The organism is Streptomyces sp. NPDC086766 (assembly GCF_044746005.1).
In the GTDB taxonomy this organism is placed as follows: domain Bacteria; phylum Actinomycetota; class Actinomycetes; order Streptomycetales; family Streptomycetaceae; genus Streptomyces.
Map to the genome: position 1 here is coordinate 1 of NZ_JBIVBI010000001.1, position 57,671 is coordinate 57,671.

The window sequence follows — 57,671 nt, forward strand, 5'->3', positions numbered from 1 at the left end:
GCACCCGCACCAGCCACTTCGCAGCACTTCGCCCCGCCGAGCTCACGCTCGGCGGAGCGAAGTGACCGAGCCCCCGAATTCGCCAACAGCATCCGCTACGGCTCCGGGGGCCTTCGTCCACGTCTGTCACCGGGGCTCCGTAGACTGGCCCCGTGAGCGACCTCCCCCGGCACGACGACGACGCGCAGCCCGACCCCCTCGACTCCTTCGACGAGATCGTCTCGGCCGAGACGACCCGCGACCCCGACCTGGCGGTGATCGAGGCCGGCAGCCGCACCCTGCGCACCCAGGGCGGCCCGCCGTCGGCCGAGGTGCCGGCCCGGCCGGAGGACCCCGAGGTCGACAAGGCCCTGCGCGAGGTCGAGGGCGAGCTGGCCGGCCGCTGGGGCGAGACCAAGCTGGAGCCCTCCGTCAGCCGCATCGCCGCGCTGATGGATGTCCTGGGCGAGCCGCAGCGGTCGTACCCCTCGATCCACATCACCGGCACCAACGGCAAGACCTCCACCGCCCGCATGATCGAGGCCCTGCTCGGCGCCTTCGAACTGCGCACCGGCCGGTACACCTCGCCGCACGTGCAGTCGGTCACCGAGCGGATCAGCCTGGACGGCGCCCCGATCTCCGCCGAGCGCTTCATCGAGACGTACCAGGACGTCAAGCCGTACGTGGAGATGGTCGACGCCGCGCAGGAGTACCGCCTGTCCTTCTTCGAGGTGCTCACCGGCATGGCCTACGCCGCCTTCGCGGACGCGCCCGTCGACGTGGCCGTCGTCGAGGTCGGCATGGGCGGCACCTGGGACGCCACCAACGTGATCGACGCCGACGTGGCCGTGGTGACCCCGATCGACCTGGACCACACCGACATCCTCGGCTCCACCCCCGGCGAGATCGCCGGCGAGAAGGCCGGAGTCATCAAGCAGGGCGCCACCGTGATCATGGCGCAGCAGCCCGTGGACGCGGCCCAGGTGCTGCTGAAGAAGGCCGTCGAGGTGGACGCCACCGTGGCCCGTGAGGGGCTGGAGTTCGGCGTCGTGGCGCGGCAGGTCGCCGTCGGCGGCCAGCTGCTGACCCTGCGCGGCCTCGGCGGCGAGTACCCGGAGATCTACCTGCCGCTGCACGGCGCCCACCAGGCGCACAACGCCGCCGTGGCGCTCGCGGCCGTCGAGGCCTTCTTCGGTGTCGGCGCCCAGCGCGCCGAGCCGCTGGACGGCGAGACCGTCCGCAAGGCCTTCGCGTCCGTCGCCTCGCCGGGCCGCCTGGAGATCGTGCGCCGCTCGCCCACCGTCGTCCTGGACGCCGCCCACAACCCGGCGGGCGCCCGGGTGACGGCCGAGGCGATCGGCGAGGCGTTCGACTTCAGCCGGCTGATCGGCGTGGTCGGAGCGAGCGGCGACAAGAACGTGCGGGGCCTGCTGGAGGCCTTCGAGCCGGTCTTCGCCGAGATCGTCGTCACCCAGAACTCCAGCCACCGCGCGATGGACGCCGACGAGCTGGCCGCGATCGCCGTCGAGGTGTTCGGCGAGGAGCGCGTCCAGGTCGAGCCCAGGCTGCCGGACGCGCTGGAGGCCGCCATCACGCTCGCCGAGGAGGAGGGCGAGTTCGCGGGTGGCGGTGTGCTGGTCACCGGCTCCGTCATCACCGTGGGTGAGGCCCGACTGCTCCTCGGGAGGGGCTGACATCTCGTGCGTACGCTCTGTTCCTCGACCCTGATCGGCGAGTTCTTCGTCATCGGCTTCGCCGCGCTCGTCGCGATGAAGGACCCGGACCTGTCCACCGCGACGGTGTGGACCGTCAGCGGCGCCGCCATGCTGCTGAGCGTCCTGCTGTGCGGGGTGGTGACCCGCCCCGGCGGCGTGTACCTCGGCTGGGCCCTGCAGATCGCGCTGATCGCCTCCGGCGTCGTGGTGCCGATGATGTACTTCCTGGGCGTGGTCTTCGCGGCGCTGTGGTGGGCTTCGGTGCATTTCGGCCGGAAGGTCGACGCCGCCAAGGCGAGGTTCGCCGCCCAGGCCGGGGCCGGCTCCTCCGGGGCTGACGCTGCGTAACAGGGCCGAGGACACGCCCTGTAACCTCGTCCCACCGCACCCTTGTCAGGAGAAGGAGTCTCCCCGTGACCCAGCGCACCCTCGTCCTCCTCAAGCCCGACGCCGTCCGTCGTGGCCTGACCGGCGAGATCATCAGCCGTATCGAGCGCAAGGCCGGCTGGCAGATCACCGCGCTGGAACTGCGCACCCTGGACCAGGCCACCCTGGAGCAGCACTACGGCGAGCACCAGGGCAAGCCCTTCTACGAGCCGCTGGTGGAGTTCATGTCCTCCGGCCCGGTGGTGGCCATGATCGTCGAGGGTGAGCGGGTCATCGAGGGCGTGCGCGCCCTGGCCGGCCCGACCGACCCGATCGCCGCCGCGCCCGGCTCGATCCGCGGCGACTACGGCGTGATCGTCCGAGAGAACCTGATCCACGCCTCCGACTCCGAGGAGTCCGCCGCGCGCGAGGTGAAGATCTTCTTTCCCGGCCGGGCCTGAGTTTCCTCACCCTGCCTCCGCACGGCTGACACACATGAATTCTGACGCTGTGTCAGCCTGGCGACCCGCCTGACCTGGGGCGGCCGGAATAAATCGGCCGCCCCGGGGCATATCCGCGCCGATCGGGGGAACGCGTGCCCCCGATGGCCCGTCTCCGGAAGCGAGCCGGTACGCCATCTGCTGACAATGGCGGAGACCCTCGCGCAGTGTTCGTGCAGGCGCGTCTACGATGGAAGCCTTCACGTCACAGCACCCACCTCGCCGTACCTGAAATGCCCTCAAAAGCTCCCAGGGAAGGCCAGACGAATCCTGATGGGGAACTCAATGTCGTTCATCGGCCGTGACATGGCTGTCGACCTCGGGACCGCCAACACGCTGGTGTACGTCAGGGGTCGCGGGATCGTACTCAACGAGCCGTCCGTCGTCGCGATCAACACGAACACCGGTGGAATTCTCGCGGTCGGCGCCGAAGCCAAGAAGATGATCGGCCGCACGCCCGGCAACATCGTCGCCGTCCGCCCGCTGAAGGACGGCGTGATCGCCGACTTCGAGATCACCGAGCGGATGCTCCGCTACTTCATCCTGAAGATCCACAAGCGGCGGTATCTGGCCCGGCCGCGGGTCGTCGTCTGTGTGCCCTCCGGCATCACCGGCGTCGAGCGCCGTGCCGTCATCGAGGCGTCGTCCCAGGCCGGCGCCCGCCAGGTGCACATCATCGAGGAGCCCATGGCCGCGGCCATCGGCTCCGGCCTGCCGGTCCACGAGGCCACCGGCAACATGGTGGTGGACATCGGCGGCGGCACCACGGAGGTCGCGGTCATCTCGCTCGGCGGCATCGTCACCGCGCAGTCCATCCGCGTCGCCGGCGACGAACTGGACAACGCGATCATCCAGCACGTCAAGAAGGAGTACTCGCTCCTGCTGGGTGAGCGGACGGCCGAACAGATCAAGATCACGGTTGGTTCGGCGTACGAACTCGACTCTGACGAGCACACCGAAATCCGCGGCCGGGACCTCGTCTCCGGGCTGCCGAAGACCGTCGTCATCTCGGCGGCCGAGGTGCGCAAGGCGATCGAGGAGCCGGTCAACGCGATCGTCGACGCGGTCAAGACGACCCTCGACAAGTGCCCGCCGGAGCTGTCCGGCGACATCATGGACCGAGGAATCGTTCTGACCGGCGGCGGAGCGCTGCTGCGCGGTCTGGACGAGCGGCTGCGCCGGGAGACCGGTATGCCGATCCACATCGCCGAGGACCCGCTGGACAGCGTGGCGCTCGGATCCGGCAAGTGCGTCGAGGAGTTCGAGGCGCTCCAGCAGGTCCTGGACGCCCAGCCGCGCAGATGACACAACTCTTCGATTCCGCCGTGCGAGACGTTCTCCTCTCGTGCGGCGGATCGTTGATATAGAGGCATAACATCCCCCAAACGGGCTCCAGGGGGCCGGTGTTCTCGGCATTGCCGGCCCGCCCGGCGTTCTCCGGGCCATTCGGGTCATGCGGGTTGTCCGGGTCGTGCACGTCGTCCGGGTCGTCTGGGGGCAATACCCGATTCCTATAGGAAGGCACGGCCGCCGCACGTGAGGGACACGAAAGAGAGCCGGCTGCTCCTGGTACTGCTGATCGCCATCGCGTTCGCTTTGATCACGGTGGACATCCGCGGGGGGAAGAACTCCCCCGTGGACGGCGCACGGCAGGCCGCCGCCACCGTCTTCGGCCCGATCGAGAACGGCGTGTCGGCCGCGGTGAACCCGGTCGGCAACGCGGTCTCCGCGGTCCGCGACTCCGGTGAACGGCACGACCGGCTCGCCGCCCTGGAGAAGGAGAACGCCGCCCTCAAGGCCCGGCTCGGCAGCGACGACCGCAGCCGCAGCCGCCTCAAGCAGCTCGACAAGATGCTGAAGGTGGCGGGCCAGGGCCAGTACGGCATCAAGGGCGCCGAGGTCATCGCCATAGGAGCCGCCCAGGGCTTCTCCTGGACCATCACCATCGACGCCGGCGCCAACGACGGCATCAAGCGGGACATGACCGTCCTCAACGGCGACGGCCTGGTCGGCCGCGTCACCACCGTCGGCCCCGACTCCGCCACCGTGCTGCTCGCCAACGACCCCGACTTCACCGTCGGCACCCGCATGGAGAGCAGCGACGAACTCGGCTTCGCCTCCGGGCAGGGCGACCGCCCGCTGCGTGTGCAGCTGCTCAACGGCAAGGCCGACGTGAAGAAGGGCGACCGCCTGGTCACCTTCGGCTCGCAGGCCGACCGTCCCTTCGTGCCCGGCGTGCCGGTCGGCGTCGTCTCCCGCGTCGACCCCTCCGGCGGCGACCTGACCCGCACCGTCTACGTCACGCCGTACGTCGGCTTCAGCAAGCTGGACATCGTGGGCGTGGTCGTCGAGGCCCCGAAGAAGGACCCGCGCGACGAGGTCCTCCCGCCGAAGCCCAAGCCGACCCCGACGCCGACGGTGACCGTGACGGTCACCCCGTCCGCCGACGCGACCGCCACCGACCAGCCGCAGCAGTAGGAGCTCGAAGTCCCATGCGTCTCAACCGGATCCTGCTCTCCAGCGCTCTGGTCGTCGTCGCCCTGGTCGTCCAGGTGAGCGTGCTGTCCCGGCTGCACCTGCCGGGCGCCGTACCCGACCTGCTGCTGCTCACCGTCCTCGGCCTGGCGATGGTCTACGGCCATGTCGGCGGCGCCCTCGTCGGCTTCGGCGCCGGGCTGCTCGCCGACCTCGTCCCGCCCGCCGACCACGCCGCCGGCCGCTACGCCCTCGTCCTGTGCGTCATCGGCTACTGCGCCGGGCTCATCAAGCCGGAGACCGGGCAGGTCAAGTCGGCCACCGGCCCCATGGCCGTGGTGGTGGCCGCCGCGATCGGCTCCACCCTGCTGTACGCCGGTGTCGGCGCCCTCGTCGGCGACACCGCCGCCCGCCACGTCGGCCTGGCCGGCCTGCTGTCCACGGCCGCCCTGTACGACCTGCTGCTCGCGCCCTTCGTGGTCCCCGGCATCATGGCGCTGGCCCGCCGCGTGGAGAACGACCCGCTCGCCGAGACCACCGGTTCGGCGAGCAAGGCCACCGACATCTCCGCCGGCTGGCTCTCCGCCGGCACCGGCCTGCGCATCGGCGGCCAGCGCAACGGCCTGCGGGTCAAGGTGGCCCGCGCCCGCACCGCCCGGGCCGGCCGCATCAAGGGGGTCAAGCGGCTGTGAAACCACGGCAGTCGGCCGCAGCCGGCCGCACGGCTCCGCCGTGTCCCGCTGACACGGCCGCGACAGGCACGACCACCACCCGCACACCCACGCACCACCGTGCTCACCCGGAGAGGGGGAGGCAGCCGCAGTGACCAACGCCCACCCGTCTCCCACCACCACCCTTGAAGGAATGGGCGTGGCCCATGACTAACATTCCGGAGACCGGACGGACCCCAAGGGTCCAGACCCGGCTCGTCGTCGTCCAGATCCTCGTCCTCTCCCTGCTCGGCACCCTCGGCGGCCGCCTGTGGTTCCTGCAGATCCGCAACGGCGCCGAGTACCAGAAGGAGGCCTCCGGCAACCACGTCCAGCAGGTCGTCCAGCCGGCCGTACGCGGCTCGATCCTGGACGCCCGCGGTGTCCCGATCGCCGACAACGAGACCCGCCTGGTGGTCTCCGCCTCCCGTACCGACCTGCTGAAGCAGAAGGACGACGGCAAGGCGGTCCTCGCCAAGCTCGGCGGGGTCCTCGGGATGGACCCCAAGGAGGTGGAGCAGAAGGTCCGGCTGTGCGACGCCCAGACCCCGCAGCCGTGCTGGAACGGCTCGCCGTACCAGCCCATCCCCATCACCGACGAGGCCACCCCGAAGCAGGCCCTGCAGATCCGCGAGCGCGCCGAGGACTTCCCCGGCATCACCGCCGAGCCGGAGGCCGTGCGCCGCTACCCCGCGCCCGGCAAGTCCAACACCTCCCAGGTGCTCGGCTACCTCTCCCCGGTCACCGACGGCGAGATCCAGCAGGCCAAGGACACCGACTCGCCCTTTCTGCGCTCCGACATGGTCGGCCGCTCCGGTCTCGAGCGCCAGTACGACAAGGAGCTGCGCGGCAAGGCCGGCGTCACCCGCTACGAGGTGGACAACCTCGGCCGGGTCATCGGCAAGGCCCGGTCCGACGCCGCCGAGCCCGGTTCCAACCTCGTCACCTCCATCGACTCCCGCGTCCAGCGGGTCGCCGAGTACCAGCTCGACAACGCGATGAAGGTCGCCCGGCAGCAGTTCGACAAGATCACCGGGGAGAACTACAAGGCCGACTCCGGCGCCGTCGTGGTGATGGAGGCCAAGACCGGCCGCATCGTCGCCATGGCCTCCAACCCGACGTACGACCCGAACGTCTGGGTCGGCGGCATCTCCGCCAAGGACTACAAGGCGCTGACCGGCAAGGACTCCGACTATCCGCTGCTGAACAGGGCCATACAGGGTCAGGCGGCGCCCGGCTCGACGTTCAAGGTCGTCTCCACGGCCGCCGCCGTCCAGGCCGGCTACGTCTGGGACGGCAACTATCCGTGCACCAGTTCGTACTCGGTCGGCGGCCAGGTCTTCAAGAACTTCGAGGGGGAGAACTTCGGCCCGATCTCGCTCGGCCGGGCGCTGGAGGTCTCCTGCGACACCGTCTTCTACGGCCTCGCGGACCGCGAGTGGAAGAGGGACGGCGGCATCAACCCGAAGAAGGGCCAGCCCAAGGACTACTTCTTCAAGACCGCCCACCAGTTCGGCCTCGGCAAGGAGACCGGCCTCGACCTGCCCAACGAGGTCACCGGCCGCGTCCCCGACCGCCAGTGGAAGCTGAACTACTGGAAGGCCAACAAGGACGCCTGGTGCAAGAGCGGCAAGAAGGACGGCTCGTACGTGGAGAAGATCGCGTACGAGAACTGCCTCGAGGGCAACAAGATGCGCGAGGGTGACGAGATCAACTACTCCATCGGCCAGGGCGACACCCTCGTCACGCCGATCCAGGAGGCCGTGATCTACGGCGCCGTCGCCAACGGCGGCACCATGTACCAGCCGACCATCGGCAAGGCGATCATCAGCCCCGACGGCAAGACCGTCCAGGAGATCAAGCCGAAGAAGAAGGGCAGGCTGCCGGTCAGCCAGGCCACCCTCAAGGGCATGAACGACGCCTTCGCCGGCGTCATCACCCGCGGTACCGCCGCCTGGAAGTTCGGCGGCTGGCCCCAGGACAAGATCGCCCTGCACGCCAAGACCGGCACCGCCGAGGTCTACGGCAAGCAGACCACGTCCTGGCTGGCCACGTACTCCAAGGACTACACGGTCATCATGACCATCGCCCAGGCCGGTACGGGCTCCGGCGCCTCCGGTGAGGCCGTGCGCAACATCTACAGCGCCCTGTACGGCGTGCAGGACGACGGGTCGATCGACAAGAAGAAGGCCCTGCTGCCCAGCCCGGAGAAGAGCCTGCCGAAGATCCAGCCCGACGGCTCGATCAAGGCGCCCAAGGTCTCCGAGGACCCGGCGAAGGACCAGCAGGCCACCAAGCCGGACGACACCGCCCCGGACGGGCAGCAGACCCCGGCGACCAGCCCGTCGCCCACCACAGGCAACCGCGACACCCGCAGGCGGACGCGGAAGAGGGGAAGCCGGAGGATCCTCACATGACCGGCGCGAACAGCTTCTCCGTCTCCGGATACGGCCCCGAGCGGGCCGGGTGGACCCGGATCTTCGCCCGCGACTCGATGGCCCGCCGACTCGACTGGCCGATGCTGCTGTCGGCGCTCGCGCTGTCGGCGATCGGCGCGGCCCTGGTCTTCTCGGCCACCCGAAACCGGACCGAGATCAACCAGGGAGACCCGTACTACTTCCTGCTCCGGCACCTGATGAACACCGGCATCGGGCTCGCCCTGATGATCGGCACGGTCTGGCTCGGCCACCGCGCCCTGCGCAACGCCGTGCCGATCCTCTACGGCCTGTCCCTCTTCGGCATCCTGCTGGTGCTCACCCCGCTCGGCTCCACCGTCAACGGCGCGCACTCGTGGATCGTGTTCGGCGGCGGCTTCTCGCTCCAGCCCTCGGAGTTCGTGAAGATCACGATCATCCTGGGCATGGCGATGCTGCTCGCCGCCCGGGTCGACGCGGGCGACAAGGCGTACCCCGACCACCGCACGGTCATGCAGGCGCTGGGCCTGGCCTCGGTGCCGATCCTGATCGTGCTGCTCATGCCCGACCTCGGGTCGGTCATGGTCATGGTCATCATCATCCTCGGCGTGCTCCTCGCCTCCGGCGCCTCCAACCGCTGGATCTTCGGGCTCATCGCCGCGGGCGCGACCGGCGCGATCGCGGTCTGGCAGCTGCACATCCTGGACGAGTACCAGATCGCCCGCTTCGCGGCCTTCGCCAACCCCGACCTCGACCCGGCGGGCGTCGGCTACAACACCAACCAGGCGCGCATCGCCATCGGCTCCGGCGGGCTGACCGGCGCGGGCCTGTTCCACGGCTCGCAGACCACCGGCCAGTTCGTGCCCGAGCAGCAGACCGACTTCGTCTTCACCGTCGCGGGCGAGGAACTGGGCTTCCTCGGTGCCGGTCTGATCATCGTCCTGCTCGGCGTGGTGCTGTGGCGGGCCTGCCGCATCGCCCGCGAGACGACCGAGCTGTACAGCACGATCGTCGCCGCCGGAATCGTCGCCTGGTTCGCCTTCCAGGCCTTCGAGAACATCGGCATGACCCTCGGCATCATGCCGGTCACCGGTCTGCCGCTGCCGTTCGTCTCCTATGGCGGCTCGTCGATGTTCGCGGTGTGGGTGGCGGTCGGGCTGCTCCAGTCGATCCGGGTGAAGCGGCCCATGTCGGCGTGAGCCGGCGGCCCGGGCCGGCCGCACCTTCAAGGGGCAGCGGGGAGCGGGCAGTGGGGCAGCGGGGCAGTGGACCGAGGCACCCACTGCCCCGATCGCCCTGCCCCGAGCGCCGCGCTGCGACTAGATTCAGGTCATGGCGGACACCAAGCGCGAGATCGAGCGGAAGTACGAATCCGACGAGAGCGGTCTGCCGGACCTCACCGGCGTCGGCGGCGTCGCGGCCGTCCTCGACAAGGGCGTCTCCGAACTCGACGCCGTCTACTACGACACCGCCGACGAACGCCTCGCCGCCGACGGGCTCACCCTGCGCCGCCGCACCGGCGGCTCGGACGCGGGCTGGCACCTGAAGTTCCCGGTCGCCCCGGGCGTGCGCGACGAGATCCGCGCGCCCCTGTCCGACACCGTGCCCGACAGCCTCGCCGGTCTCGTCCGCTCCCGCGTGCGCGGCGCCGAACTGGTGCCCCTGGTCCGGCTCCGCTCCCAGCGCGACGTCCGCCACCTGGTCGACGCGGACGGCACGCTGCTCGCCGAGGCCAGCACCGACGCCGTACGCGCCGACCGGCTGACCGGCGACGGCGGCTCCGCCCAGTGGACCGAGATCGAGGTGGAACTCGCCGACGGCGGCGACCCCCGCTTCCTCGACCGGGTGGAGAAACGGTTGCGCAAGGCGGGCGTAAGGCCCTCCGCCTCCCCCTCCAAACTCGCCCGAGCCCTCGCCGAGACCGCCCCGGACCGGCGCCCGGCACACGAGGAGACCGCCCCCGTCACCGCCGGCGACCACGTCCTCGCCTACCTGCGCGCCCAGCGGGACGCCGTCGTCGCGCTGGACCCGGCCGTGCGCCGGGACGTCCCCGACTCGGTGCACCGTATGCGGGTAGCCACCCGCAGGATGCGCAGCGCCTTCCGCAGCTACGGCAAGATCCTCGACCGCACGGTCACCGACCCGCTCGGCGCGGAGCTGAAGTGGCTCGCCGGCGAGCTCGGCCTCGACCGCGACCAGGAGGTCCTCACCGAACGTCTCACGGCCGACCTCGACGCCCTGCCCGCCGACCTGGTCTCCGGCCCCGTGCGCGAACGCCTCACCGCCTGGTCGCGGGAGCAGAGCGGCGGCTCGCGCCGCCGGCTCCTCGCGGTCCTGGACGGCCCCCGGCATCTGGCCCTGCTCGACGCGCTGGACGCCGTGCTCGCGGACCCGCCGCTGCGTCCGGCGGCCGCGGGCAAGCCGTCCAAGGCGATCGCCAAAGCCGTGCACAAGGACTTCGCCACCCTCGCCCGGCTGCTCGACCACGCCCTGGAGCTGCCGCCCGGCGACGGGCGCGACCTCGCCCTGCACGAGGCACGCAAGAAGGCCAAGCGCGCGCGGTACGCGGCGGAGGCCGCCGTGCCCGCGCTCGGCGATTCGGCCGCCGCCCTGGTGGTCTCCGCCAAGACCCTCCAGGGCCTGCTCGGCGACCACCAGGACAGCGTCATGGCCCGCCTGGCCCTGCGCGAGCTCGCCGCCTGGGCGGAAACGGCGGGGGAGAGCGCCTTCACCTACGGACTGCTGTACGGACGGGAGGAGCGGCGCGCGGCGGACGTGGAGGCGGAGCTGCCCGCAGCCCGGCGGACGCTCGGCGCGGGGACGCCCGGCTGAGCGTACGGGGCAGCCCTCCGACCGGGTTACGCTAGATGGTCACCCCTGTCAGCTCACGAAGGTTCGCGAGATGCCTGCCGAAGCCGCCGAGTCGGTGTTCCCGCAGCTCGAAGCACTGCTCCCGCATGTGCAGAAGCCCATCCAGTACGTCGGCGGAGAGCTCAACTCCACGGTCAAGCCGTGGGAGTCCTGTGACGTCCGCTGGGCGCTCATGTACCCCGACGCCTACGAGGTCGGCCTGCCCAACCAGGGCGTCATGATCCTCTACGAGGTCCTCAACGAGCGGGAGGGCGTCCTCGCCGAGCGCACCTACAGCGTGTGGCCGGACTTGGAGGCGCTGATGCGGGAGCACCGCGTCCCGCAGTTCACGGTGGACAGCCACCGTCCGGTGAAGGCCTTCGACGTGTTCGGCCTCTCCTTCTCCACGGAGCTGGGCTACACGAACATGCTCACGGCCCTGGACCTGGCGGGCATCCCGCTGGAGTCCAAGGACCGGACGATCGACGACCCGATCGTGCTGGCCGGCGGCCACGCCGCCTTCAACCCCGAGCCGATCGCGGAGTTCATCGACGCGGCGATCATCGGCGACGGCGAGCAGGCCGTGCTCGACATGACCCGGATCATCCGCGAGTGGAAGGCGGAGGGCCGCCCCGGCGGCCGCGAGGAGGTCCTCCTCCGGCTGGCGAAGACGGGCGGGGTCTACATCCCGGCGTTCTACGACGTCGAGTACCTCGCGGACGGCCGTATCGCCCGCGTGGTCCCCAACAGGTCGGGCGTCCCGTGGCGCGTGTCCAAGCACACGGTCATGGACCTGGACGAGTGGCCCTACCCCAAGCAGCCCCTCGTCCCCCTGGCCGAGACGGTCCACGAGCGCATGTCGGTCGAGATCTTCCGCGGCTGCACGCGCGGCTGCCGCTTCTGCCAGGCCGGCATGATCACCCGCCCGGTGCGCGAGCGCTCGATCACCGGCATCGGCGAGATGGTCGACAAGGGCCTGAAGGCGACCGGCTTCGAGGAGGTCGGCCTGCTGTCCCTGTCCTCCGCGGACCACAGCGAGATCGGCGACATCGCCAAGGGCCTCGCGGACCGCTACGAGGAGGACAAGATCGGCCTGTCCCTCCCCTCCACCCGCGTGGACGCCTTCAACATCGACCTCGCCAACGAGCTGACCCGCAACGGCCGCCGCTCCGGCCTCACCTTCGCCCCCGAGGGCGGCTCCGAGCGCATCCGCAAGGTCATCAACAAGATGGTCTCGGAAGACGACCTGATCAGGACGGTCGCGACGGCCTACGGCAACGGCTGGCGCCAGGTGAAGCTGTACTTCATGTGCGGCCTGCCCACGGAGACCGACGACGACGTCCTCCAGATCGCCGACATGGCGACGAAGGTCATCGCCAAGGGCCGCGAGGTCTCCCGCTCCAACGACATCCGCTGCACGGTCTCGATCGGCGGTTTCGTCCCCAAGCCCCACACCCCCTTCCAGTGGGCCCCGCAGCTCTCCGCCGAGGAGACGGACGCCCGCCTGGAGAAGCTCCGCGACAAGATCCGCGGCGACAAGAAGTACGGCCGCTCGATCGGCTTCCGCTACCACGACGGCAAGCCCGGCATCGTCGAGGGCCTGCTCTCCCGCGGCGACCGCCGCATCGGCGCGGTGATCCGCGCGGTCTACGAGGACGGCGGCCGCTTCGACGGCTGGCGCGAGCACTTCTCCTACGACCGCTGGATGGCCTGCGCGGACAAGGCGCTGGCCCCCTTCGGCGTCGACGTCGACTGGTACACCACCCGCGAGCGCACCTACGAGGAGGTCCTGCCCTGGGACCACCTCGACTCCGGCCTCGACAAGGACTGGCTCTGGGAGGACTGGCAGGACGCCCTCGACGAGACAGAGGTCGAGGACTGCCGCTGGACCCCGTGCTTCGACTGCGGGGTGTGCCCGCAGATGGACACGGCCATACAAATCGGCCCGACCGGCAAGAAGTTGCTGCCTCTGACAGTCAAGAACGCTGGTCCGGCGCCGGCTTCGAGTGGTCACACGCACTGAGGTGGGCGAGGCACTCGATCGGGTGATTGAGGCGCTGGCCGGGGTGAGCGAGGAGGAAGTGGCTGCGGCGTTGGCTGCGGTGGCGGCCCCGCCTCCTTGCTCGGCAGCGCCGGAATCCTGTCGGACGCCGCTTCCAGGCCCTGCAAGTGCCCCGAACATCGTCTCCGAGGTGGAATGGGTCTGAGAGCCTTTCCCGGCCAGTGCGCGACTGCGTAGCCCTGAGCCTCCTTCCCGACTGGAAGGGGGCTAGATGGCGTGTGCAGTGGCGTGTGAGCCAGTGGGCTTGCGGCGTCGCCTGGTGTTCCGCAACGGCTATCACCAGCCCCGGAGGGTTACGCCTGCAGCTGGCGCGGCCGAGGTCAAGGCGCCGCGGGTGAACGACAAGCGCATTGACGAGGCCACGGGCCAGCGCAAGCGATTCTCCCCTGCGATCTTGCCGCCGTGGCGCCGACAAGTCCCCGAAAATCAGCGAGGTGCTGCCAGGCTTGCTCCAGAGGTCTTGACTATTGCTCCCGGATCAACTTGCCAACGTGACTTGACTGCAGATATTTACTCAGGCCGTGAAACGCAAACAGCCCGATGTCGGTCTCCTGATCAGCGGAGATCCCGGAGTAGCTTCTGGAAAGAAACCTCGGGACGGCGACAATGTCACCACGATCAGCAACATTCAGCCATTGTCTTACGCTATCTGGCTTTTTCCCAAGCCCCTCTACCGGGCCAGGTGCAACTCGGTTGAAGATCCCCCCTCTTAGCCCCAGTGGCGATCCAACCGTAAGCAGACTCTTGACTGGATGTCCGGAATTCCGCAAAGCTTCGTAGGCGACAACCGAGCCCAGCGAGTGAGCAATGATCAGATCAGGATGCTTGGACTCGATCTCATTCTCTACAAGACTGCGAACTTGGTGACGCTTACTCTCGGAAGTGAAGTACTCGTTCACTTCACGGATGAAACGTACGACCAGTGAAGTGATCGCTTCGGTTGTTCGGTTCTCTTTACCGGCAAGCCAAGTGATAATCTGCCTGAAGGGTAGGGTGGCCATGCCCTGAGTGCGGACCACGCTGGTTGGACTCGATCGCGTTTATTAGCGCCCCTACATCAACGCTGGTGTCGCCCAATTCCTCCAAGTCTGTATCTCTGGCCGGTAGGTGCAATACGCCGAGTTCGCTGTCGGCAATCCCGTGACCGATGTAGTGGATGACGGCGGCGCTGTTCGCCATCCGTCCGCCCCTGGCCTCCTTTAGTGCATCTTTCAAATCGGCATAAGACGGGTGCAGTATCGGATTGGATCCGACTGGGGCGAGTCCTGTTTCTTCAAGGGCGATCGATATTTCGTTCGCCTTATTTGCTACGAAGTCAAGGGGTTCGAACTCGTCGATGTTGAATAGATCTTCATCCTCGAACGTCGTGTCATCTTTGGCATCGAACTCCCCAACGCCGATAACGATGAACTTCTGCACCTTGACGTCGCCCCCCCCACGATTCCTACGCAGGGCCATTATGAGGCCCACTGTCTGCGGTGTCTCCCCGTCTGCCCAAACCATCTTGTCTGGGGATCCTTCGCAGTGCTGTGAAGGAGACAGTCTCCGCGGTGGACCAGTGTGCCTCCGACACCATGGCGCCATCTAGGTCCGGGTCCCTGACCGAAGTCATGGCAATGGGCTCTCTGTTGGCCCCGGAACCTGGGTACGGTTCCAGTGTGTCCGGTGCTCGTCGGGTTGGTCACCCGCAGCGTGCACCGGTGGATCGCGCTCGATAGGGGAGCTGGTACGGGCATGGCGGCTGACGCTGCTCGATCGCAAGAGGGGTTCACATCCGCGAGGGCTATGCAGGTGCTGGTCAGGGCCTGCAAGGCGGCCGGCCTGGACGACAGAGACGCAGAGTTGATTCGCCTAGGGGAAAATGCGCTGTTCCGACTGGTCACGGCACCAGTGATCGTTCGGGTAGCTCGGGGTGAACCGTGGTTGCCGAAGGCTCGTGTCGAGGTTGCTGTTGCCAGGTGGCTGGCCGCGGAAGGGTTCCCGGCGTCCCGGCTAGTTGATGGCCTGGAACAGCCGCTCCTGATCGACGGCCACCCGGTGACCTTCTGGCGTCGCATCGTGGAGGGCGACCGTAAGGCCACATACGGAGAACTGGGCGGCGTCCTGAGGGACCTGCACTCCATGACTGCGCCCGCCGGTCTTGAGCTGCCTGCCTTCGACCCCTTTGGCAAGCAAGAGCTGCGGATCAGCAAGGCGCCGATCCCAGAGGATGACCGGGTCTTCCTTCGCAAGCGCTGGCAGGAGTTGCGCGGTCAGTTCGAGGAGTTGAGGTTCGAGACTCTGAAGGGGCCGGTGCACGGTGATGCTCACGTGCAGAACCTCATGGTGAATGACCGGGGCGAAGTGATCCTGATCGACTTCGAGGCCTTCTGTTTCGATCACCCCGAGTGGGACCTGATGGTCACGGCGGTCGAGCATCACAGTCTGGGATGGCAGACCGATGAGCAGTACGCGGACTTTGTGCGAGCGTACGGGTGGGACCTGTATGACTGGCCCGGCTATGACACGCTCCGGCGGCTGCAAGAGTTCGGCATGACGACGTGGCTCATGCAGAACGTGCAGGAGGACGAAAAGACGGCGGCCGAGTACCGCCGGCGCATCGCCGCGTTGCGCGATGATGACGCGCCTCGTGACTGGCGTCCGTGGTGAGAAGGTGACTACAACGGAGTGGGGTCGCGGCTCATTTTGAGAGCCGCGACCCCACACCCGTCACACCTTGTTGATGCGCCAAGCGACCATGCCTGAGGCGCCCGGCTTGCCCACGACGTCGAGGCGGAGCGACGCCTTGGGCTTGATGCGCTCGAAGACCACCGACTGATCGCAGGGAACTGGCTTCTTCTCGCCAGCACTGGATGGCGTGAGCACAATCTCTGCAGTGCCCTTCCCTGCACATGCCACAGTCAGTTTGTAGGTCTTGCCTTGAGTCAGAGAGGGTTGCGTGTGTACCCCGTCAGAGACGCGTTCCACCCCCGACTCGACCATCGAACTGCCCTTATCCGTGGTGGCGTCGAGTGCTGACTGGACTTCGGCTGTGAGCCTCTTCTCGGCTTGAGCCTCGGTGCTCTGGTGGGTTGCTGTGGGTGAAGGGGAGTGAGTGGCCTCGGCGTCGTTGTGCGACGTACAAGCCGTGAGCAACAGTGTCGGGGCCAGGGCGCAGCCGATGATCCACCCGGAATGAGGCCTCATGAGGCGGATTCCCAGTACTTCCAGCCGGTCTCGGAGGTGGGAAGTGTCGCCGTACCGCTGTTGATCAGAGTCCCGCCGTGACATCCGTCCCCCTTGCGTCGGTACTTCGCCCACGACACCTTGTAGCCCCAAGACCCGTACTGTAGATGGCCGTACTTGCCGCGGGAGACGGGGTGCGTGTACGTGTGACCCGCCGTGACCCCGACGCTACCGCCGATCTTGCCGCTGACGTTGACCTTGGCCGCCCAAATAACCCCCTTGAGCTCACCTTCCGCTCCCGCGGAGATTTCGGCTGAGATGGTGCCAGACTTGAGAACGCTGACGGTCATGGATCCGCCCGGGCCATCCTTGTACTTGGTACCGTTCCACCATGACGGAAGGTGGTAGTTCGTCTTTGACTTGATTTCGATCCACGTCTGTGGGCCGTCACAGAATCTCGGCTGGACCACCGACGTGGTTTCGTTCTCGTCCCAGCCGTCACGGTCGTTGATCTCAGCTGTGTCTTCCGCCGCGATGGGACTTGCGTCCGCAGCCTGGTCTGAAGCAGCGGTGGAGGGCGTCGGTGCTTCCTCGTCCGCAGTGGCTGTGCTGACTGCTGCGAAGCAGAGCAGCAGGGCGGTGCTGGACGCGATGGTAGTTCGGCGCAGACCTATGCCCATGTCTCCCCCTTGTTGTTGACCGCTGGTCATGCGGTCGATGGGCTCGACACTATGGGGGTAATCATGTGCGCATCAAGAAACGGATCTCTTTTCTGAGCGGAACTTGAGGAAGTTGGGGCGTCGGTGTCTCTTACTCGCCGTCGTTTAGCCGAGCAAGCGCCGCTTGTACCTGGTCGTTGAAGGTAGCCACGATCGGGATCGCTGCGTGGACGCTCACCTCGGCCTGGAAGTCGGTCACGTAGCGCTGGAAGCGGGTGGACTGGAGGGAGTCTCCGCCGTCGACTGCGAGGCTCGCGGTGGTGACGGCGGCCTCCAACTCGCCGTTCAGTAGCTGGCTCTGTGCGAGCACCATTTTGCAGAAGCCGAGGGTACGTGCGTACTTCGGGTCGGTGGTGTCGACGGCGCGCTGTGCCTGTTCGACAGCTTCGCGGCGCATCTTGAGGTCGCGGAAGCAGTGGCAAAGTTCACCCATGAGTTCCGCGGAGTCGAAGTAGGCCAGCCATGCGGGGTCTTCGGCTGTGTCGGCGTGCTCGAAGTGGCATTGGGCCTCGTTCATGGCGCGGCCGGCCGCGATACGGTCGCCTGCGTTGGACAGGGCGCGGGCTTCCATCGCCGAGTAGTTCGCCATGGCGCGCGGAGTGGCCCGGCCTTTGGCGCCCTCGACTGCGGCGCGGGCCAGTTGGATCGCTTGGGTGTGGTGGCCGAGATAGTTGGCCTGGTGGCTGAGGTTGCCGAGGATGCGGGCGCCGAACATGCGGTCGTCGATGACCTGGGTCAGGCGCAGTGTGGAGGCCAGGTAGCGGTAGGCGAGTCGGTGGTTTCCGGTGTCGTACGCGGTCCAGGCGAGCAACTGCGAGACCTCCGTGGCGGCGCCGATTAACGCGGTGCCTACCTTCTCGCTGTAGCTGGCGTCCAGCAGGGGCAGGACCTCGTGGCGGAAGTAGTGGCGCAGTGCTTTGTGGCCGTGGCCTCCGCCGTACTTGAAGTCGAGTTGCATGAACATGCTGGCCGCGTCCCTGATGGCGCGGACGTCACGCATGCCGACACGTTGGTGAACAGGTCGGTCAGCCTGCAAGCCGTCGGGGCGCGCGAGCATCCATGACAGGACCACTGAGCTGAGATCTCCATCGGCGATCGTCAGCTGATCGCCGGCTGGGGCTTCGGCGCGCTCGTCGGCAAGGCTGCCCAACACGGACAGTGCTTCTGGCACCGTGCTGGGGTATCCGACCGGCTCAGGGGCGGCCGGCCGTGCAAGGTCGCGGAACCCGAGATCGCTCGGCGTGATGCGGCGGCCCAGTTCGGCGCTCAAGACCTCAGCCATGATCGCTGCTGCCTGCGTCTGGATGCCCGAGCCCTCGCGCCATCGCTTCACGGAAACGTGTGTGGTTCCAAGGCTCACTCCGCGCTGTGCAGCGGCGTCCTGCATCCGCTTGGCAAGACCCTTGTTCGAGACCTTGGCCTCGTTCATTGCGGCGATTAGCTGCGCGTTCGGCTCTCGGTTCATGCTCCCCTGCAAACCCGAGAATGACGGCGAGTGTTCATCGTGTCACAGCAGTCTCTCGCTAGGGGGTTCGTTGATGAACCCCTTTTGCGTTTGCCGGTGTTCATGTGAACCCCCTGGTGAACGCTCCCGGTCAGGGACCTTTCGCCGTGTACTGGCTTGTGTGCTGCAAGTGGTGAGGTGAGGGCCGTCTACGGCTCGGAAGGGGACATGATGAATGCGGGGAAAGCCAAGCGCCTGGCGAGCGAGTTGGACGCGTACGCCCACTGGTTCGTGGCACCGGACCTGTCCTTGGCTGGGCACTTCCTGACGCTGACGCTCTTCGCGGAGTGCGGCAACACGGCACGTGTCGCGCGCGATCAGACGGCCGAGTTCCTTCGGGGGGCCTGGCCCTGCGAGCCCCCTTTCTTGATTGCGAGGGGGCTCGTTGGTGTTCGGTGACTCGCCGGACGACATGTCAGCGCACCACAGATGGCTGCGGCCGATTGTGCCCACCGTCGTGCCGTTTCCCCTTTCCTTCCTGCGCGGGGACAACGAGCCCGAAGATCAGGGGTGCCTTGTCACGGGGTGGCCGTGAATATGATCCTTCAATAGAACGAGAAGGACGCACGCTATGGCACACGCTCGCTGGCACCACATCCTCACGGAGTCGCAGCGCCATGCCCTTGTTCAGGTCGCCCAGGGTCATCTCGGCGGTGGCGGGGTCGGCACCGGAGCCATCCGCTAACCCCACCCCGCCCGCCCAGTCACGTTCGCGGTGATCTTCGGAGTCATCACTGTCCCCCTCGTCCGCTCCCGCGACGTCCGCGCCTGGGAAGTCTTCGTCACCCTGACCGCCCCGTCCTTCGGCCCCGTCCATCGAGCGGGGGAGCTGTGCCGTCCCCGCCGCGACCGCGGAACCTGCGAACACGGCCGCCCCCTCGGCTGCGGCGCCGTCGGTGATGACGGTGCGGAAGAGCCGTTCGACCCCATGGCGTGGTTCGAGTGACGGGCTTCACAGAGGCCATCTCGGACGACCCGCCGATGCTTGATCGTCACTGAATGTCCGAAATTCCCGCATCAGGGAAGCATTAGTTCACCATCTCATGGCCAAGTGTGGATAAAGAGACGGACTTTGCCTCACGGGTCGAGGGATATCCCCCTATCAAAGGTTTGCGTTTGATCGTGTAGAAGTTGATCAGTTCGCATTGACCCGCGGACCGGAACCACTCTTGGGGGAACAACTTCATGCACAGACGTGCAATAGCCGGGCTTTCCATCCTCGCCGGCGTAGCCGCCCTGACCACGACTCTGGTGCCTGTCGCGGCGGCTGACACGTCCAACACCATCGCTCCTTCAGCGGCGGTGATCGAAAGGGCGACCGGGACCGACAACCTGCTCCCGGCCGACGCGAACACGACGGCCAACGGCGCCCAGGTGACGCTGCCCGCTCGCGGCGACCAGCCCATCACGGCCACGAAGGGTGACACGACCGTTGCCCTCACGCTGCCGGCAACCGGGGCGAAAGAGCAGTCCAGCACCAGCGGCACCGATGTCTTCGCCGGGAGCGACTCATCCGTCAGCGCGGCTGCGCAGGCGACCACTGACGGGGGGTTCCGCGCGCTGTTCACGCTCGGCGACGCCAACGCTCCTCGGCAGCAGTCGTTCACGCTCTCCCTGCCTGCCGGGGCAACGGTTCGTCAGACTGCCGAGGGCGGCCTCGTCGTCTTCAACGACGCCGGAACGATCATCGGCGGTCTGGAGACGCCGTGGGCCAAGGACGCCAACGGCAAGGCGGTGCCGACGTCCTACACCGTCGAAGGAAACACGATCACGCAGACGGTCATCCCGGACTCCAACACCGCCTTCCCGGTGGTCGCCGATCCCAAGTGGACGTGGGGGATCATCAGCGGCACCGTTTACTTCAACAAGAAGGAAACGTCCCACGTGGCCTCGAACGCGGGCTTCGTGGCCGTATTGTTCGCTGCCGCACCGCCGCCGTTCGACGCCTATGGCATCCTGAACGCCGCGAATATTTCCAGGGTTGCCTGGAACGCGGACTCCGACCACAAGTGCGTGGAGGTCAAGGTGCCCACGTTCCTCCCGTACGAATACTCCGGCGGCTACTGCAAGTAACTCGCCCGCGGAAACTCGACACCCGTAGAGAGAGGATCGAGGACATGGAATCCTTCGCAGGGCCGTCCATCCTCGTCGCGGCCGCGGCGCTGCTCCTGGCGCTGAAGTACCGCCGCCGTATGGCCGGCCAGCAGTCGCTGCGCGTCATCTCCACGGCCTCCGGCCGTATCGCCGTTGTGGTGGCGTTCCTTGTCGGCTGTGCCTGGGCGTGGTCGCAGGGGCCGTCCGTCATCAATGCCGGTGTACTGGGCCTCGGCCTGGCACTTCTGGTCGCCGCGGTCGCCGAGTTCGTCCTGGGCAGGACGGCTCGACGCTGACACGCTGATGTTCACGTTCGGGGTCGGATTCCGTGAGGTTCCGGCCCCGAACGGGTTCTGCGGCTGCCCGAGTGTTCCGGACGTGGCGACGCCGACCGGGTCGGGACCGCGTCAGAAGACTTCTGCGAAGTCGTCTTCCTTGAGTATCAGGCGGTCGCGCACGTCCTTGGGATCATCAGCTTCAGGTGGATGTGTGGCGCCCGCGCGCCCTTCGAGTGGTCACACCCACTGAGGTGGGCGGCGCACTCGATCGGGTGAGTGAGGCACTGGCTGGCGTGGGCGAGGAGGAGCCGGCGGCTGCGCCGGCTGTGCGCTCCTGCCCCGTCCCGCCAGCCCGGCAGGCATCAGGGCGCTGACCACGGAGAATGGAGAACTTACGCGGGAGTACCTAGGGTCAGCGCGTGGCTTTTATCGTGGTGTGCGAAGACGACGCGGCGGTCCGTGGTGTCCTCAAGCGCGCACTCGAGCACGACGGCCATACGGTCGCAGTCGCTTCTACGGCGGACGGCCTGCTGCGGCACCTTGAGCCAGTCCCTCATCTGGTCGTCCTGGATCTGGGGCTCCCGGATGCTGATGGCCGTGATGTCTGCTTGGCGCTGCGGGCACGTGGCGTCGATGCCCCGGTGCTGATGCTCACCGCTCTGGATGGCATGCATCACAAGGTGGGCGGCTTCGAGGCGGGAGCCGACGACTACATGACGAAACCGTTCGACATCCCGGAGTTGCTGGTGCGGGTCCGCGCCCTGCTACGCAGAAGGACCGCGATGCTCCCACCAGGGGGAGGCGTCGTCCTCGATCCGGCGAAACATGTCGTGATCTACGGTTCGACAAGCGAGAGCCTGACGCCGACCGAGTTTCGCTTGTTGGGCAGGCTCATCGCCTCGCAGGGCGAAGCTGTGCGCCGCCACGCCCTGGTCGCCGCTGGTTGGCCGTATGGCGCGCAGGTCAGCGACAACACCCTCGACTCCTTCGTTCGCCGGCTACGGACCAAACTCGGTGCGCTGGGCGTCGCCGATCGCCTGGCGACGGTCCGCGGAGTGGGCTATCGATGGGAGTGACGGGCTTCCGTGGGAGAGTCGTCGCGCTCGCGGTTCTGATCGCGACAGCGGTGGTCGCAGTGCTGGTGGTGGTCTCGCACGTCTTGCTGAGCCGGGTGACCGACGCCGACGCGAACGCGCTGGCGCATACGCGTGCGGAGGCGGTGGCGGCGAACGTAACCCTACGCCGTGGCCACGTCGTGCTGATCGAGAGCGGCAACGAAGCGCTGGACACGGTCTCGTGGGTGTACGCCGATGGACACCTCATCGACGGGATCGTGCCGGGCAGCCTCCTTGACCGCGTCGAGGCGCTCGCCGGCTCCGGACAGTCCCAGACCACCACGGTCGGCAGATACCTTCTGTATGCCCGGCCGATCCGGCTCGAAGGCCACCGCGTCGTTGCGGTCGTAAGGGTGGATCTGACGCCGTACGAGACGTCGGAGCAGCGCAGCCTGGCGATGTCACTCATGTTGGGTGGCATCTCGGTCCTGCTCGCGGGCGTCGTGGCATACCTCGTGGTGGGTCGTGCGTTGCGGGTGGTCCACGAGATGGCCGCCCTTGCCGACGACTGGGGCGATCACGAACCCGGGCGCCGATTCGACCTCGGCGTTCCTCGCGACGAATTCGGGGAGCTCGGGCGAACTCTCGATCGCTTGCTTGACCGCATAGACAAGGCGCTCGCGGACGAGCGCCGGCTCACCGATGAGATCGCCCACGAGTTGCGGACGCCCTTGACGGCCCTGCGGGGCGAGGCACAGTTGGCGCAACTCTCCGGTCACCATCTCGCACCGGAGTCCGTTCTGACCGAGGTCGACCGCCTGAACACGGCGATTACGACGATTTTGAGTGCCGCCCGGACACGGATCGACGGCGGTACCCGCTGCGACCTCAGGACGGCGGCGCGACAGGCGGTAGCTGGTCGCTCCATCGAACTCGCCATCCCGGCCAACGTCGGTGTCGCCGTGGCAGCCGAACTCGTCGTGGCCGTGTTGTCACCCCTGCTGGAGAACGGCCTGCGGCACGCGAGTTCGCGCGTTTGGGTCACAGCGCGCGTCCTGCCGCAGGGCGTCGTGGTCAATGTCCTCGACGACGGCCCGGGGTTCGATCCGGCAGAGGTTGACCGGGTCTTCGAAGCGGGCGTGACCAGCGGCAACGGGCACGGATTGGGGCTGGCCGTGGTACGGCGTCTCGCCGCGTCCGCGGGAGTGGCGGTCCGTGCGATCGCGGACGGTCAAGGCCGCGTCGAAGTGGCCTTCCCCACGCCATAGGCGACTGCGTAGTCAGGTTGTGTGCAGGTTGGTCGAACCAACCTCGTCGCATGACGACGACAAGCGAAGCCCGCACACGCCGCTCCGGGCGGCTGATGCTGAACAAGGTTCCCGAGGTCACCATCTGGTTCTGGGTGATCAAGATCCTTTGCACGACCGTCGGTGAGAGTTTCGCCGACTGGATCAACATGAAGCTGGGCGTCGGCCTGGTGAACACCGCCTGGATCTTCACGGCGGTGTTCGCGGTGGTGCTGGGCGTTCAGCTGCGGTTCAAGCGGTACGTCCCCTTCCCGTACTGGCTGACCGTGGTCGTTGTCAGTGTCACGGGCACGCTGTACACCGACATCCTGACCGACCAGCTCAAGGTGCCGCTGTGGATCAGCTCCGCAGTGTTCTCGGTCCTGCTCGCCGTGGTATTTGGCGTGTGGTGGCTGCGCGAGCGCACCCTCTCCATCCACTCGGTCACAACACTGCCGCGTGAGTCGTTCTACTGGCTCGCCGTCCTCGTCACCTTCGCGCTCGGCACCGCGACCGGCGACTGGACCCTCGAGCTCACCGGCTGGAGCCCGGGAGTCTCGGTCCTGCTGCCGCTCGGCCTCATCGCGGCGATCACACTGCTGTGGAAGTCCGGCGCGAACCCCGTGCTGTCCTTCTGGCTCGCCTACATCTTGACCCGCCCGCTGGGCGCCAACATCGGCGACTGGCTCGCCTCCCCGAAGGTCGCTCAGCCGGGCGAGCCGACCGGCCTCGCGCTGGGCACCTTCACCACCAGCCTGATCTTTCTCGGCCTGATCCTGGCGACCGTCATCTACTTGACGGTGACGCGCTCCGACGTGACCGAGACCTACGACGCCACGCACACCCCGCAGATCACTACGAACCCGCGCAGGGAGCGCATCGCGCTCGTGGGCCTCGGCCTCCTCGCCGTCGCCACCGGGAGCCTGTTGTTCTGGGCGCACAGCCGGCCGCACGTCGGCCCGGCGCCGGAGGAGGACGCCACCTCCCCTGTCCACCTTGCCCCCGGCCAGGCCGTGAAGCACTTCCCGTCCACCAAGGTCGACGCGCTCAAGGCACTCGCGTCGGCCTCTCTGAAGGATGCCCGGATGGGGAACGCGACCGGGGCCCACGCCGCTGCCCAGTCGTTGCGTGATCTCTGGGATGCCGACCAGTCTTCGTTGCAGCCGCTGGACAACACCGGCTGGACGTTCATCGACGCCCAGATGGACCAGGTCCTGAAGACCTTCGGCATCGACCATTCGAACCCGCCGATGTCGCCGGCCCATCAGGAGGCTGAACTCAACACCCTCCTCGTAGACATGCGCTGACGGACGTGATCGGCGGCGGCTCCCCTCGGGCCGCCGCCGATCACACTCTCGCGGTGCAAAGGATCGGCGACGCGACGGTCGCCGACGCGCTCACCTTCGACTGGACACCTCCATCCAGATCCGCCCGACCGGCAAGAAGCTTCTGCCTCTGGCGGTCAAGAACGCGGGTCCGGCCCCGGCTTCGAGCGGGCACGCGCACTGACGTGGGCGAAGGCCCTCGACCGGGTGGTCGGGGGCCTCGGCGCAGGTGCGGGAGGGCGAGGCCGGTTCAGGACAGACGCTGGACCGTTGGGCGCGTCCTCCTTCACAGTGGCGCCATGAGCGATCACTCCGAAGCGCCCGTCGTGCCCGTCGAGGCCTTTGACCCCCCCTACTACGTGGCTGTCTTCACCTCGGTGCCCACCGAGGACCGGAGCGGTTACGGCGAGACCGCCGCACGCATGGAAGACCTGGTGAAGGACGTCCCCGGGTTCCTGGGGATGGACCACGCGGGGACCCCCGGTGGGCTGTCCATCACGGTCGGGTACTTCCGTGACGCCGACGCCCTCACGGAGTGGCGGAACAACGCCGAGCACCGCGCGGCGCAGAAGCGCGGGCGGAGCGAGTGGTACCGGAGCTACACCCTGCATGTGGCGAAAGTGGAGCGCAGCCACGGGTTCCTACGGGCGTAGGCGCCCGCCGAGGCCCGCAGACGGACACCTCGGGGACCCGGCGCCTCCCCTCGGGGACCCCGGCGCCCCCTCAGCCGGCCTGGTCCAACGCGCTCTGCAGGGACTGCTTGTAGCCCTGGCTGGTGTAGGTGGCGCCGGACACCGAGTCGATGTTCGCGCTCTGCGCTGCCAGGGTTTCCCGGTTGAGCTTGGGGACCGCCGTGGCGGAGATCTCCTGGCTCCTCGGCGCGGACGAGGGCGACTGGACGGCGGCCGCATCGGTGATCTTGCCGCCGGTGAGGGTGATCCGTACCTGGACGGGACCGTACTTCGTCTGGACCGTGCCACCCGTGACGGTTCGCGTCGTGGGTGCGGCGGGGGCGGCCGACGTGGTCTTCGGAGCGGAGGGGGCGCTGCTGGTCTTCGCCGGTGCCGCTGACGAGGAGTGCGACACCCGCGCGGTCGGGGAGGACGCACGCTTTTTGGCCGTCTTCGTCGGGGTGGCCGAGGTGGAGGAGGAGAGCGACGGAGCAGGAGAGGACGAGGGGGAGGTGACCACCGCGCCGGGGGACGTGGAGGCCGTGTCGCCCTGGGCGAGCGCGGGATCCGTGTGCGGCTTGAGGGCGAGGAGCACCACCACGGTGGAGACGGTGGCGGCGCTGACCAGCACCAGCTGTCGCAGGGGATGCCTTTTCCTCATGCCTCTCACAGCGCTCTTTCGGCCACAGGCGTCACAGGGGCGCCGGTTTCGGGGTTCCTGGGTCAGAACTCGAAGGATTCGTGGTGGATGCGGCGGTCGGGTACACCCGCCTCGCGCAAGGCCGCGTAGGACTCCTCGGCGAGACCCGGCGGCCCGCACACGTACACGTCGTGCAGGGCGATGTCCGGCAGAATTCTGCGCAGCAGCTTCGCGGTGATGGCGGGCCGCTTGCCGTCGGCGCTGTTGACCGCGTACAGCAACTGGGCGTGGCGTGCGTCCGCGATCGCCTCCAGTTCGGCCCGGAGCGCCAGTTCCTCGGCGGTGCGGGCCCGGTAGAGCAGCGTCAGGTCTCCGGGGCCGCCCGGCAGGGTTTCGAACAGGGCCCGCAGGGGGGTGATGCCCGCGCCACCGGCCAGCAGCAGCACCTTGCCGCGGCTGCGGCGCGCCGCCGTCATCGCGCCGTACGGGCCCTCCGCCCACACCCGGGTGCCCGGCCGGAGCCCGGCGAGGGCGCGGCTGTGTTCGCCGACCGCCTTCACGGTGATCCGCAGCAGGTCGGGGCGGGGCGGCGCCGAGAGCGAGTACGGGTTCGCGCTCCATCGCAGTCCCTTGGTCAGGAACCGCCAGCGGAAGAAGTGGCCGGCCTCCGCGCCCAGCCGGTGCAGTCGTCTGCCCCGGATCAGGACGGAGACCACGCCGGGTGCCTCCTGTGTCACCGACTCGACCCGCATCCGGTGCCGGAGGTTGAGCCGTACCGGGACCAGGACCCGGTACCAGAGCACGAGGGCGCCGACCACGAGGTAGAGGGCGTACCAGGCCGTGCGGGCGGTGGCGGTGTCGACGAAGTCGCCACCCGTGGCCAGCTGGTGCCAGAAGGAGAGGTAGACCGCGATGTAGGTGAGCAGGTGCAGGTAGTACCAGGTCTCGTAGCGCATGCGGCGCCGTACGACTCCGGCGGAGACGAACCCGATGAGGAGCAGGAGCAGCGTGCCGGCCGTCGCCTTGATCATCTCGGGGTAGCCGGTCACCACGGAGACGGTCTCCGCCACGATGCCGGTGTCCGCCTGGAGCGCGTATCCGTACAGGGTCAACAGGACATGGGCGATGGTCAGGCACAGCGCGTAGCGGCCGCTCATCGCGTGCCAGCGTGTCACCCGGTCCGAACCCACCCGGCGTTCCAGGGCGGGGACGCGTGCCATCTGCGCGACGGTCAGGGCGATCACATAGCCGGCGAGGAGCCCGAAGATCCGGCCCGCGTTGGTGAGCCGGTCGGCCGTGGTCGCGGCGACGGCGGGGGTGTCGTGCCACCACAGCCAGAGGACGGCTGCCGCTCCGGCCCAGGCGAGGGCGAGGAGGGGTATCGCGGGAGAGCGCCGTGGGCGGATCCGGCGCATGGCCTGTCGTCTTCCCGCCCGGCTGTGCCGGATCGTGGTCAAGGCTGGTTTCCTTCGCTCGCCTGATGCCCAGGCACCCTACATCGGCCGGAACCCTTCACAACATGGCCGGAAAGTTTTGCATCGGGTGCGCGAAGTCGCCGTCCCCCGGGGGCCGATTCCCGACTTGCGGGTGACCGGGTTGGCCGGAAAAGGCAGGTCGGGGCCGGGTGTCGTACAAGCTTGCGGTTTTACCGGGTCGACTCAGGAGACAGCGAATGGAAGCGATGCCGCCCCGCAAGCCCGACGCCGGCACCACGGTGGGACTCTTCTGGGTCGCGGCCGAGGGCGCGTACGTGGGAGCGCCCGCGGCGGCACCGGCCGCCGACGTGGTGCTCCGGCCATCAGGGCCCCGCGTCACGGGTCCCCACCCGCGCGACTGGACATGGCCGGAGATCTCCGACCTCGAGGTCACCGAAGTCCCGGTCCGTTCCACCCTGCGGCGATGGGCGACCCGCGCCGCCAGCTTCGCCGCGGCGGCCCTGGACGCCTGGGTGCCCAGCGGTCCCACCGAGATGACCGTGGTTCTCACCACACCCCACGGCACACTCCGGACCCCTGTCTACGCCGGAGCGGCCGTCGCCTACTCACCCCGCGAGGTCGATCTCTCACGTCAGTTGATCAGCCGCTTCACCGCGGGCACCGCCACGCCCGCCCTCATGACCGAGTGGTGGGAACAGAGCCGGCCGGCCGAGGTCCTCAGGTCCCGCGAGCGGGAGGCGCTGCTCGAACACTGGCTCGCACACGCCTGATCGGCAGGCCCGGCGCCATCAGGTGGTGGCGAGGGTTCTCGCGTCCGGGCCGGCGCCCAGGCGGAGTTTGGCGAGCGCGAAGTCCCTGTTCGCGACGACTCTTTGGCGGTGGTCATCGGGCAGATGCCCGCCGTCCAGGAGCTTCTCGCAGCACTCCAGCGTTTCGCGGTACTCGCCCGTCCAGTAGGACGCCACGGCCAACTCGTCCAGCGCCCGCCATTCGTACCAGCTGTGCTCCAGGAACAGGATGTCCGGCGGCATCGGGATCTCGACCGCGCGCCGCGCGAACAGGTAGGCGAGCGGCCAGCGTTCCCCGTCCGTGCGGCACAGCCGGGCGAGTTCGCCGAGCGGTTCGGCCCGGGTGGGCCGGGCCTCGTGGGCCTCCAGGAAACGGGTCATGACCTCGGGCGTCCGGCGCTTGAGCGTCACCGCGAGCCGGGCGGCGTAGAGCTTGGCGCAGAACACCTCCTCGGCGAAGCCGCCCATGGCCGCGCGCCGGTCGTACGCGGCGAGCGCCTTCGCGGGTTCGTCGGCGTCGCGCCAGCTCTGGGCGAGGTAGAAGGCGTAACGGGCGTTGTCCGGCTCCTTGCGGAGACCCTCCTTGAGGATCGCGGCGTCGCGGAGGTACTTCTCCCGCTGGCTGCCCGTCAGGCGGCCGCCACCGCCCAGGATGACCATGCGCGCGCCGTCGAGGGTCGCCCGGCTGAAGCGGGTGCCGCACTCCAGGTACTCGTGCAGGACGCCGACGTACCGCCAGGGCAGGCGGGTCGAGACCATCGTCGGGCGCCAGTGGACGATGGGGCCGTGGCGCACCTCGAAGTCGTAGCACTCGTGGGTCAGTTCCGGCATCGTGAAGCCGGGGGCGGTCTCGATGGCGTCGTCGGCGTCGATGAACAGCAGGTAGTCGGCACGCTCCCGCGCCAGCTCGATCGCCTCGGTGCGGCTCAGGTCGAACCCCTTCCAGGGGCTCTGGTGCAGCTCCCCGGGCAGGTCGGCGAGTGTCTCGCGGATGATGTCCTGGGTGCCGTCGGTCGAGCCGGTGTCCAGGATGACCCAGGTGTCGACAAGCGGGCGCACGGATTCGAGACAGCGCCGAATCACATGGGCCTCATTCTTGACGATCATATTGAGGCAGACCGTTTTCATGACTTTTTCTTTTCTGTAATGAAAAGGATCGGGCGGCGACTTTACCGGGCTGAAGAAACCCCTGCAAGGAACGCCGCCGTGGCTTTACATCCATACGGGTGACGGCCGTGACCCGCCTGCCGATCCGACTGTCCGCCGCCTTGTATAAGTGGGCAGTTCCTGACCCCGGCATGGGAGATTCTCATGGTCATCACCGCGCCGCTTCCGTCGCCACGCGACGAGAAGCAGAGCGTCGACACGGCGGATTCCGGCTGGCGCAGGGCCGGCCTGTGGCTCTGGCCGTTCGTCCTCACCTTCGGCCTGACCTGCTACGGCCTGACCGACTCCCTGCTCGGCCGCGACGAGCTGGTCACCTGGGACATGGTGAACCGAGGCACCGGTCAGATCCTCGCCACCCTCCGGAACGTCGACGCCGTGCACGGAACGTATTACCTGCTGATGCACCTGTGGGTGGGCCTGTTCGGTGATTCTGTCATTTCCCTGCGGCTTCCCACCGCATTGGCCGTGGCGGGAGCCGCGTCCCTCACCGGTCTCATCGGAGACCGGCTCTTCGGCTACCGGGCCGGAATTCTCGCCGGAATTCTCTTCGCGGTCGTGCCGGCGGTGAGCCGCTATGGGCAGGAGGCCCGCAGCTACGCACTGGTGGTGTTCGCCGTCTGTCTGGCGACGCTCCTGCTGCTCCGGGCGCTGGACCGCCCGCGCAGCCCCTGGCGATGGGCCGCCTACTCCCTCACGCTGGCCGTCGTCGGGCTGCTCCACCTGATCGCGCTGTCCGTCGTGCTCGCCCACTTCTGCCTGCTGGTGCCCCGGGCCCGGCGGGACCGCTCCCTGTGGTGGAAGTCCGCTCTCGCCCTGGTGGCGGTGGCCGTCTGTGTCACCCCGGTCGTCCTGCTCGGGAACGCGCAGGTGCAGCGCCAGCTGTACTGGGTGCCGAAGCCCGACGGCTGGGCGCTGACGTCCCTCATGCGCGACGTCTTCGCCTCCGCCCCGTGCGCCGGAGCCCTCATCACTCTTGCCCTGCTGGCCCGTTCACCGCGCAGGCCGGCCCTGATCCTGTGCGGCGCCTGGGCCCTGCTGCCCGTCGCCCTCGTCTGGTGCGCCTCGCAGGGCCGGGTCTCCTACTTCCGGCACGTATACGTCCTGTTCACCCTTCCGGCCTGGGCGCTGCTCGCCGGTGCCGGGCTGGCCGCGCTCGCCCGGTCCAGGAGGGCCACCGCCGTCCTCGTCGCGGGGCTGGTCGCGCTGACGTTGCCCGACCAGAAGCAGATGCGGACGCCGTTCGAGCACGACGCCCCCGTGCCCGTCGACTACAAGGCGGCGGCCGACGTGATCCGTCGGGGCCACCAGCCCGGGGACGCCGTCGTCTACGACCGTGAGAACACCTGGAAGCTCGACGGCGGGGTCCAGTACTACCTGCCCCGTGACCTCGGGATGCGCGACGTCTTCCTGGCGAAGTCCCCCGTCGCGATCAACGATCTGTACGCGGTCCAGTGCCCCGTGCCGGTCCGGTGCCTTGGGGGCGAGCGGCGCATCTGGCTGTTGGCCCAGGGTGCCGACTTCCCCTTCGGCGCCATCAATCCGGCGCAGGCGATCGCCCTGCAGAGCCGGTACGAGATCTTGAGGAGCATGCCGGTGACGGGGATGACCGTGAGCCTCCTCGTACGCAAGAACGAGGGCAGGGTCCGCGGCCGGTGACGCAAGGGGTGTCCGAGTGGTCTTCGCCGACCGCTCGGACACCCCTTATGCGTCGTTCACCGGACCGGCGGACTCAGTGGCTGAGCGCCGGGACGGGCCACGGTCAGGAGGTGATGTCCCTACCGCCGTTGACCGCGCCGACTTCCGGCTGGTAGTTGAGCTCGACCCAGGGGTCGTCGCAAGTCAGGTCGGCCGGGGGGGTGGCGAGGTTCACGGTGCAGGTCGTCTCCCAGACCTGCCCCGTGGTGGTGATGGTATCGATCTTGATGGGATTGCTCGCGCCTGTACCCGGGGTGAGCCCGTTGATGGAAACGCCGCAGGGGGTGCCGATGGGGAACCCTTGCGGGTCGTTGCCGCCGTTCGGGTAGTCGGCGTTGTTGCTGAGGTCGGTCCACAGGAAGGGCTGGTCGGTGGTGCCCCGGAGGTCGTGGAGGCCCGCGTACACGATTCCACCGGTCAGGGCGGCGCGGAGCTCGAAGGCGCCGTTGTTCTGCTGGGCGTCGATGTCCGAGCAGGGGCCGGGGCCACCGGTGGCTCCCGTGGCACCGGTGGCTCCCGTGGCACCCGTTCCCGTGGCTCCGGTGGCTCCGGTGGCTCCGGTGGCTCCGGTGGCTCCCGTGGCTCCCGTGGCACCCCGGGGGCCGGTCGCGCCGGTCGCACCCCTGCAGTGGTCCTTGTCGTGGCCGCCGTAGACGGTGACGTGCGACGAGCCGTGCCTCGAGTGGTCGTCGCACTTGTCGCCGCCGCCGGCCATGACCGTGTGCTGACCCACGCTGCGCGCCGAGGCGAGGGCGGGGCTGGCCACGCCGGCCGCGAGGACCAGCGCGAGCGAGGCCACCATGCCCGCTTTCCTGAACCCGTCTCGTGCCACCGGCCCGAGAAGTGAAGAGGTCCTGTACTCAGGACTCATTCGTTGCTCCTTGTGTGCACCGGTTCGGGTAGTTCCCGAAACCCGGGGCGATCATGGGGCAGATGTCTTCGCGGTTGCGGCAAAAACAACCAAAACACGGCGTTTTGTCCATGACTTGGACCAATTCACACACACGGATGGCGCACTCCGCGGGTCCGGGGGCGGGTGTGCGGGAACACGGGTGGGCCCGGGCGCTGAGCGTCCGGGCCCGTGGCGCACCCCGTCAGGGCGCGGCGTGTCTCATGCGGCGAGGGCGTGGCCGGGGTGCAGTACCACCTTCGTGTAGCCCTCGATCCGCTTGTCGAACTTCTCGTACGCCTCCGGCGCCTGGTCCAGCGGCAGTTCGTGGGAGACCACGAAACTCGGCTTGGCGCGCTCGGCGATGATCAGGTCGCGCAGCTGGCGGTTGTACCGCTTGACGTTGCACTGACCGGTGCCCATCTGCTGGCCCTTCTCGAACATCCTGCCGATGGACACCAGCAGTTGGCCGTGCTTGGCGTGCTCGTCGGGCGCGCCGGGGTCGGAGGGCACGTACAGACCCGGTACGCCGAGCCTGCCGGTCGCCCGCACCGTGTCGACGAGCGCGTTGAGGACGACGGCGGGCTCCTCGTGGCTGGCGTCGTGCGCCTGCGCCTGGTAGCCGACGGCGTCCACGCCCTTGTCGGTCCCCTCGCCGCCCATCTTCTCCTTGATCTGCTCGGCCGGGTCTCCCTTCGTGAAGTCGATGGCGATGGCGCCGATCTCCTCCGCCTTGGCGAGCCGCTCGGGCACCCGGTCGACGGAGAACACCTTGGACGCCCCGCGCAGCAGCGCCGAGTAGGCGGCCATCAGCCCCACCGGGCCGGCGCCGTAGACGGCCACGCTCTCGCCGGGGGACACCTGGGCGAGTTCGCATCCGTGGTAGCCGGTCGGGAAGATGTCGGCGAGCAGGATGAAGTCCGTCTCGAACTGCTCACCCGGCGGCAGCTTCAGGCAGTTGAAGTCGGCGAACGGCACGCGCATCCGCTCGGCCTGGCCGCCCTTGTACGGGCCCATGGCCACATAGCCGTAGGCCCCGCCCGCGAAGCCGGGATTGACGGTCAGACAGAATCCGGTCGCCCCGGCAAGGCAGTTCTTGCAGAATCCGCAGGCCACGTTGAACGGCATCACGACCCGGTCTCCCTCGGAGAGGGAGGTCACACCGCTGCCGACCTCCTCGACGATGCCGAGGTTCTCGTGCCCGAACACGATCCCCGGTTCCGCGGCCGTACGGCCCTCGTACATGTGCAGGTCCGACCCGCAGATCGCGGACGACGTGATCCGTACGAGGACGTCGTTCGGGTGCTGGATCTGGGGATCGTCGACATCCCTCACGGCCACGCTGAAGGGCTTCTCGTAGACGACGGCTTTCACCTGGGTCACCTCCGCGTCGAACGCTCGATGACGGCGGCGGACGTACCGGCCGCTCCGGGGGACGCACGCGGGGGGCGCACACGGAAGTGCCGGCTCCCGGCTCGTGCCGCTTCGGCTTGGGTGCTCTCGCTTCGCCGCCGGTTGGTTCCAGTACCTCCAGAAAACGCCCGCGCCAGGAGCCCTGCAACCCGCGGCGGGCGGGCGCCGAGGAGCGGCGCGGCGGGCGGCCCTCCGGACGGGCGGGGCGAGTGCGGCGGGCGGTCTCCCGGACGGGCGCGCGGGCGGGCCGCATCCGTTCGCACGGTCCGGGCGTCTACGCCGGTATGGATGTGGAGAAGCCGCCGCCCCGCCCGTCGCCGTCGGGTCCGCCGCCGTACGGTCCGTCGCCCGAGGGGTGCCTGGTCCGCGTGATCCGGCTGCCGGTGCGGATCGTCGTGCTCGTGCTGGTCCTGCCGGTGCGGATGCTGTGGGACGCGCTCGTCGTCGGCGGGCGGGTCGTCCGCGACACCGTGCTGCGGCCGCTCGGGCGGGCGGCGGCCTTGCTGGGGTGGGCGCTGTTCGTCTGGCCGTGGACGGCGCTGTGGCGGTACGTCGTCGTGCCCGTCGGCAGGGTGCTGGGCCTGCTCGGCCGGCTGCTCGTCGTCGTGCCGCTCGTCTGGCTGCACCGCCGGGTGCTGACTCCCCTCGGGCACGCCCTCGCGTGGGCCGGGCGGGGGGTCGCCACCGCGCTGGCCTGGTTGTACGCGCGGGTGCTCACGCCGGTCGGGCACGCCCTGGCCTGGCTGGTCCGGGGGATCGGGCTGGTGCTCGCCGCGGTCGCCGCCGGGGTGTACGCGGGTCTGGCGTGGCTCGTTGGCCGGCTCGTCGTCGTCCCCGCGCGGTGGCTGTACCGATGGGTCCTCGTGCCCGTCGGGCGGGCGGCCGCCTGGTGCGGGCGCGCGATCGTCCGGTGCGGGCGCGGGCTGTGGTGGCTCGGGACCGCGGCGGTCAAGGGTGCCGGGTTCGTCCTGTACTGGATCGTCCGTGTGCTGCTCGTGCTGCCCGCGGGCGCGGTGTGCCGCTGGGTGCTCGTCCCCGCCGCCCGGGCGCTGGCCGTCGTCGCGCGCGAGGTGGGGGAGGCCCTCGGGCACGCCTGGCGGGTCGCCGGACGGATCTCGCTCGCCGTCGGGCGCCTCCTCGGGACTCTCTTCCGCCGGATTCTCGTGGAGCCCGTGCGATGGGTGTACCGCACCGTGCTCACCCCGGTCGGGCACGTCGTGCGGGACACCGTGCTGCGGCCCGCCGCCGAGGCCGCGCGCGCGGTGGGGCGGGCCACCGGGCAGGCACTGACCGCCGCCCGCCGGACCGTGCGGCAGGCCCGCGCGGACGTCCGCCGGGCGCTGCTCGGCGAGCCCCGGCGACCGCGGCCGGCGGCCCGGCGGGAACCTCTGGCCCGCGAGACACGTACTCTTGGTAGCAGTACGACCGCTCTCACGAAGGACTGAACGACACTGGGCAAGCGACAGCCCGAAGGCCCGCCGCCCGCACCCGCGGTGCAGCGCATCCGACTGCGCTACACCAAGCGCGGCCGCCTCCGGTTCACCAGCCACCGTGACTTCCAGCGCGCCTTCGAGCGTGCGTTGCGCCGCGCCGAGGTGCCGATGGCGTACTCGGCGGGGTTCACGCCCCACCCGAAGGTGTCGTACGCCAATGCCGCACCCACCGGCACGGGCAGTGAGGCGGAGTACCTGGAGATCGCGCTCACCGCGCCCCGCGACCCGGAGCGGCTGCGTGTCCTCCTCGACCAGTCGATGCCCGCCGGGCTCGACATCGTCGAGGCGGTCGAGGCCCGCACCTCGGGACTCGCCGACCGGCTCACGGCCTCCGTGTGGGAGCTGCGGCTGGACGGCGTGGAACCGGCCGAGGCCGGGCGCGCGGCCGAGGCCTTCAACGGAGCCGGGACCGTCGAGGTCCAGCGCCTGACCAAGAACGGCATGCGCACCTTCGACGCCCGCCCCGCGGTCGTGAGCCTGGAGAGCGCCGCAACACAGAGTCAGCAGGCTGATAGGCCGACCGAGCAGCCCTGTGCGATACTGCGGCTGGTTGTTCGGCACGTGACGCCTGCCGTACGACCCGACGACGTCCTGTCCGGTCTCCGCGCCGTGGCCGACCTGGCGCCGCCGGTCCCCGCAGCGGTGACCAGGCTGGCGCAGGGGCTGCTCGATGAAGAGACCGGCACCGTGACCGACCCGCTCGCGCCCGACCGCGAGGCAGACCCGGCCGCCCCGGCCGTTTCAGTAGGGGCCGCCGATACTGCCGCCGCGAAGGCGCCGGCTTAGGGAAGGTTCCGTAAGGACGGACGCCGAAGCGCCGCCCTCGTACTCGGGAGCCACCTGGGTCGGGCAGCGCACCGACCACAAGACTTTCGCCAGGCCGTAAGCGACAAGGCGTACGGAACCGGCGAGACAGGACACAGAAAGCTCCCGTGCGGCGCCCGCGCCCCGGACGGCGGCACCGCGCATCGCGCGAGCCGCGGACGTCACCGGCCATCCCGCCGGACCAGGCGCGGCGCCCGGGAGCCTGACGGGAGATACGCCCGCATGCTCGAGCCGATCGAACCCACCGGGTCCAAGACGGACTCCGAATCGAACACCCCCAGCGACACCCTGCCGCCGCGTCGCAGGCGCCGTGCCGCGTCCCGCCCCGCGGGCCCGCCCGTGGCCTCCTCCGAGGGCACGGCGGAGGTCACCGCTCCGGCCATACCGGCCGCCGAGTCCGCCGACCTCGCGGACGACGCCACGCAGCGGGCCGCCGAGGCGGAGCCCGTCGCTGCCGCCGCGGCCACCGGGACCGTCGAGGGCGCCGAGGGCGCCATCGCGGCCGAAGCCGCCGAGGCCCTCCAGACCGAGGAAGGCGAGGAGGGCGAGGGCCAGGAGGCCGTCGCCGCCGAGCCCGCCCCCACGCGTCGTACGCGCCGCCGGGTCGCCGTGCCCGCAGGTACGCCGGAGGCCTCCCGGGGCCAGGCCGCCGCCGAGACCGTGGTCCCGGCCACCGACGAGGCACCGGCCGTCGCCGAGCCCGCCGCCGCGTCCGTGGAGGCGGCGACCGACGAGGACGCCGCTCCCCGGCGGACCCGCCGTCGTGCCACGCGCCGGGTCTCCGCGCCCGCTGCCTCCCCGGCGGCCGCCGGGGAAGCCGAGAGCGCCGAGACCCTCGTTCCCGCCGCGGCCGCGCCGAGCGCCGCCGCGGAGAGCGACGCGCAGGAGGCCGCCGGCGCCGCGCCCGCCGAAGCCGCCGCCGAGACCGCGGCCGAGGCCGCGCCCCCCGCCCGTACGCGCCGCCGTGCCACCCGCCGGGCGTCCGCGCCCGCCGGTGCGCCCCAGCAGGCCGAGTCCGCCGAGTCCGCCGAGCCCGCCGAGCCCGTCGCGTCCCCGGAGGCCGCCCCGGCCGCCGAGCCCGCTGCCCAGCAGCCCGACGAGAGCGGCGAGGCCGCCGCCGAGGAGACGGCTCCGCGCCGGACCCGCCGGCGCGCCACGCGCCGGTCGTCCGCGCCCGCCGAGACCGCCGCCGGTCAGGAGACCGCCACCGAGGCGGCGCCGGAGTCCGCCGCGGCCGTGAGCGAGTCCGCCGAGGCCGCTCCGGCGGCCGCCACCGCCGAGCCCGTCTCCGAGGCCGCCGCCGAGGCGCCCGCCGGGGCGAAGGCCGAGGCTCCCGCCGCCGAGACCGAGGAGGCCGCCCCGCGCCGCGCCCGGCGCCGGGCCGTGCGGCGTGCCGCCACCGGCTTCGCCGAGCCCGGCCGGGCCGCCGGATCCGCCGAGGGCGAGGGCGAGGGCCCGCGCCGCCCGGCGCGTCCCGCCGTCGCCGTCTTCCAGGCGCCCGTCTTCGCCGAGCCGCAGTTCCAGACCCCGGAGCGGGCGGCCGCCGCTGCCGCCGCCCAGACCGAGGAGCCCGAGGCCGCGGAGGAGCCCGAGGCCGCCGGGGCGCCCCGCAAGGAGCGGGCCGGGCAGCCCGAGCAGGATGAGCAGGGCGGCGCGCGCCGGCGCCGTCGCCGCCGGGGCGCCGCCTCCGACGAGGAGCCCGAGGCCCAGGCCGCCGAGGCCGCCGCTGAGGACGAGGAGGCCGAGTCGGCCGAGGAGTCCGCCGACGGCGAGGACTCCGAGGAGACCGGTTCGCGCCGCCGCCGCCGCCGCGGTGGCCGTCGCCGCCGCCGGGGCGAGTCGCAGGACGCCTCCGGTGACGAGGAGGCGGAGGAGTCCGAGGAACTCGCCGCCGAGCAGGCCGAGCAGGACGCCGAGGACACGGCCGAGCAGCTCGAGGAGGACGAGGAGGGCGGCGAGGCCGACCAGGAGCAGTCCTCCGGCGGGGGCGCCGGTTCCAGCAGCAGCCGTCGCCGTCGCCGTCGCCGCCGCCGCGCGGGCGACTCCGGCGGGGAGGGCGAGCCGTCCGCCGACGACCCCGAGCGCACCGTCGTCAAGGTCCGCGAGCCGCGCAAGCCCTCCGAGCCGTCCGACGAGGTGCAGTCCATCAAGGGCTCCACCCGTCTGGAGGCCAAGAAGCAGCGCCGCCGCGAGGGCCGTGAGCAGGGCCGCCGCCGGGTGCCGATCATCACCGAGGCCGAGTTCCTGGCCCGCCGCGAGGCGGTCGAGCGTGTGATGGTCGTCCGTCAGCACGGCGACCGCACGCAGATCGGCGTCCTGGAGGACGGCGTGCTCGTCGAGCACTACGTCAACAAGGAGCAGTCGACCTCGTACGTCGGCAACGTCTACCTGGGCCGGGTGCAGAACGTCCTGCCGTCGATGGAGGCCGCCTTCATCGACATCGGCAAGGGCCGCAACGCCGTCCTGTACGCGGGCGAGGTCAACTTCGAGGCGCTGGGCATGGCCAACGGGCCGCGCCGCATCGAGGCCGCCCTGAAGTCCGGCCAGTCCGTGCTCGTCCAGGTGACCAAGGACCCGATCGGGCACAAGGGCGCGCGTCTGACCAGCCAGGTCTCCCTCCCGGGCCGCTACCTCGTGTACGTGCCCGAGGGCTCGATGACCGGCATCAGCCGCAAGCTGCCCGACACCGAGCGGTCCCGGCTGAAGACCATCCTCAAGAAGATCGTCCCCGAGGACGCGGGCGTCATCGTGCGCACCGCCGCCGAGGGCGCGAGCGAGGACGAGCTGCGCCGGGACGTCGAGCGGCTGCAGGCGCAGTGGGACGAGATCAAGAAGAAGGCCAAGAGCGGCAACGCGCCGACGCTGCTGTACGGCGAGCCGGACATGACCGTCCGGGTCGTGCGCGACATCTTCAACGAGGACTTCTCCAAGGTCGTCGTCAGCGGTGACGACGCCTGGGAGACCATCCACGGCTATGTCTCGCACGTCGCGCCGGACCTGGCCGAGCGGCTCTCGCGGTGGACCTCCGAGGTCGACGTCTTCGCCACGTACCGGATCGACGAGCAGCTCGCCAAGGCGCTGGACCGCAAGGTCTGGCTGCCCAGCGGCGGTTCGCTGGTGATCGACCGGACCGAGGCGATGGTCGTCGTCGACGTCAACACCGGCAAGTTCACCGGTCAGGGCGGCAACCTCGAGGAAACGGTCACCCGGAACAACCTGGAGGCGGCCGAGGAGATCGTGCGCCAGCTCCGGCTGCGCGACCTCGGCGGCATCATCGTCATCGACTTCATCGACATGGTCCTGGAGTCGAACCGCGACCTGGTGCTGCGGCGCCTGCTGGAGTGCCTGGGCCGGGACCGTACGAAGCACCAGGTGGCCGAGGTGACGTCGCTGGGCCTGGTCCAGATGACCCGCAAGCGGGTCGGCCAGGGCCTGCTGGAGTCGTTCTCCGAGACCTGCGTCCACTGCAACGGCCGCGGTGTCATCGTGCACATGGAGCAGCCGGCGGCCGCCGGGAACGGCGGCAAGCGCCGCAAGCGCGCCCGCGCCGGTGCCGAGGTGCCGCACGAGGCCGTGGAGGCCGCCGAGACCGCCGAGGAAGAGGCGGAGCGCGAGGCCGAGACGGAGGCGGTCGCGGAGGTCGCCGTGGCGCCCGCGCCGGTTCCGCCGGCGGAGGCCTTCGCGCCGGACGAGGAGCTGTACAGCAGCATCGCCGAGGCGGAGGCGGCGGCCACCCGTGGCCGCTCGCGGCGCCGGGCGACCCGGCGGGTGTCCGCTCCCGCCGGCGCGCCGAAGGCCGGTGCCGACGGGGCCGGCGCGGCCCCGACGGCGCAGGAGGTGACCGCCCGGCAGGAGGCCGAGCGCCCGGTGCGTCCGGAGCCGGCCGAGGAGGCCAAGGCCGAGCCCGTGGCGGTGGAGGACCCGGTCGTCGCCGCCGCGCGCGCCGCGGCCGCGGCCGCCGAGGAGGCCGCTCCCAAGGGCCGTACGCGCCGTCGCGCGACCCGCAAGGTGTCGGCGCCGGCCGGTTCCCCCGAGGGGGCCGAGGCGGCCGTGGTGACGGTGGCCGAGCCCGCGCCGCAGGCCGAGGAGGCCGCCCCGGCGGCCGGGCAGGCGGAGCAGGCCGGCCCGGCGGAGCAGGCCGCACAGCCCGAGGCCGTCGCGGAGAGCGCCGCCCCGGCCCGTCCGCGGCGCCGTGCCGTGCGCAAGGCCACCGCGCCGACCGCGACCGAGGAGACGGCCGTCGTGGTCGTCCCGTCGGCTCCCGAGGCCGAGGGCGTCACCGCCCAGGAGCCCGGTGTCCAGGAGGGCGCCGAGGCGGCCGAGGCCGGCGAGGAAGCGGCTCCGGCCAAGAAGACGGCCCGCAAGGCCGCCAAGAAGGCCACGGCGAAGAAGGCCGCGACCAAGAAGACGGCGGCCAAGAAGACCGCCGCCAAGAAGGCCACGGCCAAGAAGGCGGCGAAGACCGCCAAGACGGCCACGGCCGCGAAGAAGTCGGCGTCGAAGAAGACCGCGGCGGCGCAGCAGACGCTGTCCTCGGTCTCGGCCGCCACCGACGAGGGCTGACGCCCGTCGGCCCCGGGGTGTGCGCCCGGTCCGCGTGACCGGACGCACACCCCCGGGCCCCGGCCCGGTTTGACCCCCTTGGCCGTGGCCCCGTAACCTTGACCGTCGGCGTGTCACTGAGCGCGCCACATCCCCGTAAACCTCTTTCCTCCCGGGCACAGGGCTGGCCGGGAGAGGTCGTCCACGCATGTCGGGCGGCTGGACTGCGGGGGTGCCGTTCCCGAGCGAGAGAGTGAGATCCGCGTGTACGCCATCGTGCGCAGCGGTGGTCGCCAGCACAAGGTTGCTGTCGGCGACATCGTTGAGGTTGACAAGATTTCCACCGCCAAGGTTGGCGACACGGTCGAGCTCTCGACCCTGCTCGTTGTCGACGGCGACGCTGTGACCAGCGACCCGTGGGTGCTGGCCGGTATCAAGGTCCAGGCCGAGGTCGTGGACCACCACAAGGGCCAGAAGATCGACATTCTGCGCTACAAGAACAAGACCGGCTACCGCCGTCGTCAGGGCCACCGCCAGCAGTACACGGCGATCAAGGTCACTGAGATCCCCACGGCTGCGAAGTAAGGGACTGAGAACAGATGGCACACAAGAAGGGCGCATCGTCCACCCGGAACGGTCGCGACTCCAACGCCCAGCGGCTCGGCGTGAAGCGCTTCGGCGGTCAGGTCGTGAACGCGGGTGAGATCCTGGTCCGCCAGCGCGGCACCCACTTCCACCCCGGCGCGGGCGTCGGCCGCGGCGGCGACGACACGCTGTTCGCGCTGCAGGCCGGTTCGGTGGAGTTCGGTACCCACCGTGGCCGCAAGGTCGTGAACATCGTTCCGGTCGCCTGAGTCGCCTGACTCCCAGGGCCCTGACTCCCAGGGCTCAGACCGAATGTCTCGCGAGGCGGACCTCACTTCCCGGGTGGGAAGGCGGGTCCGCCTTTCGCGTGTTGTCACTTCGTAGTAGATCCACACGTTTCTGGAGGCACTGACCATGACCACCTTCGTGGACCGCGTCGAACTGCATGTCGCCGCGGGTAACGGAGGTCACGGCTGTGCCTCCGTCCACCGTGAGAAGTTCAAGCCGCTGGGCGGACCGGACGGCGGCAACGGTGGGCGCGGCGGCGACGTGATCCTCACCGTCGACCAGTCCGTCACCACGCTGCTCGACTACCACCACTCCCCGCACCGCAAGGCCACCAACGGCAAGCCCGGCGAGGGCGGCAACCGCTCGGGCAAGGACGGCGAGGACCTGGTCCTGCCGGTGCCGGACGGCACGGTCGTGCTCGACAAGGCGGGCAACGTCCTCGCGGACCTGGTCGGCCACGGCACCTCGTTCGTCGCCGCGCAGGGCGGCCGGGGCGGCCTCGGCAACGCGGCGCTGGCCTCGGCCCGGCGCAAGGCGCCCGGGTTCGCGCTGCTGGGCGAGCCGGGGGACCTGCGGGACATCGTCCTGGAGCTGAAGACCGTCGCCGACGTGGCGCTGGTCGGCTACCCGAGCGCGGGCAAGTCCTCGCTGATCTCCGTGCTGAGCGCGGCGAAGCCGAAGATCGCCGACTACCCGTTCACGACCCTCGTGCCCAACCTCGGTGTGGTGACGGCGGGTTCGACCGTCTACACCATCGCCGACGTGCCGGGCCTGATCCCCGGCGCCAGCCAGGGCAAGGGCCTGGGCCTGGAGTTCCTGCGGCACGTGGAACGGTGCAGCGTGCTCGTGCACGTCCTGGACACCGCGACCCTGGAGTCCGACCGCGACCCGGCCTCCGACCTCGACGTCATCGAGGAGGAGCTGCGGCAGTACGGCGGGCTGGACAACCGTCCCCGCATCGTCGTCCTCAACAAGATCGACGTGCCGGACGGCAAGGACCTCGCCGAGATGGTCCGCCCCGACCTGGAGGCGCGCGGCTACCGCGTCTTCGAGGTGTCGGCGGTGGCGCACACGGGGCTGAAGGAGCTGTCGTTCGCGCTGGCCGACCTCGTCGGCCGGGCGCGGGCCGCCCGGCCGACGGAGGAGGCGACGCGCATCGTCATCCGGCCGAAGGCCGTCGACGACGCGGGCTTCACGGTGACCCGCGAGGAGGACGGGCTGTTCCGGGTGCGGGGCGAGAAGCCCGAGCGCTGGGTGCGGCAGACCGACTTCAACAACGACGAGGCCGTCGGCTACCTCGCCGACCGCCTCAACCGCCTCGGTGTCGAAGGGGAGCTGATGAAGGCGGGCGCCCGCGGCGGCGACGGCGTCGCCATCGGCCCCGAGGACAACGCGGTCGTCTTCGACTGGGAGCCCTCGGTGACGGCCGGCGCGGAGATGCTCGGCCGGCGCGGCGAGGACCACCGCTTCGAGGGCGCCCGCCCGGCCGCCCAGCGCCGCCGCGACCGCCAGGCCGAACGCGACGAGTCCGAGCGCGAGTACGACGGCTTCGAGCCGTTCTGAGCCGTCCGAGGCGCAGGACGCACGGCGTGACATGAGGGGTGCCCCCGGTTCGGGGGCACCCCTCTTCGATCGCCACCCGGGAAAATCGCTCCCCCTTCCAGAGCAACCCCCTCCCTCTCCGGCGAGTCGTACTGTGCGCCGTGGCGGGATCTTGCGCCTCCGCGGCCAAGTCCCCCGCGGATCACCGGAGTCGATGTGTCCAAGACCGTTCCGCAGAGAACGCGCCGTACCGTCGTGACGGCCCTCGCGCTGCTCGCGGCGACCGGCGCCTTGGTGTCGTCCGCTCATGCCGGGCCCGCCACCGCCACCGCCCCCGCGGCCCGGGCCACCAGGACCCTGGAGCAGGACTTCGACGGGGACGGCTACGAGGACCTGGCGGTGAGCGCCCCCTCCGCGACGGTGGGCGGCAAGGCCAAGGCCGGTTACGTCGCCGTGCTGTACGGGGCTGCGGGCGGCCTCCGTTCCGGGACGAAGAAGGTGTACACGCAGGCGTCCCCCGGGGTTCCCGGCAGCGTCGAGGCGGGCGACCTCTTCGGTTCGGGGCTCACCGCGGCCGATCTGGACGGGGACGGGTTCACCGACCTGGTCGTCGAGGCCCAGGCCGAACAGTGGCGGCAGGACGGCATCGACCGGACGGGCCGCCGGACCGTGCTGTGGGGCGGGCCCGGCGGGCTCGTCTCGGGCAGGACGCTGCCCGCCGAAGGCGCCGGGCGGTACCAGGCCCCCATGTCCGTCACCGGCGACTTCGACGGCGACGGACACCAGGACCTGGCCCGCAACGGTCTCGTCTCCTTCGGGCCGTTCCGGCGCGACGGGGTTCCCGCCGCCACCCAGAGCGGCGCGGACTTCAGCGGGGGCGACCTGAGGAACGTCGCCGTGGCGGCCGGGGACACGGACGGCGACGGCACCGACGACCTCGTGACGGTGGCCCGGGCCGACGACTGGGACGACGAGACGAACTACGGCAACTACGTGTACTACGCGCGCGGCGGCCGCGACGGACTGCGGGCGCCCGTCGAGCTCGAGGACCTGGCGGGGCAGCAGGCGGACTCCCTGGCGCTCGGAGACCTCGACGGCGACGGCCGAGCCGACCTCGTGCTGGGGGAGAACTCGCTCCGGGTCCTGCGCGCCACCGCGGACGGGCTCCCCGCCGGCGCTCCCCGGGTGATCACCCAGGACACGCCCGGAGTGCCGGGCGTCCAGGAGGCCGGGGACGAGTTCGGCCGGTCGGTCTCGATCGGCGATGTCGACGGCGACGGGTACGGGGACATCGTCGCCGGGATTCCGTACGAGGACTTCGGCGCCCTGAAGAACGCCGGCACCTTCGCCGTGTTGCCCGGCGGACCGCACGGCGCGACCGGCGCCGGCACCAGGGTGTTCAGCCAGGACGCCGCCGGCGTGCCCGGCACGGCCGAGAGCGGCGACCTGTTCGGTACAGGCACCCACCTCGTGGACGGCAACGGCGACGGCAGGGCGGAGCCGGTCGTGGCCGCGCTCGGCGAGGACGCCCAGGCGGGCGCCGTCTGGGTCTTCGGCGCCGCCTCCACCGGAGCCACGGCCACCGGCTCCTTCTCCTTCGGCGCCCGCACCCTGGGCACGGTCGCGAGCGGGGCCCGGCTGGGTGGGGCATTTCCGCGCTGATCCACCCACGCATACGCACCACAGCACCGACGACGGGAAAACATGAGAAAACCAGGTCAGCAGCCCGCGCACCCGCACCGCCGCTCGCCCCGCTCCCGCGGCGGGCGCGTCGCCCTCGCGGCCGGTGCCGCTCTCGCGGCCGCCGCCGTGCTCGTCCCGGCCGTGAGCGCGACCACCTCCGCCACCGCGACCACCCCCAGCACCAAGCGCCTGCATGACGACTTCAACGGCGACGGCTACCCCGACCTGGCGATCGGGGCACCCGGCACCCCGCTGGGCAGCATGGCGAAGGCGGGGGTGGTCGGTGTCCTCTACGGCTCCGCCGGCGGCCTGTCGACCTCGCGCAAGCAGGTGCTGACCTGGTCCGGCCGGACGAACGAGGAGGACGGGAAGACCGGCTACGGTTCGGACCTGCAGAGCGCCGACCTGGACGAGGACGGGTACGCGGACCTGCTCTCGTCGGTGGCGTGGCGGCACGCCGTCGACGGCTACTCCGGCCGCACCGTCGTGGTCAACTGGGGCGGCCCCAAAGGTCTGTCGGGCACGCCGCAGCTACTGGTCGGCATGCCCGACGCCATGCACCTGCGGAGCTTCGCCGTCGCCGACGTCGACGGCGACAGGCATCTCGACCTGATACGGCTCGGCGTCGACGCCACGTCGACCGATCCGGACGGAGAGTACGGCTCCGAGTCGGCGACCGCGGACGGTGCCGTGGTGCACGGCCCCTTCGAGCGGGGCTCCTACGGCAACAGGACCACGTACTTCTCGGTAGACCCCCGGAACGACCTGAACGCGAACTCGGTCGCGGCGGGCGACGTGAACGGCGACGGCGTCGGCGACATCGCCGTACGGACGAGCAGCCCCGACGAACCCGACTCGCGCGGCACCGTCCTGCTCACGGGCGGAGCCGGCGGCTTCACGTCCGAGGGCGGCCTGAAGGACGCCGCCGGCCGCCCCATCGGCGGCGAGGGGGTCGTGATCGGCGACCTCAACAGGGACGGATACGGCGACATAGTCGTCGGCCACTCCTTCGACGGCTTCGACAGCGACGCCGAACTGCCCACCAGGGGCGGCGCGCTCGGTGTCGTCTACGGCGGTCCGGGTGGTGTCTCGACCACACGCAAGCCGGTGTGGGTCAACCAGGACACCTCCGGTGTGCCGGGCGCGGGCGAGTACGGCGACGGCATGGGCTCGGCGCTCTCGATCGGGGACACCGACGGGGACGGCTACCAGGATGTGGCGACCGGGCTCCCGGGCGAGGACCTCGGAGGTGTCACCGACGCGGGCAGCGTGCTCGTGCTGCGCGGCAGCGCCAACGGCCTGACCGGCACGGGTGCCAAGGCGTTCAGCCAGGACACCGCCGGGGTGCCCGGCGCCGCGGAGAAGGCCGACCGGTTCGGCGCGGAGACCGCCCTGGGGGACACCAACGGCGACCGGAAGGACAGCCTGGCCGTCGGCGACCCGGCCGAGAACGCCGGCAACGGTGCCGCCTGGGTCTTCGCCGCCACGTCCTCGGGGACCAGTGCCACCGGTTCCTTCTCGTTCGGCCCGGTGACCATGGGGTTGCCCGCCACAGGCGCCCGGTTCGGCGCCTCGCTCAACGACTGACGTGACGACCCACCACCAGGGAAGGCGAGGACCGGACGCGGAGGTGCGTGGCGCACGGGCCTCGCCGTCATGCTCGCGGTGACCGGCGCGGCCCTGCTGCCCGCCCCGCACGCGGTGGCGGGCACGCGGACCGTCGGGGCGGCACCGCGCGACGAGTTCGACGGTGACGGCTACGCCGACCTCGCCGTGGCGGCGCCCTGGGCCACCGTGGGCGGCAAGAAGGGCGCCGGCTACGGCGCCGTGCTCTACGGCTCGGCGAGCGGGCTGCGCATCGAGACGTAGCAGGTGTTCAGCCAGAACACCGCGGGCGTCCCGGGCACCGTCGAGGGGGCCGACACCTTCGGCAGGGCGCTGCGCCTCCCCGACGCCGGCCACGACGGCCGGGCCGGCCTCGCCGTCGGCGCGCCGGGGGAGAACGCGAACGCCGGTTCGGTGCGGTCTTCAGGTTCACGTCCACGGGCGTGCCGCCGTCGAACCCCCCTCACCTTCGGCGCGGACACCCCTCGGCACCGTCGCGGCCGGCGCCCGACTCGGCCCCGGATTCGGCCACTGGGGCGGTTCCGGTAGCGGGTGCCGCGACACGCCCCGGTGGGCGCCCGCCTTCCACGGCCCGTTGTGGCACGCTCACGTCCCTCGCGGCGCGCCTGCCGCGACGGGTCTTCTGCCGTCCGCCGACGCGCCGTGCGCCTGAGCACTCCCGTCCAGCGACCGGACCGTCCGGCCGCGGGAGCTTCCGGTTGTCCAAGAGGACCGTGAGGCAGGGGAGTTCGCCGATGACCGGAGCACCGTCGACCGACCGCCGCCGCTTCCTGAGCGCCGGTGCCGCCGTGCTGGGCGCCGCGGCCTCCGCACCGCGGTGGCTCCCGGCCGCCGCCCGGACCCCCCGAACCCCGCTGCCCGAGCACGTGTTCGGCCTCGGCGTCGCCTCCGGCGACCCGCTGCCGGACGGCGTCGTGCTGTGGACCCGGCTCGCCCCCGACCCGCTGAACGGCGGCGGCATGCCCCGCCGGGTGGTCCCCGTGGAGTGGGAGATCGCCGCCGACGAGCGGTTCGCGAAGACCGTGCGCCGGGGCGTGGCACCGGCCCGGCCCGAGTACGGGCACAGCGTGCACGTGGACGTACGGGGTCTGCTCCCGGACCGCGCCTACTGGTACCGCTTCCGTGTCGGCGGCCGGCTCTCGCCCGTCGGCCGCACCCGCACCGCGCCCCACCCGCACAGCCGGAACCGCGCGCTGCGCCTGGCGCTGGCCTCCTGCCAGAACTGGCAGCACGGCTACTTCACGCCGTACGCCGACATGCTCCGGCAGGACCCGGACGTCGTCCTGTTCGTCGGCGACTACATCTACGAGTCCGCGCCGTCGGCGACGGCCGTGCGCAGGCACGAGGGCACGGGGGAGCCGCACACCCTGGAGCAGTACCGCAACCGCTACGCCCAGTACCGCACCGACCCGGAGCTCGTGGCCCTGCACGCGCACACCCCCTGGGTGGTCGCCTTCGACGACCACGAGGTGGACAACAACTTCGCCGGTGAGATCCCGCAGAACCCCCGCAGGCAGACACACCACGCGTTCGTCGCCCGGCTGACCGCGGCCTACCGGGCGTACTACGAGCACATGCCGGTCCGGGCCACCGCCGTCCCCTCGGGTCCGCACATCCGGATGCACCGGCGCCTCGAGTTCGGCCGGCTGGTCCGGCTGAACGTCCTGGACACCCGCCAGTTCCGCAGCGCCCGGCCGGCCACGCAGGCCCGTGCCAAGGACCCGGCGCGGACCATGCTCGGCGCCCGGCAGAGGGCGTGGCTGCTCGACGGTCTGCACCACTCGCCGGCCCGCTGGAACCTGATCGCCTCGCAGATCATGATGGCCGAGGCCGACCTCCGGGCCGGCCCGGGCAAGCTGTGGTACTGCGACGCCTGGGACGGCTACCAGGCCGAACGCAACGCCCTGCTCAAGGAGTTCAGGAGGGTGCGCAACCCCGTCGTGCTCAGTGGCGACCGGCACCTGACGATGGTCAGCGACCTGAAGGAGGACTTCGCCGACCCGCACTCCGCCGTCGTGGGCGCCGAGTTCGTCGGCACCTCCGTCTCCAGCAACGGCGACCAGGACCAGGCCGCGTTCCGCGCCGAGTGGGACCCGCGCCGGGCGGACAACCCGCACTGGAAGGTGGTCGACGCCCACCGCGGCTACCACCTCTTCGACGTCCGCCGGGACGGCATCGACGCGCGGGTGCGGATCGTGGACACGGTGGCGCGGCCCTCGGCGGTCACGAGCACGCTGGCCCGGCTGCGCGTCGAGGCGGGCCGGCCCGGCGTCGCGGTGGTCTGACCCGCACGCGGTCGAGGCGGCCCGGCGAATCGCCGCGGCACCCGCTCCGAGACCGAAATGCTGCGGAATCTTGATGTGGAATTCCGGGGCAATGGCCTTACCGCAGAGCCCTATTCCCGACTCGTCCGCAACGGCGCGGTGCCGCTTATGAAGAACGCGTGCGGTCCGGCATCCGAGGATGTGAAGACCCGCCCCGCCCTGCCGTCGGCGGCGGCCACGCCGCAGACCGCGGCGGAATCTTCGTAAAAGCCCGAAGTGTCCGAAGTGTTGCTGCGGCGCTGGGCCGACGAGGCGTCATCCTCCGTGTCGCTCGCCGCCCGACGCGGGGTCACGCACGGCAATGATCGAACCCCTGTGGAGTTACTCACAGCAATTCCCGAGGGCTCCCGGGGCGTCGTCAATCACCAGCCGTGCAAGGTTAATGACAGGTTGCGCGCGGATATGCGCCGGAGGTCACTCACCTTGCACAGCGGTAACCACAAGTGGGAGCATTTCCGGGTTCCCGATTGCGCCAAGGTAGGTCACCTGTGTCCCAGCACATAGCCAAGCCCCGTACCACCGCAGTGATCCTGGCCGGCGGTACCGGTCAGCGCGTGGGTCTGTCGATCCCCAAGCAGTTGCTGAAGATCGCCGGCAAGGCAGTCATCGAGCACACCCTGACCACCTTCGAGAACGCCGACTCCATCGACGACATCATCGTGCTGATGGCGCCGGGTTATGTGCCGGACGTGGAGAAGATCGTCGCCAAGACCGGGTTCCGCAAGGTAACGAAGATCATCGAGGGCGGCTCGACGCGGAACGAGACCACCGAGCGCGCCATCTCCGCCCTGGGCGAGGGCCTGGCCGAGGGCGAGGACCGCAACGTCCTCTTCCACGACGCCGTGCGCCCGCTGCTGTCGCAGCGCGTCATCGACGACTGCGTGACGGCGCTGGACCGCTTCCAGGCCGTGGACGTCGCCATCCCCTCGGCGGACACCATCATCGTCACCCGCACCCACGGTGAGGACGGCGAGTTCATCACCGAGATCCCGGACCGCTCCCGGCTGCGCCGCGGCCAGACCCCGCAGGCCTTCAAGCTGTCCACGATCCGCCGCGCCTACGAGGTCGCCGCCGGCGACCCCAACTTCCAGGCGACGGACGACTGCTCCGTCGTGCTCAAGTACCTGCCGGACGTGCCGATCCACGTCGTCGCGGGCGACGAGTACAACATGAAGGTCACCCAGCCCGTCGACGTCTTCATCGCCGACAAGCTCTTCCAGCTGGCCTCCACGGCCGCGCCGGAGCAGAAGGGCGAGGGGGTCTACCGGGAGCTCCTCTCCGGAAAGACCGTGGTCATCTTCGGCGGCTCCTACGGCATCGGCAAGGACATCGCCGAGCTGGCCGAGTCCTACGGCGCGAGCGTCTACGCGCTGGGCCGCTCCACCACCGGCACCCACGTGGAGAACCCGGAGGAGGTCGACGACGCGCTGTCCAAGGCGTACGCGGAGACCGGCCGGATCGACTACGTCGTCAACACCGCGGGCGTGCTGCGCATCGGCAAGCTCGCCGAGACCGACAACGCCACCATCGAGGAGGCGCTGAAGGTCAACTACCTGGCCCCGGTGCAGATCGCGCGCTCCTCCTACAAGTACCTCGCGGAGACCAAGGGCCAGCTGCTGCTCTACACCTCCAGCAGCTACACCCGCGGCCGCGCCGAGTACAGCCTGTACTCCTCCACCAAGGCCGCCATGGTGAACCTCACCCAGGCGCTGTCCGACGAGTGGGCCGGCGACGGCATCCGCGTCAACTGCGTCAACCCCGAGCGCACCGCCACCCCGATGCGCACCAAGGCCTTCGGCCAGGAGCCGGCGGGCAGCCTGCTCTCCTCCGAGGCCGTGGCCCGCACCTCGCTCGACGTGCTGCTGTCGGAGCTGACCGGACACGTGATCGACGTGCGTCAGCAGGACCCGACGGCGGGCGCCTCCAAGGCCTCCGGATTCGAGCAGGCGCTCGCGGGAGTCCTGGACCGCCAGGACGGCGTGGCATAATCATCTGCTAAACAGACATCTGCCCTTCAGGCCTCTGTGGTTTCCCGTTCGCCGGGGGTTCACAGAGGCCTGAGCCGTCAGTTTCCCCGTCGTTTCCGAATATTCACAGCGTTTCGCAAGGTCCCATTCCCGTCGATTCGGTATTCCGAGCCCAATTACGGCAATTCACGACCATGCAGACCATTCACTGACAAAACCGGCACCCCTCCCAGAGCAGGTTCCCCCGTGATATCCACCGCTATACGCGTCGCCCGGGTGGGCAGCGCGGCCGAACTGGCCGCGGCGGCCCTCATGATGCTGGGCTTCCCCTGCGTCATGCTGGCCGCGCTCGTCCCGAGCGTGTACGCCTTCGCGGCCGCGGCCGCCGTGACGTACCTGGCGGACCACTATCTGCACCGCAAGGGCAGCTACCTGATCAACCGCCTCGGCAAGGTGCGGGCGGGCCTGTCCATCCGCTTCCTGGTCCGCCAGCTGCTCCTCGTCCTGCTGCTCGCCCGCCTCGACCTCGCGGACGACCTGGTCTTCTACATCGCCACCGCCTGCTTCATCGCCTTCTACGGCCTCCAGGCCCCGCACGGCGCCCTGGTCACCCTGATCCGCAACCGCCGCCGGATGCCGGTCGCCACCCGCAACGTGGACCTGGCCTCCCGCATCCGCATCCCCGACGCGCCGCCGCGCCGCCTGCTGCACCGCTCCGCGGAGAAGATGCTCCACCTCGACCTCCCCGCCGTCGCGGGCGTCGTGGTCGCGGCGGCCACCGCGCGGGCGCTGTACGCCTACGTCGGCATCGCCGCCACCCTGGGCCTCGGCATCCTCTACGTCCTCGCCCTGGTGCCGTACGTCCGCGGCCGCAAGGTCCCGCCGCGGGCCGAGACGGTGCTGGCCGCCGTCGACGACTGGCTGCGCGAGTACCAGCCGCAGACCGTGCTGTACTTCTCCGGCTCCCGGGACTCCGCGTACCAGGTCAACATGTGGCTGGAGACGATGGAGCAGCTGGACACCCGGCCGCTGATCATCCTGCGCGAGCGGGTCATCCTGTCCAACCTGGCTCCCACGACGGTCCCGGTCATCTGCGTGCCCGGAGGGGTGCACCTGATGAACATGGACCTGTCCAGCGTGCGGGTCGCGCTGTACGCGGCGAACGTGGGCAAGAACATCCACATGCTGCGCGTGCCCACCATGAAGCACGTCTTCATCGGCCACGGCGACAGCGACAAGCTGGCCAGCGTCAACCCGTTCAGCAAGGTCTACGACGAGGTGTGGACCGCCGGCCGCGCGGGCCGCGACCGCTACGCCATCGCCGACGTCGGCGTCCGCGACGACGACATCGCCGAGGTCGGACGCCCGCAGCTCGCCCCGATCCAGACCTGGCAGGGCGTGCCCGAGGGCCGTATCCCCACGGTCCTGTACGCCCCCACCTGGGAGGGCTGGGACGACAACCCGGGCAATACGTCCATCCTTCTCGCGGGTGAGAACATCGTGAGGAAACTGGTGCAGGCCGACCCGCCGGTCCGCGTCCTGTACAAGCCGCACCCCTTCACCGGCACCCGCAGCGCGCAGGCCAAGGCCACGCACCAGCGGATCGTCGCCCTGGTCGAGAAGGCCGCCGCCGCGCGCGCCGCCGACCCGCGCTTCACCGCCGAGACCGCCGACCAGGCCGCGACCCGGGCGCAGGCCAAGGCCGAGCTGGCCCGTGTCGAGGCCCGGCTCGCCGTGCTGGCCGGCAGGGGCGGCGAGAAGCGCGACGAGGCCGAGGCCACCCGTGACGGCCTGCTCGACGTGGCCCGGCACGAGGAGACCGCCCGGCTGCGCGCCGAGTGGAACGAGGCCTACTGGCGCTCCTTCGGCAGCTGGCAGCACCGCGTCATCACCGGCGCCGAGCCCCGGCTGTACGACTGCTTCAACGTCTCCGACGCGATGGTCTCCGACATCTCCAGCGTGGTCTCCGACTTCATCGCCAGCGGCAAGCCGTACGCGGTGACGGACTCCGCGGAGCTCGGCGTCGAGGAGTTCAGGCGGAACAACACCGCGGTGCGCGCCGCCGTGATCCTCTCCAACAGCGCGGCCGAGCTGGGCGAGCTGCTCGGCGCGGTGCGCGACCCGGCGGCCGACCCGCTGGCCGGGGAGCGCGCGGAGCTCAAGCAGTACCTGCTCGGCCCGGACGAGCCCACGTCCATCGAGCAGTTCAACACCGCGGTGGCCAACCTCGCGCTCAAGGCCGAGACCCGCAACGTCGGCCAGGCCACCCGCGCCGGCGGCGGCACCGCCGAGACGGCGCTGGCGAACGCGGTGCCGGGACAGCGGATGGCGTCGGCCGGTGAGACGGACGGCGTGACCGCGGGCTGACCGCCGCCGGACGCACGGCCACCGGACACACCGGCCCCGCGCCACCAGGCCCCCAGGCCCGGTTCCGAGGACAAGACCCTCGGAACCGGGCCTTTCCCATCTCTTACTCCCGCCGCCTAGCGTCGTCCTCAGTCCGTTCGCCATGTGACCCGTGTCACGAATCCATGTGCCGCGCGCAACCGTGCACCGGGGTCGGCCGTCTAAAGAGGTAGTGATTGATGCGATACGGGAGAAATCTTCCGTTGACCTGGGGGATATGTGAACAGGGGGACGTGTGACCGTGCCGCAGCCTGACGTCAGCGTGATCATCGGGGCGTACGAGGCGATGCCGTACCTGGTCGACTGCCTGGCGTCGGTGGAGGCACAGACCCTGGACCCGGCCCGGATCGAGGTGATCGCGGTCGACGACGGTTCCACCGACGGCACGGGGGAGTGCCTGGAGGAGTTCGCCGCCCGCGCCCCGATGTCCGTCACCGTCATCCACCAGGAGAACTCCGGCGGCCCCAGCGGCCCGCGCAACGTCGGCCTCGGCAAGGCAACGGGGCGTTACGTCTTCTTCCTGGACGCCGACGACCGGCTCGGCCCCGAGGCGCTGGAGCGCATGACCGCCATCGCCGACGAGAACGGCACGGACGTCGTGCTCGGCAAGGTCGAGGGCATCAGGCGCACCGCCCCCAAGTCGATGTGGGGCAGGACGGTGGGGCGCACCGACGTGTTCTCCTCCAACATCAAGTTCACCCTCAGCGCGCAGAAGCTGTTCCGCCGCGCGCTGCTGGAGCGCCACGGCATGCGCTTCGACGAGTCGCTGTTCACCGGCGAGGACGCGCTGTTCACCATGGAGGCCTATCTGCGGGCCGACGGCGTCTCGGTGATCGCCGACCACACCTGCTACTACCTGGTCGGCCGCGACGACGGCAAGCACGTGACCAAGAGCGGCAGCTACACCCTGCGCTTCGACTCCGCGCGCGCCCTGATGAACCTGATCTCCGAGATGGTCCCCGAGGGCGCGAGGCGGGACAGCCTCATGGTCCGGCCCTTCCTCATCACCCTGCTGCCCCAGTTCGGGCCGAAGTTCCTCAAGGACTCCGAGCAGGTCCGGCGGCACAAGATGGAGCTGGCGGGGCCGCTGATGGACGCCCACTGGAACGAGGGCGTGGCCTGCCGCCTCCGGGTGCACGAGCGGCTGCGGCTGCACCTGGTGGCCCGGCAGCGGCCCGATCTGCTCAAGGACGTCGTGGAGTTCGTCCGGGCCAAGAAGGAGCCCGAGGCCGTGCTGGAGCGGCGGGGCACCCGGCTCTACCTGGCCTACCCGCACTTCCGTTCCGCCCAGGCGGGCATCCCCGACCGGATCTACCTCGCCGAGCCGCGCGAGGCCCGCGCCTTCCCGGGCTGGCGGGAGACGCCGTCCTCCTCCTTCGCGCGCCGCGCGGCCCGCAGGATCCGGCGCCTGCTGCGCGGCCTGCGCCCGGCGGCACCGGGCGGACGGGCCACGGCGGCCTGAGGAACCCCCAGGGCAGCCGTGCTCCCCGGCCGCCCTTCCTCCCGCCGGAGTTCGTCCGGTCGGCGTCCCCGCTACTGCCGTCCGGACTGCAGCGCCCGCCGGAGCGGTCGGCCCACCGCCCGCCGTGCCCGCCGGTAGACCGAGGACGCCGGGACGGGGGCCGTGACCGTCCTCGACCCGGCCCTTGCCAGATCGCGCTTCAACCGGGTGTTCTCCTGGGAGAGTTCGAGGACCTGGCGCTGGAGCCAGCCGAACCGGCCGGCGAGCGAGGCGACGTCGGCGTCGTTCCACGGGCGGATTCCGGGCGGGAAGGCGAGCGAGCGCATCCGCTCGTCGAAGGCGGCGCCGCCGTCGCCGTGGGTGAACGTGTTCTCCAGCCCGTTGCGGTCCAGGAACGCGGTGAACCGCTCGAACCGCTCCCGGTGCCCGCCGGTCAGATCGGTGAAGTCGGCCTGGGCGTACAGGTCCGCCGGATCCAGGTCCTCGGGCAGCCGGTCGATCCGCCGGTGCGGGATGCCGAAGTAGCGGCACAGCTCCAGGGTGCGCGAATCGCCGCACAGCACGGTCGCGGGGGTGCCGGCGAGCAGCGCCGCGATGTTGCCGTGGATGCGGGAGCCGAAGGAGAAGTCGAAGTCGCGCAGGTCGTCGATCCAGGTGACCGGGTCGACGTAGACGCGGACCTTGTCCTCCCGGTACATCGGGTGGTCGGGGTGCGTCGGCATCGCCGCCACCCGCCCGTTCGGGTCCGACAGGTCCCGCCAGTGCAACTGCCGTGCGTCGCTGAGGTTCTGGCCGATGAACCGCAGGTGCGGGTAGCGCGCGTGGGCGCTCTTCAGGACCCGGTCCAGGCCCTGCGACCGTACGGCGGTGTGCGAGCCGTTGACGGCGACGCGGGAGTCGGCCGTCAGCTCCGGTGCCCGCTTGCGCACGGTGAGCCGCTCGCCGTACAGGAACAGCGAGGGGCAGCCGATGACCTCGACGTCGCGGAAGCCGAGGTCCCGCAGGTACTTCTCGGTGAACTCGCCCCGCACGCCGATCGAGGCGCTGCGGTCGAGCACCGCGGAGCAGAACGCGCGAACGGCCGGCTCGATGGCCTTCAGCCGTGCCGCGTCGTAGTTCAGGCCGGTCTGCGCGCCGACGCCCATGACCACGACCGGGATCCGCAGCCTGCCGATCAGCCGCGTCAGCCGCTTCAGCCCGGTCTGGAAGGAGGGCCGGAAGGCGTTGGCGAGGGGGACGACGAAGGCGTCGTACTCCTCGTTGATGCGCTCGGCCTCGGCCGCGGCGGCCCGCATCCCGTTGGAGACGACCTCGGTGCCCGGGGTCTGCAGGATCTTGTGGGCGGCGTCGCTGAAGATCAGGTTGCCGGAGTTGGTCGCGATCACGTCCCGCTGGAGTGCTTCCTCCACGGGGACGACGTCGTACGGGCTCTTCCCCGACCGGAGAAGGATGCGCTTCGTGGGGTGAACGGTGGCTGACACGCAGTCACCCTAAGTTTGTCCGATCTTTAATTCCTATACGCAACCACCACAACCTTTTTGCCGTACGCAGTCCGTGAGCGGGCGACTACGTGCCGCCTACAGGTATCCCGTCCGTACCCTGGACCGATGCGCGGTGCGCGACCCGCTTCGCGTAGATTCGGGCGGGGCAGCCGGAACCGGGCGAGGGGACAGACAGCAAGGTGGCAGGGGTAAGGCAGGCCGTGTGCGAGGCCCGCAGGATCGTCGTCAAAGTGGGTTCCTCGTCGCTGACCACCGCGTCGGGCGGCCTGGACGCCGACCGCGTCGACGCGCTCGTGGACGTCCTCGCGAAGAGCCGAGAGGACAGGGTGCCCCGGAGGGCCTCGGATGAGGGTGGTGGCGGGAGACGGGTGGGCGGCCAAGAGCGGGAGGTCGTGCTGGTCTCCTCCGGGGCCATCGCCGCGGGCCTCGCCCCGCTGGGCCTGCGCCGCCGTCCCAAGGACCTGGCCCGCCAGCAGGCCGCGGCCAGCGTCGGCCAGGGCCTGCTCGTGGCCCGCTACACGGCGTCCTTCGCCCGCTACGGCGTCCGGGTCGGCCAGGTCCTGCTGACCTCCGACGACATGAGCCGCCGCGCCCACCACCGCAACGCCTCCCGCACCCTCGACAAACTGCTGGCGATGGGCGCCCTCCCGGTCGTCAACGAGAACGACACCGTGGCCACCGACGAGATCCGCTTCGGCGACAACGACCGGCTCGCGGCGCTCGTGGCCCACCTCGTCCGCGCCGACCTGCTGGTCCTGCTGTCCGACGTGGACGGCGTGTACGACGGCGACCCCAGCCGGCCGGGCACCTCGCGGATATCGGAGGTGCGCGGGCCCGCCGATCTGGCGCACGTGGAGATCGGCAGCGCCGGCAAGGCCGGTGTCGGCACCGGGGGCATGGTCACCAAGGTCGAGGCGGCCCGGATCGCCGCGGCGGCCGGCATCCCCGTCGTGCTGACCAGTGCGGTGCACGCGACCGACGCCCTCGCCGGCGGCGACACCGGCACCTACTTCCACGCCACCGGGAAGCGCTCCGCCGACCGGCTGCTGTGGCTCCAGCACGCCTCCACCCCGCAGGGGTCGCTCACCCTCGACGACGGGGCGGTGCGCGCCGTCGTGGAGCGTCGCAAGTCGCTGCTGCCGGCCGGGATCGCCGCCGCCGAGGGCGAGTTCACCGCGGGCGACCCGGTCGAGCTGCGCGACGGCTCGGGGCGCCCCGTGGCCCGCGGGCTCGTCAACTTCGACGCCAAGGAGATCCCCCGGCTGATCGGCCGCTCCACCCGTGAACTGGCCCGCGAGCTGGGACCGGCGTACGAACGCGAGGTCGTACACAGGGACGACCTGGTCATCCTGGAGCCGTAATGGGCCGAAACGTCCGTCCACCGCGGTCCTGAAGGTTGGGGGACGTTCCGTAAAACCGCCCCACGGAGCCGTGCGGCCTGCTCCACTTTTGTCTCAGGGACACATTCCGCATGAGCGCTGCGTGAAGGAGGCCGTCGTGAGACGAGTGCGCCCGGGGGCGGCGGTGTACCGCGGGGGTGCCGGCGGGTCCCCCTCCCGTGCGGCCGGCGAGGAGCGCGCCCTGACCAGTGTGACGGCGGGGGACCGCTACGAGGAGCCGAGGGACCTGCCGCGGCTGTGGCACATCACCCTCAGCGTCTCCGGCGAGGAGGCTCCGCTGAAGGAGGTGCGGCGCGGCCTGGAGCAGCTCGCCCACGACCATCCCTTCCTGCTCACCAGCCGCTACGCCAACGACCACGCGGAGATCCGCTACTGGGAGGAGGCCCGCGACCTGCACGACGCGGCCGCCGTCGCGCTGCGGCTGTGGGGCGAGCACCGGCAGACCGCCAAGCTGCCTCCCTGGGAGATCGTGGGCCTGGAGGTCATCGACCGCGAGACCTACCACCAGCGCCTCGCCGAGGGCTACGGCCCGCCGCCCGCGACACCGGTCGGGGTTCACCCGTTTTGACCCCGTCTCGCGGTGTGGAACAGCCGCCGGACGGGCCTGCCCGGCGCACTACCCTTCCTTCATGACCACGCTCTCGCCGTACGACTCGATGTCCCCGGTCATCCGGGCCGCCTACCGCGCCAAGGCCGCCGCCGCCGACCTCGCGCCGCTGCCGCGCGTGGAGAAGGACGACGCGCTGCTCGCCGTCGCGGACGCCCTGGAGGTCCGTACCGGCGAGATCGTCGAGGCCAACGCCAAGGACGTCGCCAAGGCCCGCGGGGCG

At 70.4% G+C, this 57,671-nt stretch carries 47 protein-coding genes and 1 pseudogene (1 of these 48 running past the window's edge); 37 read left to right on the forward strand and 11 right to left on the reverse strand.

What is annotated here, in order from left to right:
* Positions 1 to 152: 152 nt before the first annotated feature.
* The 11 genes and pseudogenes from ACIPM1_RS00005 to ACIPM1_RS00055 all read left to right on the forward strand — a co-directional run.
* Positions 153 to 1,673, forward strand: a complete 1,521-nt coding sequence (locus ACIPM1_RS00005; RefSeq protein ID WP_402426698.1) for a bifunctional folylpolyglutamate synthase/dihydrofolate synthase — start codon at positions 153 to 155, stop codon at positions 1,671 to 1,673.
* Positions 1,674 to 1,679: 6 nt separating this feature from the next.
* A complete protein-coding gene (locus ACIPM1_RS00010; RefSeq protein WP_402426701.1) occupies positions 1,680 to 2,042 on the forward strand; it encodes a DUF4233 domain-containing protein in 363 nt (120 codons plus the stop codon).
* Between the two features lie 65 nt (positions 2,043 to 2,107).
* A complete protein-coding gene (ndk, locus tag ACIPM1_RS00015; RefSeq protein ID WP_356180709.1) occupies positions 2,108 to 2,521 on the forward strand; it encodes a nucleoside-diphosphate kinase in 414 nt (137 codons plus the stop codon).
* A 324-nt stretch (positions 2,522 to 2,845) separates the two neighbouring features.
* Positions 2,846 to 3,865 (forward strand): rod shape-determining protein, encoded by a 1,020-nt coding sequence (locus ACIPM1_RS00020; protein WP_402426706.1) that lies wholly within the window; start codon positions 2,846 to 2,848, stop codon positions 3,863 to 3,865.
* 231 nt (positions 3,866 to 4,096) lie between these two features.
* The gene (gene mreC / locus ACIPM1_RS00025) at positions 4,097 to 5,038 is read left to right on the forward strand and encodes a rod shape-determining protein MreC (protein WP_402426709.1); all 942 of its coding nucleotides are present in this window, start codon (positions 4,097 to 4,099) and stop codon (positions 5,036 to 5,038) included.
* 14 nt (positions 5,039 to 5,052) lie between these two features.
* Positions 5,053 to 5,727, forward strand: coding sequence for a rod shape-determining protein MreD (mreD, locus tag ACIPM1_RS00030; protein ID WP_402426712.1), 675 nt, complete (start codon positions 5,053 to 5,055; stop codon positions 5,725 to 5,727).
* A gap of 185 nt (positions 5,728 to 5,912) precedes the next feature.
* On the forward strand, positions 5,913 to 8,162 hold the full coding sequence (mrdA, locus tag ACIPM1_RS00035; protein ID WP_402426715.1) for a penicillin-binding protein 2: 2,250 nt from the start codon (positions 5,913 to 5,915) through the stop codon (positions 8,160 to 8,162).
* Positions 8,159 to 9,358 (forward strand): rod shape-determining protein RodA, encoded by a 1,200-nt coding sequence (gene rodA, locus ACIPM1_RS00040; protein WP_402426718.1) that lies wholly within the window; start codon positions 8,159 to 8,161, stop codon positions 9,356 to 9,358. Before mrdA ends, rodA begins: the two co-directional genes overlap by 4 nt.
* A 133-nt stretch (positions 9,359 to 9,491) precedes the next feature.
* Complete coding sequence (locus ACIPM1_RS00045) at positions 9,492 to 10,991, forward strand: CHAD domain-containing protein (RefSeq protein WP_402426721.1); 1,500 nt, start codon at positions 9,492 to 9,494, stop codon at positions 10,989 to 10,991.
* A gap of 70 nt (positions 10,992 to 11,061) precedes the next feature.
* On the forward strand, positions 11,062 to 13,032 hold the full coding sequence (locus ACIPM1_RS00050; protein ID WP_402426724.1) for a TIGR03960 family B12-binding radical SAM protein: 1,971 nt from the start codon (positions 11,062 to 11,064) through the stop codon (positions 13,030 to 13,032).
* 289 nt (positions 13,033 to 13,321) lie between these two features.
* A pseudogene (locus tag ACIPM1_RS00055) lies at positions 13,322 to 13,514 on the forward strand (IS256 family transposase); the annotation flags it as partial.
* Positions 13,515 to 13,535: 21 nt separating this feature from the next.
* On the opposite strand, the gene ACIPM1_RS00060 reads toward ACIPM1_RS00055, so the two are convergent.
* Together ACIPM1_RS00060 and ACIPM1_RS00065 are read right to left on the reverse strand one after the other, a co-directional pair.
* Positions 13,536 to 14,072 carry a hypothetical protein gene (locus ACIPM1_RS00060; protein ID WP_402426727.1) on the reverse strand — a complete coding sequence of 179 codons (537 nt, stop codon included), beginning with the start codon at positions 14,070 to 14,072 and terminating at the stop codon, positions 13,536 to 13,538.
* Positions 14,026 to 14,490: a hypothetical protein gene (locus tag ACIPM1_RS00065; RefSeq protein ID WP_402426730.1), complete on the reverse strand. Its 465-nt coding sequence runs from the start codon at positions 14,488 to 14,490 to the stop codon at positions 14,026 to 14,028. Before ACIPM1_RS00065 ends, ACIPM1_RS00060 begins: the two co-directional genes overlap by 47 nt.
* 315 nt (positions 14,491 to 14,805) lie before the next feature.
* On the opposite strand from ACIPM1_RS00065, the gene ACIPM1_RS00070 reads away from it, so the two are divergent.
* Positions 14,806 to 15,720, forward strand: coding sequence for a phosphotransferase enzyme family protein (locus ACIPM1_RS00070; RefSeq protein WP_402426733.1), 915 nt, complete (start codon positions 14,806 to 14,808; stop codon positions 15,718 to 15,720).
* Positions 15,721 to 15,780: 60 nt separating this feature from the next.
* On the opposite strand, the gene ACIPM1_RS00075 is transcribed toward ACIPM1_RS00070, so the two are convergent.
* The 3 genes from ACIPM1_RS00075 to ACIPM1_RS00085 form a co-directional block, all read right to left on the reverse strand.
* A complete protein-coding gene (locus ACIPM1_RS00075) occupies positions 15,781 to 16,257 on the reverse strand; it encodes a hypothetical protein (RefSeq protein ID WP_402426736.1) in 477 nt (158 codons plus the stop codon).
* A complete protein-coding gene (locus tag ACIPM1_RS00080; RefSeq protein ID WP_402426739.1) occupies positions 16,254 to 16,946 on the reverse strand; it encodes a hypothetical protein in 693 nt (230 codons plus the stop codon). Before ACIPM1_RS00080 ends, ACIPM1_RS00075 begins: the two co-directional genes overlap by 4 nt.
* Positions 16,947 to 17,046: 100 nt before the next feature.
* Positions 17,047 to 18,420, reverse strand: a complete 1,374-nt coding sequence (locus ACIPM1_RS00085; RefSeq protein WP_402426742.1) for a sporulation protein — start codon at positions 18,418 to 18,420, stop codon at positions 17,047 to 17,049.
* A gap of 754 nt (positions 18,421 to 19,174) precedes the next feature.
* On the opposite strand from ACIPM1_RS00085, the gene ACIPM1_RS00090 reads away from it, so the two are divergent.
* The 7 genes from ACIPM1_RS00090 to ACIPM1_RS00120 all read left to right on the forward strand — a co-directional run bounded on the left by ACIPM1_RS00090 (position 19,175) and on the right by ACIPM1_RS00120 (position 25,150).
* Positions 19,175 to 19,405 (forward strand): replication initiator, encoded by a 231-nt coding sequence (locus ACIPM1_RS00090; protein WP_402426745.1) that lies wholly within the window; start codon positions 19,175 to 19,177, stop codon positions 19,403 to 19,405.
* Positions 19,406 to 19,644: 239 nt separating this feature from the next.
* On the forward strand, positions 19,645 to 20,532 hold the full coding sequence (locus ACIPM1_RS00095) for a hypothetical protein (RefSeq protein ID WP_402426748.1): 888 nt from the start codon (positions 19,645 to 19,647) through the stop codon (positions 20,530 to 20,532).
* 44 nt (positions 20,533 to 20,576) lie between these two features.
* A complete protein-coding gene (locus tag ACIPM1_RS00100; protein WP_402426751.1) occupies positions 20,577 to 20,849 on the forward strand; it encodes a hypothetical protein in 273 nt (90 codons plus the stop codon).
* Between the two features lie 401 nt (positions 20,850 to 21,250).
* Positions 21,251 to 21,907, forward strand: coding sequence for a response regulator transcription factor (locus ACIPM1_RS00105; protein ID WP_402426754.1), 657 nt, complete (start codon positions 21,251 to 21,253; stop codon positions 21,905 to 21,907).
* Positions 21,898 to 23,154: a sensor histidine kinase gene (locus ACIPM1_RS00110; protein WP_402426757.1), complete on the forward strand. Its 1,257-nt coding sequence runs from the start codon at positions 21,898 to 21,900 to the stop codon at positions 23,152 to 23,154. The genes ACIPM1_RS00105 and ACIPM1_RS00110 overlap by 10 nt, the downstream gene beginning before the upstream one ends.
* A gap of 50 nt (positions 23,155 to 23,204) precedes the next feature.
* Positions 23,205 to 24,479, forward strand: a complete 1,275-nt coding sequence (locus ACIPM1_RS00115) for a hypothetical protein (RefSeq protein WP_402426760.1) — start codon at positions 23,205 to 23,207, stop codon at positions 24,477 to 24,479.
* A 317-nt stretch (positions 24,480 to 24,796) separates the two neighbouring features.
* Positions 24,797 to 25,150: an antibiotic biosynthesis monooxygenase family protein gene (locus ACIPM1_RS00120; protein ID WP_402426763.1), complete on the forward strand. Its 354-nt coding sequence runs from the start codon at positions 24,797 to 24,799 to the stop codon at positions 25,148 to 25,150.
* 70 nt (positions 25,151 to 25,220) lie between these two features.
* Here ACIPM1_RS00120 and ACIPM1_RS00125 read toward each other — a convergent pair whose 3' ends face one another.
* Positions 25,221 to 25,829, reverse strand: coding sequence for an FMN-binding protein (locus ACIPM1_RS00125; RefSeq protein WP_402426766.1), 609 nt, complete (start codon positions 25,827 to 25,829; stop codon positions 25,221 to 25,223).
* A 62-nt stretch (positions 25,830 to 25,891) separates the two neighbouring features.
* The gene (locus tag ACIPM1_RS00130) at positions 25,892 to 27,223 is read right to left on the reverse strand and encodes a ferredoxin reductase family protein (protein WP_356181062.1); all 1,332 of its coding nucleotides are present in this window, start codon (positions 27,221 to 27,223) and stop codon (positions 25,892 to 25,894) included.
* 257 nt (positions 27,224 to 27,480) lie between these two features.
* On the opposite strand from ACIPM1_RS00130, the gene ACIPM1_RS00135 reads away from it, so the two are divergent.
* A complete protein-coding gene (locus ACIPM1_RS00135; RefSeq protein WP_402426769.1) occupies positions 27,481 to 28,014 on the forward strand; it encodes a hypothetical protein in 534 nt (177 codons plus the stop codon).
* A gap of 18 nt (positions 28,015 to 28,032) precedes the next feature.
* Here ACIPM1_RS00135 and ACIPM1_RS00140 read toward each other — a convergent pair whose 3' ends face one another.
* A complete protein-coding gene (locus ACIPM1_RS00140) occupies positions 28,033 to 29,160 on the reverse strand; it encodes a glycosyltransferase (RefSeq protein WP_402426772.1) in 1,128 nt (375 codons plus the stop codon).
* A 183-nt stretch (positions 29,161 to 29,343) separates the two neighbouring features.
* Here ACIPM1_RS00140 and ACIPM1_RS00145 point away from each other — a divergent pair, with 183 nt between their 5' ends.
* Positions 29,344 to 30,855: a glycosyltransferase family 39 protein gene (locus ACIPM1_RS00145; RefSeq protein ID WP_402426775.1), complete on the forward strand. Its 1,512-nt coding sequence runs from the start codon at positions 29,344 to 29,346 to the stop codon at positions 30,853 to 30,855.
* Between the two features lie 103 nt (positions 30,856 to 30,958).
* Here ACIPM1_RS00145 and ACIPM1_RS00150 read toward each other — a convergent pair whose 3' ends face one another.
* Both ACIPM1_RS00150 and ACIPM1_RS00155 read right to left on the reverse strand, forming a co-directional pair.
* Positions 30,959 to 31,696 (reverse strand): hypothetical protein, encoded by a 738-nt coding sequence (locus ACIPM1_RS00150; protein ID WP_402426778.1) that lies wholly within the window; start codon positions 31,694 to 31,696, stop codon positions 30,959 to 30,961.
* Between the two features lie 309 nt (positions 31,697 to 32,005).
* Positions 32,006 to 33,157, reverse strand: a complete 1,152-nt coding sequence (locus ACIPM1_RS00155) for a glutathione-independent formaldehyde dehydrogenase (RefSeq protein ID WP_402428104.1) — start codon at positions 33,155 to 33,157, stop codon at positions 32,006 to 32,008.
* Positions 33,158 to 33,480: 323 nt separating this feature from the next.
* Between ACIPM1_RS00155 and ACIPM1_RS00160 the strand changes: the two genes are divergently transcribed.
* The 13 genes from ACIPM1_RS00160 (at position 33,481) to ACIPM1_RS00220 (ending at position 53,939) form a co-directional block, all read left to right on the forward strand.
* On the forward strand, positions 33,481 to 34,641 hold the full coding sequence (locus ACIPM1_RS00160; RefSeq protein WP_402426781.1) for a hypothetical protein: 1,161 nt from the start codon (positions 33,481 to 33,483) through the stop codon (positions 34,639 to 34,641).
* A 48-nt stretch (positions 34,642 to 34,689) separates the two neighbouring features.
* Positions 34,690 to 35,475, forward strand: coding sequence for a TIGR03936 family radical SAM-associated protein (locus tag ACIPM1_RS00165; RefSeq protein WP_402426784.1), 786 nt, complete (start codon positions 34,690 to 34,692; stop codon positions 35,473 to 35,475).
* A gap of 261 nt (positions 35,476 to 35,736) precedes the next feature.
* On the forward strand, positions 35,737 to 40,077 hold the full coding sequence (locus ACIPM1_RS00170; protein ID WP_402426787.1) for a ribonuclease E/G: 4,341 nt from the start codon (positions 35,737 to 35,739) through the stop codon (positions 40,075 to 40,077).
* A gap of 243 nt (positions 40,078 to 40,320) precedes the next feature.
* Entirely contained in the window at positions 40,321 to 40,641 is a 321-nt protein-coding gene (gene rplU, locus ACIPM1_RS00175) for a 50S ribosomal protein L21 (protein ID WP_003990208.1), read from the forward strand.
* A 14-nt stretch (positions 40,642 to 40,655) separates the two neighbouring features.
* A complete protein-coding gene (gene rpmA, locus ACIPM1_RS00180; protein ID WP_356180782.1) occupies positions 40,656 to 40,910 on the forward strand; it encodes a 50S ribosomal protein L27 in 255 nt (84 codons plus the stop codon).
* Between the two features lie 145 nt (positions 40,911 to 41,055).
* Positions 41,056 to 42,492 (forward strand): GTPase ObgE, encoded by a 1,437-nt coding sequence (gene obgE, locus ACIPM1_RS00185; RefSeq protein WP_402426791.1) that lies wholly within the window; start codon positions 41,056 to 41,058, stop codon positions 42,490 to 42,492.
* Positions 42,493 to 42,687: 195 nt separating this feature from the next.
* Positions 42,688 to 44,133, forward strand: a complete 1,446-nt coding sequence (locus tag ACIPM1_RS00190; RefSeq protein ID WP_402426794.1) for an FG-GAP repeat domain-containing protein — start codon at positions 42,688 to 42,690, stop codon at positions 44,131 to 44,133.
* Between the two features lie 42 nt (positions 44,134 to 44,175).
* Positions 44,176 to 45,741 carry a VCBS repeat-containing protein gene (locus ACIPM1_RS00195; protein ID WP_402426796.1) on the forward strand — a complete coding sequence of 522 codons (1,566 nt, stop codon included), beginning with the start codon at positions 44,176 to 44,178 and terminating at the stop codon, positions 45,739 to 45,741.
* A 69-nt stretch (positions 45,742 to 45,810) separates the two neighbouring features.
* Positions 45,811 to 46,023 (forward strand): hypothetical protein, encoded by a 213-nt coding sequence (locus tag ACIPM1_RS00200; protein ID WP_402426799.1) that lies wholly within the window; start codon positions 45,811 to 45,813, stop codon positions 46,021 to 46,023.
* Positions 46,024 to 46,514: 491 nt separating this feature from the next.
* Complete coding sequence (locus tag ACIPM1_RS00205) at positions 46,515 to 48,065, forward strand: alkaline phosphatase D family protein (protein ID WP_402426802.1); 1,551 nt, start codon at positions 46,515 to 46,517, stop codon at positions 48,063 to 48,065.
* A gap of 527 nt (positions 48,066 to 48,592) precedes the next feature.
* Positions 48,593 to 50,092 carry a D-ribitol-5-phosphate cytidylyltransferase gene (locus tag ACIPM1_RS00210; RefSeq protein WP_402426805.1) on the forward strand — a complete coding sequence of 500 codons (1,500 nt, stop codon included), beginning with the start codon at positions 48,593 to 48,595 and terminating at the stop codon, positions 50,090 to 50,092.
* 225 nt (positions 50,093 to 50,317) lie between these two features.
* Positions 50,318 to 52,438, forward strand: coding sequence for a hypothetical protein (locus tag ACIPM1_RS00215; protein ID WP_402426808.1), 2,121 nt, complete (start codon positions 50,318 to 50,320; stop codon positions 52,436 to 52,438).
* 274 nt (positions 52,439 to 52,712) lie between these two features.
* The gene (locus ACIPM1_RS00220; RefSeq protein WP_402426811.1) at positions 52,713 to 53,939 is read left to right on the forward strand and encodes a glycosyltransferase family 2 protein; all 1,227 of its coding nucleotides are present in this window, start codon (positions 52,713 to 52,715) and stop codon (positions 53,937 to 53,939) included.
* 71 nt (positions 53,940 to 54,010) lie between these two features.
* On the opposite strand, the gene ACIPM1_RS00225 is transcribed toward ACIPM1_RS00220, so the two are convergent.
* A complete protein-coding gene (locus ACIPM1_RS00225) occupies positions 54,011 to 55,420 on the reverse strand; it encodes a polysaccharide pyruvyl transferase family protein (RefSeq protein WP_402426814.1) in 1,410 nt (469 codons plus the stop codon).
* 221 nt (positions 55,421 to 55,641) lie between these two features.
* Between ACIPM1_RS00225 and proB the strand changes: the two genes are divergently transcribed.
* The 3 genes from proB to ACIPM1_RS00240 all read left to right on the forward strand — a co-directional run.
* Positions 55,642 to 56,802, forward strand: coding sequence for a glutamate 5-kinase (gene proB / locus ACIPM1_RS00230; protein ID WP_402428107.1), 1,161 nt, complete (start codon positions 55,642 to 55,644; stop codon positions 56,800 to 56,802).
* Positions 56,803 to 56,947: 145 nt separating this feature from the next.
* A complete protein-coding gene (locus ACIPM1_RS00235; protein ID WP_402428110.1) occupies positions 56,948 to 57,409 on the forward strand; it encodes a hypothetical protein in 462 nt (153 codons plus the stop codon).
* Positions 57,410 to 57,470: 61 nt separating this feature from the next.
* Positions 57,471 to 57,671, forward strand: partial view of a glutamate-5-semialdehyde dehydrogenase gene (locus ACIPM1_RS00240; protein ID WP_402426817.1) — the 5' portion only. 1,086 nt of this gene lie beyond the right edge of the window; the window shows 201 of its 1,287 coding nt (coding positions 1-201); the start codon lies at positions 57,471 to 57,473; its stop codon lies off the right edge, out of view.

What these genes read in the sequence shown, in the direction of transcription:
- ACIPM1_RS00020 (WP_402426706.1), top strand. Translation starts at nt 2,846, where the DNA reads ATGTCGTTCATCGGCCGTGACATGGCTGTCGACCTCGGGACCGCCAAC.
- mreD (WP_402426712.1), top strand. Translation starts at nt 5,053, where the DNA reads ATGCGTCTCAACCGGATCCTGCTCTCCAGCGCTCTGGTCGTCGTCGCC.
- mrdA (WP_402426715.1), top strand. Translation starts at nt 5,913, where the DNA reads ATGACTAACATTCCGGAGACCGGACGGACCCCAAGGGTCCAGACCCGG.
- rodA (WP_402426718.1), top strand. Translation starts at nt 8,159, where the DNA reads ATGACCGGCGCGAACAGCTTCTCCGTCTCCGGATACGGCCCCGAGCGG.
- ACIPM1_RS00045 (WP_402426721.1), top strand. Translation starts at nt 9,492, where the DNA reads ATGGCGGACACCAAGCGCGAGATCGAGCGGAAGTACGAATCCGACGAG.
- ACIPM1_RS00050 (WP_402426724.1), top strand. Translation starts at nt 11,062, where the DNA reads ATGCCTGCCGAAGCCGCCGAGTCGGTGTTCCCGCAGCTCGAAGCACTG.
- ACIPM1_RS00060 (WP_402426727.1), bottom strand. Translation starts at nt 14,072, where the DNA reads ATGGCCACCCTACCCTTCAGGCAGATTATCACTTGGCTTGCCGGTAAA.
- ACIPM1_RS00070 (WP_402426733.1), top strand. Translation starts at nt 14,806, where the DNA reads ATGGCGGCTGACGCTGCTCGATCGCAAGAGGGGTTCACATCCGCGAGG.
- ACIPM1_RS00075 (WP_402426736.1), bottom strand. Translation starts at nt 16,257, where the DNA reads ATGAGGCCTCATTCCGGGTGGATCATCGGCTGCGCCCTGGCCCCGACA.
- ACIPM1_RS00080 (WP_402426739.1), bottom strand. Translation starts at nt 16,946, where the DNA reads ATGACCAGCGGTCAACAACAAGGGGGAGACATGGGCATAGGTCTGCGC.
- ACIPM1_RS00085 (WP_402426742.1), bottom strand. Translation starts at nt 18,420, where the DNA reads ATGAACCGAGAGCCGAACGCGCAGCTAATCGCCGCAATGAACGAGGCC.
- ACIPM1_RS00095 (WP_402426748.1), top strand. Translation starts at nt 19,645, where the DNA reads ATGCACAGACGTGCAATAGCCGGGCTTTCCATCCTCGCCGGCGTAGCC.
- ACIPM1_RS00100 (WP_402426751.1), top strand. Translation starts at nt 20,577, where the DNA reads ATGGAATCCTTCGCAGGGCCGTCCATCCTCGTCGCGGCCGCGGCGCTG.
- ACIPM1_RS00110 (WP_402426757.1), top strand. Translation starts at nt 21,898, where the DNA reads ATGGGAGTGACGGGCTTCCGTGGGAGAGTCGTCGCGCTCGCGGTTCTG.
- ACIPM1_RS00115 (WP_402426760.1), top strand. Translation starts at nt 23,205, where the DNA reads ATGACGACGACAAGCGAAGCCCGCACACGCCGCTCCGGGCGGCTGATG.
- ACIPM1_RS00120 (WP_402426763.1), top strand. Translation starts at nt 24,797, where the DNA reads ATGAGCGATCACTCCGAAGCGCCCGTCGTGCCCGTCGAGGCCTTTGAC.
- ACIPM1_RS00125 (WP_402426766.1), bottom strand. Translation starts at nt 25,829, where the DNA reads ATGAGGAAAAGGCATCCCCTGCGACAGCTGGTGCTGGTCAGCGCCGCC.
- ACIPM1_RS00130 (WP_356181062.1), bottom strand. Translation starts at nt 27,223, where the DNA reads ATGCGCCGGATCCGCCCACGGCGCTCTCCCGCGATACCCCTCCTCGCC.
- ACIPM1_RS00135 (WP_402426769.1), top strand. Translation starts at nt 27,481, where the DNA reads ATGGAAGCGATGCCGCCCCGCAAGCCCGACGCCGGCACCACGGTGGGA.
- ACIPM1_RS00140 (WP_402426772.1), bottom strand. Translation starts at nt 29,160, where the DNA reads ATGAAAACGGTCTGCCTCAATATGATCGTCAAGAATGAGGCCCATGTG.
- ACIPM1_RS00145 (WP_402426775.1), top strand. Translation starts at nt 29,344, where the DNA reads ATGGTCATCACCGCGCCGCTTCCGTCGCCACGCGACGAGAAGCAGAGC.
- ACIPM1_RS00150 (WP_402426778.1), bottom strand. Translation starts at nt 31,696, where the DNA reads ATGGTGGCCTCGCTCGCGCTGGTCCTCGCGGCCGGCGTGGCCAGCCCC.
- ACIPM1_RS00160 (WP_402426781.1), top strand. Translation starts at nt 33,481, where the DNA reads ATGGATGTGGAGAAGCCGCCGCCCCGCCCGTCGCCGTCGGGTCCGCCG.
- ACIPM1_RS00170 (WP_402426787.1), top strand. Translation starts at nt 35,737, where the DNA reads ATGCTCGAGCCGATCGAACCCACCGGGTCCAAGACGGACTCCGAATCG.
- rpmA (WP_356180782.1), top strand. Translation starts at nt 40,656, where the DNA reads ATGGCACACAAGAAGGGCGCATCGTCCACCCGGAACGGTCGCGACTCC.
- obgE (WP_402426791.1), top strand. Translation starts at nt 41,056, where the DNA reads ATGACCACCTTCGTGGACCGCGTCGAACTGCATGTCGCCGCGGGTAAC.
- ACIPM1_RS00195 (WP_402426796.1), top strand. Translation starts at nt 44,176, where the DNA reads ATGAGAAAACCAGGTCAGCAGCCCGCGCACCCGCACCGCCGCTCGCCC.
- ACIPM1_RS00200 (WP_402426799.1), top strand. Translation starts at nt 45,811, where the DNA reads ATGCTCGCGGTGACCGGCGCGGCCCTGCTGCCCGCCCCGCACGCGGTG.
- ACIPM1_RS00205 (WP_402426802.1), top strand. Translation starts at nt 46,515, where the DNA reads ATGACCGGAGCACCGTCGACCGACCGCCGCCGCTTCCTGAGCGCCGGT.